At 44.8% G+C, this 57671-nt stretch carries 48 protein-coding genes; 29 read left to right on the forward strand and 19 right to left on the reverse strand.

Annotated elements, in window-relative coordinates; all coding sequences use genetic code 11:
- Nucleotides 1-404 precede the first annotated feature (404 nt).
- The 4 genes from helD (at nt 405) to KSP24_RS10630 (ending at nt 5840) form a co-directional block, all read left to right on the forward strand.
- Nucleotides 405-2765, forward strand: a complete 2361-nt coding sequence (gene helD, locus KSP24_RS10615; RefSeq protein WP_254207750.1) for an RNA polymerase recycling motor HelD — start codon at nt 405-407, stop codon at nt 2763-2765.
- A gap of 104 nt (nt 2766-2869) precedes the next feature.
- Nucleotides 2870-4711: an adenine deaminase gene (locus tag KSP24_RS10620; protein ID WP_216975111.1), complete on the forward strand. Its 1842-nt coding sequence runs from the start codon at nt 2870-2872 to the stop codon at nt 4709-4711.
- A gap of 123 nt (nt 4712-4834) precedes the next feature.
- Nucleotides 4835-5416 (forward strand): Crp/Fnr family transcriptional regulator, encoded by a 582-nt coding sequence (locus tag KSP24_RS10625; RefSeq protein WP_216975112.1) that lies wholly within the window; start codon nt 4835-4837, stop codon nt 5414-5416.
- Between the two features lie 82 nt (nt 5417-5498).
- Complete coding sequence (locus KSP24_RS10630; protein WP_216975113.1) at nt 5499-5840, forward strand: darcynin family protein; 342 nt, start codon at nt 5499-5501, stop codon at nt 5838-5840.
- A gap of 135 nt (nt 5841-5975) precedes the next feature.
- On the opposite strand, the gene KSP24_RS10635 is transcribed toward KSP24_RS10630, so the two are convergent.
- A complete protein-coding gene (locus KSP24_RS10635) occupies nt 5976-6824 on the reverse strand; it encodes a copper amine oxidase N-terminal domain-containing protein (protein WP_216975241.1) in 849 nt (282 codons plus the stop codon).
- A 243-nt stretch (nt 6825-7067) separates the two neighbouring features.
- Here KSP24_RS10635 and KSP24_RS10640 point away from each other — a divergent pair, with 243 nt between their 5' ends.
- Together KSP24_RS10640 and KSP24_RS25640 are read left to right on the forward strand one after the other, a co-directional pair.
- Nucleotides 7068-8345 carry an ABC transporter substrate-binding protein gene (locus KSP24_RS10640; RefSeq protein ID WP_216975114.1) on the forward strand — a complete coding sequence of 426 codons (1278 nt, stop codon included), beginning with the start codon at nt 7068-7070 and terminating at the stop codon, nt 8343-8345.
- A gap of 30 nt (nt 8346-8375) precedes the next feature.
- Nucleotides 8376-10079: a methyl-accepting chemotaxis protein gene (locus tag KSP24_RS25640; RefSeq protein ID WP_216975115.1), complete on the forward strand. Its 1704-nt coding sequence runs from the start codon at nt 8376-8378 to the stop codon at nt 10077-10079.
- A 91-nt stretch (nt 10080-10170) separates the two neighbouring features.
- Here the strand turns inward: KSP24_RS25640 and KSP24_RS10650 are convergent, their stop codons facing one another.
- Nucleotides 10171-11445 carry an oligosaccharide MFS transporter gene (locus KSP24_RS10650; protein ID WP_216975116.1) on the reverse strand — a complete coding sequence of 425 codons (1275 nt, stop codon included), beginning with the start codon at nt 11443-11445 and terminating at the stop codon, nt 10171-10173.
- Between the two features lie 557 nt (nt 11446-12002).
- On the opposite strand from KSP24_RS10650, the gene brnQ reads away from it, so the two are divergent.
- Complete coding sequence (brnQ, locus tag KSP24_RS10655; protein ID WP_025677948.1) at nt 12003-13358, forward strand: branched-chain amino acid transport system II carrier protein; 1356 nt, start codon at nt 12003-12005, stop codon at nt 13356-13358.
- 123 nt (nt 13359-13481) lie between these two features.
- Here brnQ and KSP24_RS10660 read toward each other — a convergent pair whose 3' ends face one another.
- Nucleotides 13482-14402 (reverse strand): AraC family transcriptional regulator, encoded by a 921-nt coding sequence (locus KSP24_RS10660; protein ID WP_025677946.1) that lies wholly within the window; start codon nt 14400-14402, stop codon nt 13482-13484.
- A gap of 181 nt (nt 14403-14583) precedes the next feature.
- Here KSP24_RS10660 and yicI point away from each other — a divergent pair, with 181 nt between their 5' ends.
- Nucleotides 14584-16908 (forward strand): alpha-xylosidase, encoded by a 2325-nt coding sequence (yicI, locus tag KSP24_RS10665; protein WP_216975117.1) that lies wholly within the window; start codon nt 14584-14586, stop codon nt 16906-16908.
- A 144-nt stretch (nt 16909-17052) separates the two neighbouring features.
- Here yicI and KSP24_RS10670 read toward each other — a convergent pair whose 3' ends face one another.
- Nucleotides 17053-18006, reverse strand: a complete 954-nt coding sequence (locus KSP24_RS10670; protein ID WP_216975118.1) for a serine hydrolase domain-containing protein — start codon at nt 18004-18006, stop codon at nt 17053-17055.
- A 276-nt stretch (nt 18007-18282) separates the two neighbouring features.
- On the opposite strand from KSP24_RS10670, the gene KSP24_RS10675 reads away from it, so the two are divergent.
- Complete coding sequence (locus tag KSP24_RS10675; protein ID WP_216975119.1) at nt 18283-20001, forward strand: methyl-accepting chemotaxis protein; 1719 nt, start codon at nt 18283-18285, stop codon at nt 19999-20001.
- Nucleotides 20002-20093: 92 nt separating this feature from the next.
- Nucleotides 20094-21410 (forward strand): MFS transporter, encoded by a 1317-nt coding sequence (locus KSP24_RS10680; protein ID WP_216975120.1) that lies wholly within the window; start codon nt 20094-20096, stop codon nt 21408-21410.
- A gap of 104 nt (nt 21411-21514) precedes the next feature.
- Here KSP24_RS10680 and KSP24_RS10685 read toward each other — a convergent pair whose 3' ends face one another.
- From KSP24_RS10685 to fsa, 3 genes are all read right to left on the reverse strand, one after another.
- A complete protein-coding gene (locus KSP24_RS10685; RefSeq protein WP_216975121.1) occupies nt 21515-22714 on the reverse strand; it encodes an MFS transporter in 1200 nt (399 codons plus the stop codon).
- Between the two features lies 1 nt (nt 22715).
- A complete protein-coding gene (locus tag KSP24_RS10690; RefSeq protein WP_013370591.1) occupies nt 22716-23171 on the reverse strand; it encodes a MarR family winged helix-turn-helix transcriptional regulator in 456 nt (151 codons plus the stop codon).
- A 165-nt stretch (nt 23172-23336) separates the two neighbouring features.
- A complete protein-coding gene (gene fsa / locus KSP24_RS10695; RefSeq protein ID WP_013370592.1) occupies nt 23337-23984 on the reverse strand; it encodes a fructose-6-phosphate aldolase in 648 nt (215 codons plus the stop codon).
- A gap of 185 nt (nt 23985-24169) precedes the next feature.
- Between fsa and KSP24_RS10700 the strand changes: the two genes are divergently transcribed.
- Together KSP24_RS10700 and KSP24_RS10705 are read left to right on the forward strand one after the other, a co-directional pair.
- Nucleotides 24170-24880 (forward strand): CBS domain-containing protein, encoded by a 711-nt coding sequence (locus KSP24_RS10700; RefSeq protein WP_137078310.1) that lies wholly within the window; start codon nt 24170-24172, stop codon nt 24878-24880.
- Between the two features lie 22 nt (nt 24881-24902).
- Nucleotides 24903-25523, forward strand: coding sequence for a TraX family protein (locus KSP24_RS10705; RefSeq protein WP_216975122.1), 621 nt, complete (start codon nt 24903-24905; stop codon nt 25521-25523).
- An 88-nt stretch (nt 25524-25611) separates the two neighbouring features.
- Here the strand turns inward: KSP24_RS10705 and KSP24_RS10710 are convergent, their stop codons facing one another.
- The 3 genes from KSP24_RS10710 to KSP24_RS10720 all read right to left on the reverse strand — a co-directional run bounded on the left by KSP24_RS10710 (nt 25612) and on the right by KSP24_RS10720 (nt 32338).
- Nucleotides 25612-26610 (reverse strand): polysaccharide deacetylase family protein, encoded by a 999-nt coding sequence (locus KSP24_RS10710; protein WP_216975123.1) that lies wholly within the window; start codon nt 26608-26610, stop codon nt 25612-25614.
- Between the two features lie 118 nt (nt 26611-26728).
- The gene (locus tag KSP24_RS10715; RefSeq protein WP_216975124.1) at nt 26729-30424 is read right to left on the reverse strand and encodes a non-ribosomal peptide synthetase family protein; all 3696 of its coding nucleotides are present in this window, start codon (nt 30422-30424) and stop codon (nt 26729-26731) included.
- Nucleotides 30425-30568: 144 nt separating this feature from the next.
- Nucleotides 30569-32338, reverse strand: coding sequence for a methyl-accepting chemotaxis protein (locus KSP24_RS10720; protein WP_044785562.1), 1770 nt, complete (start codon nt 32336-32338; stop codon nt 30569-30571).
- Between the two features lie 467 nt (nt 32339-32805).
- Here KSP24_RS10720 and KSP24_RS10725 point away from each other — a divergent pair, with 467 nt between their 5' ends.
- The 10 genes from KSP24_RS10725 to KSP24_RS10770 all read left to right on the forward strand — a co-directional run bounded on the left by KSP24_RS10725 (nt 32806) and on the right by KSP24_RS10770 (nt 41181).
- Nucleotides 32806-33276, forward strand: coding sequence for a GNAT family N-acetyltransferase (locus tag KSP24_RS10725; RefSeq protein WP_064963137.1), 471 nt, complete (start codon nt 32806-32808; stop codon nt 33274-33276).
- A 60-nt stretch (nt 33277-33336) separates the two neighbouring features.
- On the forward strand, nt 33337-34005 hold the full coding sequence (gene rpiA / locus KSP24_RS10730) for a ribose-5-phosphate isomerase RpiA (protein WP_216975125.1): 669 nt from the start codon (nt 33337-33339) through the stop codon (nt 34003-34005).
- Nucleotides 34005-34454: a VanZ family protein gene (locus KSP24_RS10735; protein WP_216975126.1), complete on the forward strand. Its 450-nt coding sequence runs from the start codon at nt 34005-34007 to the stop codon at nt 34452-34454. The genes rpiA and KSP24_RS10735 overlap by 1 nt, the downstream gene beginning before the upstream one ends.
- 199 nt (nt 34455-34653) lie before the next feature.
- Nucleotides 34654-35115, forward strand: a complete 462-nt coding sequence (locus tag KSP24_RS10740; protein ID WP_013309820.1) for a MarR family winged helix-turn-helix transcriptional regulator — start codon at nt 34654-34656, stop codon at nt 35113-35115.
- Nucleotides 35116-35298: 183 nt separating this feature from the next.
- Nucleotides 35299-36363: a cobalamin B12-binding domain-containing protein gene (locus KSP24_RS10745; RefSeq protein ID WP_064963135.1), complete on the forward strand. Its 1065-nt coding sequence runs from the start codon at nt 35299-35301 to the stop codon at nt 36361-36363.
- A 49-nt stretch (nt 36364-36412) separates the two neighbouring features.
- Nucleotides 36413-38146: an ATP-binding protein gene (locus tag KSP24_RS10750; RefSeq protein ID WP_216975127.1), complete on the forward strand. Its 1734-nt coding sequence runs from the start codon at nt 36413-36415 to the stop codon at nt 38144-38146.
- A 34-nt stretch (nt 38147-38180) separates the two neighbouring features.
- Entirely contained in the window at nt 38181-39434 is a 1254-nt protein-coding gene (locus tag KSP24_RS10755) for an MDR family MFS transporter (RefSeq protein ID WP_025677927.1), read from the forward strand.
- Between the two features lie 21 nt (nt 39435-39455).
- Nucleotides 39456-40010 (forward strand): nucleotidyltransferase family protein, encoded by a 555-nt coding sequence (locus tag KSP24_RS10760; RefSeq protein WP_064963133.1) that lies wholly within the window; start codon nt 39456-39458, stop codon nt 40008-40010.
- A gap of 41 nt (nt 40011-40051) precedes the next feature.
- Nucleotides 40052-40474: a GNAT family N-acetyltransferase gene (locus KSP24_RS10765; RefSeq protein ID WP_013370606.1), complete on the forward strand. Its 423-nt coding sequence runs from the start codon at nt 40052-40054 to the stop codon at nt 40472-40474.
- Between the two features lie 68 nt (nt 40475-40542).
- Nucleotides 40543-41181, forward strand: coding sequence for an SGNH/GDSL hydrolase family protein (locus KSP24_RS10770; RefSeq protein WP_064963132.1), 639 nt, complete (start codon nt 40543-40545; stop codon nt 41179-41181).
- Between the two features lie 106 nt (nt 41182-41287).
- On the opposite strand, the gene KSP24_RS10775 is transcribed toward KSP24_RS10770, so the two are convergent.
- The 4 genes from KSP24_RS10775 to KSP24_RS10790 form a co-directional block, all read right to left on the reverse strand.
- On the reverse strand, nt 41288-41965 hold the full coding sequence (locus tag KSP24_RS10775) for a tetratricopeptide repeat protein (RefSeq protein WP_013370608.1): 678 nt from the start codon (nt 41963-41965) through the stop codon (nt 41288-41290).
- Nucleotides 41966-42139: 174 nt separating this feature from the next.
- Complete coding sequence (locus KSP24_RS10780) at nt 42140-42514, reverse strand: iron chaperone (protein ID WP_064963131.1); 375 nt, start codon at nt 42512-42514, stop codon at nt 42140-42142.
- A 23-nt stretch (nt 42515-42537) separates the two neighbouring features.
- On the reverse strand, nt 42538-43008 hold the full coding sequence (locus KSP24_RS10785; protein WP_216975242.1) for a GNAT family N-acetyltransferase: 471 nt from the start codon (nt 43006-43008) through the stop codon (nt 42538-42540).
- Nucleotides 43009-43216: 208 nt separating this feature from the next.
- Nucleotides 43217-44251, reverse strand: a complete 1035-nt coding sequence (locus tag KSP24_RS10790) for a stalk domain-containing protein (RefSeq protein WP_216975128.1) — start codon at nt 44249-44251, stop codon at nt 43217-43219.
- Between the two features lie 246 nt (nt 44252-44497).
- On the opposite strand from KSP24_RS10790, the gene KSP24_RS10795 reads away from it, so the two are divergent.
- On the forward strand, nt 44498-45649 hold the full coding sequence (locus KSP24_RS10795) for an iron-containing alcohol dehydrogenase (RefSeq protein WP_216975129.1): 1152 nt from the start codon (nt 44498-44500) through the stop codon (nt 45647-45649).
- Between the two features lie 92 nt (nt 45650-45741).
- Here KSP24_RS10795 and KSP24_RS10800 read toward each other — a convergent pair whose 3' ends face one another.
- Nucleotides 45742-46035 (reverse strand): MazG-like family protein, encoded by a 294-nt coding sequence (locus KSP24_RS10800; protein WP_040101593.1) that lies wholly within the window; start codon nt 46033-46035, stop codon nt 45742-45744.
- Between the two features lie 137 nt (nt 46036-46172).
- Between KSP24_RS10800 and KSP24_RS10805 the strand changes: the two genes are divergently transcribed.
- The gene (locus tag KSP24_RS10805) at nt 46173-46595 is read left to right on the forward strand and encodes a MarR family winged helix-turn-helix transcriptional regulator (protein ID WP_014599652.1); all 423 of its coding nucleotides are present in this window, start codon (nt 46173-46175) and stop codon (nt 46593-46595) included.
- 73 nt (nt 46596-46668) lie between these two features.
- Nucleotides 46669-47250 (forward strand): NAD(P)H-dependent oxidoreductase, encoded by a 582-nt coding sequence (locus tag KSP24_RS10810; RefSeq protein WP_013370615.1) that lies wholly within the window; start codon nt 46669-46671, stop codon nt 47248-47250.
- A gap of 88 nt (nt 47251-47338) precedes the next feature.
- Here KSP24_RS10810 and KSP24_RS10815 read toward each other — a convergent pair whose 3' ends face one another.
- Nucleotides 47339-47860, reverse strand: a complete 522-nt coding sequence (locus KSP24_RS10815; RefSeq protein WP_216975130.1) for a peptidase M56 — start codon at nt 47858-47860, stop codon at nt 47339-47341.
- Between the two features lie 431 nt (nt 47861-48291).
- On the opposite strand from KSP24_RS10815, the gene KSP24_RS10820 reads away from it, so the two are divergent.
- Complete coding sequence (locus KSP24_RS10820) at nt 48292-49122, forward strand: DegV family protein (protein WP_013370617.1); 831 nt, start codon at nt 48292-48294, stop codon at nt 49120-49122.
- Nucleotides 49123-49196: 74 nt separating this feature from the next.
- Here KSP24_RS10820 and KSP24_RS10825 read toward each other — a convergent pair whose 3' ends face one another.
- The 3 genes from KSP24_RS10825 to KSP24_RS10835 all read right to left on the reverse strand — a co-directional run bounded on the left by KSP24_RS10825 (nt 49197) and on the right by KSP24_RS10835 (nt 53356).
- A complete protein-coding gene (locus KSP24_RS10825; protein WP_013370618.1) occupies nt 49197-49823 on the reverse strand; it encodes a BclA C-terminal domain-containing protein in 627 nt (208 codons plus the stop codon).
- Nucleotides 49824-50033: 210 nt separating this feature from the next.
- Nucleotides 50034-51260 (reverse strand): MFS transporter, encoded by a 1227-nt coding sequence (locus KSP24_RS10830; RefSeq protein WP_216975131.1) that lies wholly within the window; start codon nt 51258-51260, stop codon nt 50034-50036.
- Nucleotides 51261-51328: 68 nt separating this feature from the next.
- The gene (locus tag KSP24_RS10835; protein ID WP_216975132.1) at nt 51329-53356 is read right to left on the reverse strand and encodes a beta-galactosidase; all 2028 of its coding nucleotides are present in this window, start codon (nt 53354-53356) and stop codon (nt 51329-51331) included.
- A gap of 137 nt (nt 53357-53493) precedes the next feature.
- On the opposite strand from KSP24_RS10835, the gene KSP24_RS10840 reads away from it, so the two are divergent.
- The 3 genes from KSP24_RS10840 to KSP24_RS10850 all read left to right on the forward strand — a co-directional run bounded on the left by KSP24_RS10840 (nt 53494) and on the right by KSP24_RS10850 (nt 57620).
- Nucleotides 53494-54330 (forward strand): AraC family transcriptional regulator, encoded by an 837-nt coding sequence (locus tag KSP24_RS10840; protein ID WP_019686969.1) that lies wholly within the window; start codon nt 53494-53496, stop codon nt 54328-54330.
- A gap of 193 nt (nt 54331-54523) precedes the next feature.
- The gene (locus KSP24_RS10845; RefSeq protein WP_216975133.1) at nt 54524-56341 is read left to right on the forward strand and encodes an APC family permease; all 1818 of its coding nucleotides are present in this window, start codon (nt 54524-54526) and stop codon (nt 56339-56341) included.
- A 160-nt stretch (nt 56342-56501) separates the two neighbouring features.
- Nucleotides 56502-57620 carry an acyltransferase family protein gene (locus KSP24_RS10850; RefSeq protein ID WP_216975134.1) on the forward strand — a complete coding sequence of 373 codons (1119 nt, stop codon included), beginning with the start codon at nt 56502-56504 and terminating at the stop codon, nt 57618-57620.
- The last annotated feature ends 51 nt before the right edge of the window (nt 57621-57671 follow it).

Consider the following 57671-nt stretch of genomic DNA (forward strand, 5'->3'; position numbering starts at 1 on the left):
GTTGTCTCCATATCTTACGACATGGTTGCATTCTCTTGAAGGTGTTTTGATTTGTCTCACGTTAAGGGGTCAGTCCCCATCAATCAGATGGACGGTCGCTTTTTTATGTCATGAATTCAAGGATGTAGGAACAGGCTAATGGAAGATTGCCAGAAAATACAAAAAAAGCCCACTGGTTGCGAACAGGGACTGAACTTGCTACAATAGAGGATGCTATGTTTTACATCGTAAAACCGTATTGCATAAGTTGTTAACACACTTCTTGTTACATTATAGCATGCTTCAAAGGAATAGTCAATTTTCCCGGATCAGGGGGATGCGATGAGTATGCCCGGGTCCATAATAGAGCATAGTTTGTACGCAAGGGAGCCCTGCGCGGAGCAGGAGGAAACGGAACAGGAGCGATGTCAGTGACTACTGAGCAGCAATGGAATGAGGAACAACGAAGAGTAGAAGATGTGACCGCAGTCATTAGCGGGCGTATTCGGAAGCTGGAGACAGAGGTTGGTTCTGTGCGCGGCGATGTCGTCGATATGCGTAAAGACTTCTGGGATGAGGTAACGATCAATTTCAGTGAGGCGGATGATGTGGGTGAGACGTCCACCAGTTTGCGTCAGCAGTCTGAGATTTTGTCTGAGCGGGAACGAAGACACAAGCATTCCACTGAGGCGCTAGGTCGTTTGAAAAAGTTGCTGGACTCACCCTATTTTGCACGCATTGATTTTGCTGAGGAAGGGCAGACTGCGGAGCGTATTTATCTGGGCATTGCCTCCCTGCTGGATAATCAGGATGAGGAATTTCTGATCTACGACTGGCGTGCGCCTATTTCGAATCTTTATTACGATAACATGCCAGGTCCCGCTTCTTATAAGACCCCAGCAGGAGAGATGGAAGGAGAACTGACGCTCAAACGCCAATTCTCAATCCGTGACGGACAGATTCGCTTTATGTTCGATACAGGGGTGACCATTGGAGACGAACTCCTTCAAGCCGTATTAAGCCGGAGCTCGGATGCTCAAATGAAAAGTATTGTCGCTACCATTCAAAAGGAGCAGAATCGCATCATCCGTGATGACCGAAGCCGTATGCTTATTGTTCAGGGAGCGGCAGGAAGTGGCAAAACCTCTGCTGCGCTTCAGAGAGTAGCGTATTTGCTGTATAAGTATCGGGATCGCTTGCGAGCGGATCAGGTCGTGTTATTTTCGCCAAACCCCATGTTTAACAGTTATGTTTCGACGGTATTGCCTGAATTGGGTGAGGAAAATATGCTTCAGGCCACGTTTCAGGAATATTTGGAACGGCGTTTGGGCCGGGAGTTTCAGTTAGAAGATCCTTTTGAGCAGCTGGAATATGTGCTATCAGCGTCGTCACAGCCTGGGTATGAAGCTAGGATGGAAGGTATCCGTTTTAAGTCATCCAAGACGTTCTTACATGTGATTACAGGCTACAAGGCGCATCTGGAACAGGAGGGAATGCGTTTTAAACCTGTTCGTTTTCAGGGACGTGAGGTGATCTCAGTAGAGCAAATGGCAAGCAAGTTTTATGAATTCGACTCGGCTGTGCGGCTGGCGAACCGATTGGAACTGTTGCGCGATTGGATGCTCAAAGAGCTGGCCCGCTTTGGTAAGGAAGAATGCTCCGCTCCTTGGGTGGACCAGCAGATGGATCTGATGGAGCCGGAGGATTATCAGCGTGCATATAACCGCATGCGCCGTAAATCCAAGAATAAAGGCGATACCTTCGACGACTTTACACGTGAAAGAGAAATATTGGCACGTATGGTGGTCAGTGACCGCTTAAAGCCCTTGCGCAAGTGGATTAAGGCACTCCGCTTCGTGGATACAACCCGTCTATACAGCGAGTTGTTTATGAACGAGACGTTATTAAGCCAACTGTCGAATCATGCAGAGCTACCCGTCAACTGGAGTGAAATTAGTCGGCAAACTCTGAAACGAATTCAGGCTGGAGAATTAGCGTATGAGGATGTGACGCCCTTTTTATATTTGCGTGAGCTGATGCTGGGCTTCCGTTCCAATAGTAACATCCGTCATGTGTTTATTGATGAGGCACAGGACTATTCACCATTCCAGCTGGCTTTCTTTAAACGATTATTTCCGCAGGCTAAAATGACGGCACTCGGCGATTTTAATCAGGCCATCTATGCCCATGCTTCGGTGCTTCAGGATGCAGAACCATTGTATGACCTGTATGGAGCAGACCAGACCGAGATGATTTCCCTGACACGCAGCTATCGCTCAACACAGGAGATTGTAGAGTTTACCCGAGGGATGGTAGCAGGGGGAGAACATATTGTTCCGTTTAACCGTAAGGGTGAGAAGCCTCTGGTAACCGAGGTGAACTCGCGTGAAAAGCTTCACCAACTGATTGCTGGGAATGTTACAAAATTGCTGGCAGAGGGTTATGAATCCATCGCGGTGATCTGTAAAAATGCTGATGAAAGCGCGGCAGCCTACGAAGCACTGGAAGGAGAACTGCCAGTAAAGCCAAAATTAATTAAGAAAACAACCCCTGCTTTTGAAAAGGGGATTCATATCATTCCGGCCTACCTGGCGAAAGGCGTGGAGTTTGATGCGGTTCTCATTTATGACGGATCAGTCCAAGAATACCAGCGTGAGAGTGAGCGTAAATTGTTCTACACGGCTTGTACGCGAGCGATGCATTTGCTGCATATATATAGCATAGGGGAGATTACGCCATTCGTGAGTTCGCAGGAATCGGAGACGTATATCCGTAAAGTGGAATAAAGTGACCATGTTCTTTAGGGGCTGCTGGCATTGTTGAGCGTATTCCAGTAACATAAGCAAATAAGCCAAACAGGTAAGAAGCATAAACGGAGGTTACAAACGTAATGGACATGAAGAGAGTATTTCAACGCCCGCCGCTGGCGGACTGTGTACCCGAGTTGATAGCTACAGCTAGAGGGGAGCGCAAGGCATCGCTGGTGATCCGCGGAGGTACGCTGGTCAATGTGGTATCGGGCGAATTGTTACCGGGCATGTCTATTGCTGTGCAAGGTTCTCGTATCGCATATGTTGGTAGAGACGTTAGCCATACGATTGGAGAAGACACCGTAATCATTGAAGCGGAAGGCCGCTATATGGCACCGGGTTTGCTGGACGGACATTGTCATATCGAAAGCACACAGCTCACCGTGACTGAATTCGCGAAGGCTGTACTGCCGCTGGGCGTGACGGGCGGTTTTTTTGACCCACATGAAATTTCCAATGTGCTGGGTCTAAAAGGGCTTCGTCTGATGCTGGACGAAGCCCGCACGACACCGCTGGCTGCTTACATGCAGGTAGCTTCGTGCGTGCCTTCCACAGGCCCAGAGCTGGAAACGACAGGTGCCTCCTTCGGTCCGGCGGAAGTCGCAGAGGCTCTAAGCTGGGGCCCGGATATGATCGGGCTGGGCGAAGTTATGAATTTCCCTGGCGTCGTCTATGGCGACGACGTGATGATCGGGGAAATTCAGGCCACGCTGCGCGCTGGCAAAGTGGCGGATGGCCATTTTACATGGGCCTCCGATGATTGGCGGCTGCCGGTCTATGCAGCCGCAGGAATTACGGGCGATCACGAATGTGTCACGCCCGAGGATGTAGCCGAGCGTATTCGGCTCGGCATGTATGCCAAGATGCGGCAAGGCTCCGCATGGCATGATGTGGCCGAGACGATCCGTGCCAGCACGGAAATGGGTCTCGACACGCGCCGCATGATGCTGGTGACGGATGATCGCAGCGCCGAATCCTTGCTCCATGAAGGACAGATGGATTTCGTTGTCCGTCATGCCATTGCGCAGGGCGTTAAGCCAGTGACTGCCTTTCAAATGGCAACGCTGAATACGGCAGAGCGCTTCGGCGTAGCACGGGACATCGGCTCGATCATTCCTGGTGCAATTGCCGATATTATCTTGCTTGATGGCCGATTGGCCGAAGTGAATGTGACGGCTACCATTGCAGCGGGTCAACTGGTGGCCGAGTACGGTCAAATGGTCGCCGACTGGGACGGCTTCGTTTATCCTGCGGAAGTAATGGACACGGTCCATTTGGGTCGAGAGCTGAGTGCCGCAGATTTCCGTATTGCGGCTCCAGTGCAGGAAGGGAATGTACCTGTACGAGTAATTCGTGTCACGGAAAATCACGTGGATACGAAGGAAGTGCGGATGACCGTTCCGGTGCGTGATGGTGAAGTTGCATCAGATCCTGCACAGGACTTGTGCAAAATCGCCGTTTTCGAGCGACATCATGCCAGTGGCAGCCACGCGGTGGCACTTGTGACAGGCGTAGGCTTCACCGAGCCGGCCGCAATTGCCATGACCGTCGCGCATGATAGCCACAACCTGCTCGTCATCGGCAATGATGACGAGCTCATGACCCAGGCGGCGAAGCAGGCCGTTGCCCTGCGTGGCGGCGTGGTGGTCGTATCCGCCTCGGGTGAGACGCGCTTCCCGCTTCCGATTGCCGGGCTGATGTCCCCAGCTCCGTTTGCTGAGGTAGCTGCGCAGTCCGAAAGCATCAGCCAGGCACTTCAGCAATCCGGCTGCATGTTGAACAACGCGCTAATGACACTGTCGCTGCTCGCACTGGTCGTAATCCCTGAAATCCGCCTGTCGGATCAGGGTCTTGTCGTGATCGGAGCCGACGGTATACGCAAGGTGTCTCTTTTCGTGGAAGAGGATGCTACGGAAGCCTGATAGAATACATCACTGGGGTTGTCCTGCAGGTCTACCCAGACCTGTGGGATAGCCCCTGTTTTCTTATATAGTCCTAAAGGTATCTTTGATTCCTTAATCAACGTTTTGTGGGGTGGTGAGGAGATGCAATTATATTATCGTTCATTAGAAAATATGGCTCATCAAGCCTCAATTATAGATCAGGATTGGAACAGGTTTGTAGAGCAAACCCGTGTGAGGCATGTTCAGCAAGGGACATATCTTATTGAAACAGGCGAACCTGTGAAACACGCTTATTTTTGTTCGGAGGGATTATTCCGTTTGTTTTATACTTTGGCAGATGGCAGAGAATATAATGTTGGTTTTTCACCAGAAGATGATTATGTAACCTCTTATGGCGCTATGGTTCAAGGTAAACCATCCACTTTTACGATTGAGGCCATGGAAGATTCGGTTGTTATTGAAATTCCATATTACGTATTAAAGGAGCTTATGGATACAAGCCATATGTGGGAAAGATTCGTGCGTAAAAGCGTAGAAAGACTGTACATTCGCAAAGAGGAACGGGAACGCGAATTGTTATATCTTTCTGCCAGGGAACGTTATGATGCCTTTCTTCTCAAGTATCCCGGGTTGGACAAACGAGTTGCACAATACCATATAGCTTCGTACATAGGTGTATCCCCCGTCTCACTTAGTCGTTTGCTGCGCAGCGATCCGCATTAACCTATGTTAATGCGGCTTGGCAGACAAGCAGCGTACAATAACGATAAATTCATTCAAGCTTCACAAAAAAGGAGATAGGCATATGCGTTATATGATGATTGTATTATTGGAATTCTACCCTTCCTGGTTGGCTCTACCTCGGGAAGAACGCCGAAAACATGCGGGGGCTTTGCAGGCTCGCATTCAGAAATACAGTGAACATGTTCGGGTTCGTTTTTTCGATGCAGAAGCACTGCCCGGAAGGGACTATACGGATTTCGTTGTATGCGAAACAGAGGATATGAAGCAATATCACTATATGTGGGAAGAAATTCGTGATTCGGAGCCGTATACCAGAGGATATATGAAGATTAAAGATGTAGTAATGGGGATGGAAAATGCATTTCAGTCCTATGAGTCCGAAATGCTACAGATGGACAAATAACTCCCCGTACTCCTTTACTATGTAAAAGTAGGAGTTGAGCTTGTACAGGTTTTAAACAAAGCGAGTTCCCATGCTGTTTTATTCAGCTGGGAATTCGCCTTTTATCTTTTGAAAATGATAATCAGAAAAACCACTTTATGCAACTGTATTACTTATAACCTTCAGAAATCCATTATTTGTTGCATTATTAATTAACTGATCAATAGATTTTGCTGCGCTATCGCTAAACAAGTACCACTCATTTTTGGATACGTCATGAATCAAAAACTTGGGATACCCGACTAAAAGTTCGGAAGGAAAGGACTGGATTAAAGAATACACATCAAAACGAGCTAAGCTTTTCCCCTTTTGGTCTAAAAAATCGTATTGTGCATTTTTATAATAAGACCCAGGTGTGTCAATAGTGAGTCTCCAAGAATAGTTTTCAGGTGCTTCGACTTTTTCGCCTTTGTTTTTTGCAAAAATATTATAAATGGCTTTGTTATATGCATTGCCATGAATTTGCTGAACTACGCCGCCCATAATCATATGGTATTCCTGTTGAAGTGCCTTTACTTGTACACCGTCTATGAGCAATGGTTCAGTATTAATAGTCACTGCAAAGTTGCTGTAATTGACATTACAGCCAAATGTCTCTGCAATAAAACGAAGTGGAACATATATGTTGTTATTTTTCAAGTATGGTTTTACATCAAGCGGTATCTTTTGACCGTTTTTCTCCGCTGTGCTTCTGTTTACTGCTAATTTTACTTTCATATCGCTTTTAGCGAGAATAACCTCGGAATCGGACCATTCGACTCTAGCCCCCAAACTTTCGCTAATGACACGTAGAGGCACCATTGTACGTTTGTTCTTCATTTGTGGCTTTGCATCGGTTGCAATAGCTACACCGTCAATTTTGATTTGATTTTGTGCTGCATAAGCAGTGGACGATGAAATACATAAAAAGATAGCAAGAAAAGCGCCAAAGAATGCCTTGTTCATAAAAGATTGCTCCTTTTTTTGATTAATTTGTTGCACAGTAACTTTCCCCCATATTAAGACGCGACTGGATAAAAATTTGTTGCGTTTTCCTGTTCATCAACTTGACGTAACAACCAGTTTGTACTATTCAACTGAATTCCGATATTTACCACCCAAAAAATTCTAATCTTCCTGGGGAATTATGTCGATAACATTGAATATTGTTCATAAAATTTACAAAGTACATCCTTAGGGGGAAAGTTAATGAGAAAACAGCTAAAAGTTGCGATTTCTCTAGTATGTTTAATGATGTTTATAGGTTGTTCAGCATCACCAGTATCACAGCAGACGACCAAGATTACATTTTTGAATTCTAAATCTGAAATAAAAACCCAATTAGAAGAAGTCGCAAAGCAATACAATCAAGAGCACCCTGAAGTATCTTTAGAAATTATAACCGCTCCAGAGGGAACGTCTGCATATCAAAAGCTGATGTCGATGTACGGCTCAGGAAGCCCAGCAACAATGTCGATGCTTGACCCGGGTGACACGCAGACATTCCTGGATAAAGCCGTTGATTTAAGTAAAGAGAAGTGGGTAGCCGATACGATAGAAAATGGACTTGATGCAGTTAAGAAAAACGATGCTGTGCTGGGATTCCCATTTGCAGTGGAAGGCTACGGATTAATCTATAACAAGAAAGTATTGGACAAGGCAACAGGGGGTTCTTTTGATCCTTCTTCGGTCAACAGTAGAAGCAGCCTGAATTCATTAATGGCTAAAATTCAGAAGTCGGGAGTAGCACCAGTCATGCTTTCACCAATGGACTGGTCTCTTGGCTCTCATCTTTTGGCTCTGGCTTATTCTGTTCAACCTGGAGGTTTTCCAGAGTTTGTTAAAGGTATGCAGAACAACTCCATCGATATGTCCCAAAACAATGTAATGTCTGGATGGGTACAAACTTTAGATCTGCTCAAGGATAACAACATCAATAAACACGCGCCTTTGGACAGTACGTATGAGGATGGATCCAAAGCTTTGGGAGAGGGCAAGGTAGGGCTTTGGTTTATGGGCAACTGGGCTTGGAATGGAATAAAGAGCAATGATACGGCAAATGAGGAATACGGGTTCTTGCCTCTTCCGCTAAACGATAATACAGATGATCCCAACAATTCAAAGATCACAGTTGGTGTGACAAAGTATGTATTCATTGACTCCACAGCTACTACGCCACAGCAGCAAGAGGAAGCAAAGAAATTTTTAAACTGGCTGGTATACGAAAAGTCGGGACAGGAACTTTTGGTTAACAAGGCTAATGTTATACCAGCCTTTAAGAATATTGACTTAGTGCCTTCCGATCCCTTGAGTAAATCGATCAAGTCATATATGTCGAACGGAAAGACGCTGCCGTTTATGGCAACCCTTCCACCTGATCATGGGGCCATCACAGGAGCATCTATCCAAAGCTATATCAGTGGAAAGATAGATAAGGCTGAGCTGTTACGCCAAATACGCATATACTGGAAAGCTCAGCAGGGATGATACGAGACCAGTCACGGGAGGAAGATAAGGGTGTTTAAATTAACGTTAAAGAAAAAAATAATTAGTGCAGCGCTCATACTGGTAATCGTACTGTCCCTTTCAAGTGTTATAGGCGTCATTAAGATGTCGGAAATGGGGGAGGCTTCTGATAAGGTAAATAACAGGTCGTTACCTGCGGTTATTCTTCTTCAAGGTATGGATAAGCAGATTACAGAAATCGATAGACTCACCGTTCGAATGATACTCGAAGAGGATGCAGCTGCTCGCAGCACTTATCAAGAAGAACTAGCCAAAGCTACAGCTTCAATGGATAAGAGTGTAAATAAATATCAAAGTTTGGCCTCTACGGCAGAGGAAAAAGAACTGTTCACCAACTTTTATGGTCAGTGGGCAATGTATCTTCGCCATCTAAAGGTGGTTTCTGCGGCCATGGAAGAAAACGACAAAGTGATGGCCTACATGATCATTCATGGAAATTCTTCTATTTATAAGGCAGCATTAGACGATGTAAATAAACTGAAGCTGCTTAATGAGCAGTATGCCACTGAGGCAGCTAATCAATCGAGTCAATCTTACCATTCAGGTAGACTTTTGATGATTTCTTTGACTATCCTATGTACGATCCTTGGAATTATCGGTTCTTTTTTATTGGCTCAATCGTTCACTAAGCCCATATTAAAAATAGCAGAACAGATAAAGCTGGTAACGAGAGGGGACCTGCAAGTGGAACCCCTTAGGGTCCGATCCAAAGATGAGGTCGGGGAGCTGGCATCCGATTTTAATGAAATGTGCGATTCGCTGCGTAACCTTTTAAAGGAAGTTGTGGATAATTCCTTACTGGTTGCCTCTACGGCTGAACAGTTAACGGCCAGTGCAGAACAGACAAGCATTGCTACCGAGCAGATAGCTATAAGTGCCACTCAGGTTGCGGAGGGTTCTCAGACACAGCTTGCAGATATAGCTGAAACGCTGAATTACACGGTAGGCGTTTCTAAAAGTGTAGAGAGCATAACCAATCGCTTTGTGAATGTGGCGAACCTCACAACCCAAGCACAAGAAAAAGCAAACAACGGGAAAACCCAAATGTCTTCCACCGTCTCTCAAATAAGAGATGTGCATACCAAGGTAACTCAATCCGCTGAAGTGGTAAATATTCTAGGCGAAAAATCTGCGGAGATTAGACAGATCACAGCTATGATCAGTGATATATCTGCCCGCACCAACTTGCTTTCACTCAATGCGAGTATAGAAGCTGCACGAGCGGGAGAGCAGGGAAAAGGATTTGCGGTTGTCGCTTATGAAGTACGTAATTTGTCGGCACAAGCAAGTGAAGCAACGGGCAAGATTTCCTCTCTGGTCAACGAAATCGCATTAAGAACAGACGAAGTTGTGATTTCGATGAATGAAGGTGTTCAATCTCTAAATGAAGGTATGATGCTTGTCGAAGGTGTCGGTAACGTCTTTTCTGAAATTGTCGGTGCCGTGGAAGAGGTGAGCGGTGAGGTAGACACGGCGGCTGTAGAAGCAAGATCCGTAAATGAAGGAACCATTTCTATGGTGGAATCTATGAAGAAAATTGCCGAAATCTCCGAACGTGCAGCCGACTCTACTCAAACAGTCGCAAGCGTAGTCGAGGAAACTACTGCCTCCATGGAGGAAGTGTCAGCAGGTGCTAATATGCTTGCCAAGCGGGCGGAAGAGATGAATCAAACGGTGTCTGTATTCAAAATTTAAAGTAAGTTAGCGGTAGTCTTGGACGAGAAAAACAAGTCCTAGACTACCGCTGTTGTATTCAACTTTTGTGTCTGATTTAATTTGCGTATAATTACGAATAAACTGCTTCAGCTTGTTTAGCAGCTTTTTTCAGATTCTGTTTGCGGCGTTCCTCTAGATATCGTTCTCCATTTTTCTTGTCAGCTGTTAGCGTAAAGCAGGAAATGATGGTGAACAGACCTGCAATGGAACCCAAAATTACATAAGTGATTGGGAAATTCAGAACTTCATACATATGTCCGACAATAGGTGAGAAAACAGATACTACCAGGGAGCCCATAAACAAATACAGCAGGTACATGGTGGACGATAAGCGCTGGTCAAAGTTGACGGTAATGTACTTGAAGATGGCTACCAGAATCAGCGGTTTTTCCAGGGAGTGAATCATCTTCATCGCAGCCACCCATATAGAACCGAATGGCAGCGAAGAACCGATAATACGCAACGACATGATCGTTCCGGCAATAATCAATGCCCATTTGGCAGTCGTTTTGTTCACAAACCATGGGGTAACAAACAGGAACACAAATTCTAGGAATACCTGCACAGCACTTAAATCGCCAAGGAATTGATTTCCTTCTGCTTTGGAACTGAACTGAGATACGAAATAGGTGGCAAATTGCTGGTCATATACCTCATAAATTTGGGTCACGCCAACCATGAATAGCATGAGAAACCAGAACTTTGTGGTGCGTACGAGATGCAGTACGTCAATGAGCTTCAACGATTCAGTTTTCTGCTGCTCCTGTCCAGAAATTTCGACTTTGGTCAGGAAGATGCAGATCACGGCAACAACGGCAGATACGGAGGCAATCCAGAAGGTCAGATCTACATTGATGTTGATGACCCGCCCCGCAACAAAAGTAGCGGCCGCCCACCCGAGTGAGCCCCACATACGAACTCGTCCGTATTCAAAGCCGTATTTGCGGGACACTTTGTCCATATAGGAATCGACGACACCGTTACCTGCATTAAACACCAGACCGATAAATAGTGCACCGACAATGGCACCAATGACGAACTGCGTTTGAAGCAATGGACCGTACACATAGATAAAAAAGGGTCCGACGAGCAAAAGGATCGTAAAGAGTATGTACAGCAGATGTTTTCTCAAGCCCAGCTTGTCGGATAAGTACCCAAACAGGGGTTGCATGATCAAGGCGACGATAGAGTTCGCCGCGTATAAAAACCCTGTGTAGGTTTCTGAAATCTCCAGGCTTTGTCCTAGCCAAATGACAAAAAAAGACATGGCGGCAGACCATGTAAACAGATAAGCGAAGTTAAAAACGCTCAAAGACCAATAGTTGCGTTTTGCCAAATTCCTCATGTTTAAGCACCCCTTCAAATTGTAGCTGCTCAATGTGTTGACAACGTCATTAAGCATTGTCTGTACTATTAATTGTAAGGATGATTCAATTGAATCCATAGGGCATTTTCCCAAGATTTCCTGTGCTTATTGCAATCAATTGCTAGATGGGTTATACAGAGCTTTTATTATCTTGTAAGAATTAAGTCCTACGTGTAAAATTGTTCATAGTTCATTGGGCTCATTTAGTAGGAGGAGAAACATGGCAAGAAGCAGAATTGTTCTAAGGTCTGGCTGACATGGTCATACTGATAGCATAATAAATTGCTAGAGCAAGGGGATGAAGTGGTTCTTTCGCAAGTACAAAGTTACTTGAAACCGTGAACGTATATAGAGTATTGTGTAATGATGAGTTATCGAAACTCACATCTTAGATAATGTTCTTACACCGATCGGGAAGGGTTAGCGGATGGCTATCCCTACTTGGTGCTGCTATGCCCTATTCACATGTACTATACAAAATAAAAAGAAAATGAATGATAACAAATTGTTGTGATTTCATGGTTGGAGGATTTATTATGTCAAAAAGTGTTTCTTCGTCCTTTATTATTATTATAGGATCGATGCTATTTGCCTTATTTTTTGGTGCAGGGAATCTAATCTTCCCACCTATGCTTGGTCAAATGGCTGGAGAGAATGTATGGATAGCCAATGCGGGTTTCTTGGTTACCGGAGTTGGTTTACCGTTACTAGCCATCACTGCCTTTGTTTTTTCAGGCAAAAGCAATTTACAAACTTTAGCGAGTCGGGTACATCCTGTATTCGGGATTGTCTTTACAACGATCCTTTATCTAGCCATTGGCCCTTTATATGCAATTCCAAGAACCGGTAGTGTGTCGTTTGAAATTGGAGTAAAACCTTTCTTTTCAAACCATACAGATCATCCTGTCGCACTTTTTGTATTTACAATTCTTTTTTTTGGAGTTGCATGCTTGTTATCACTTAACCCTACAAAAATTATTGATGTGATCGGAAAGTTTTTAACCCCCATTAAATTGACATTCATTGGAATCCTGGTGGTTGTAGCTCTTATTCACCCCATAGGAGCCTTCCAAGCACCTGCTGAAGGCTATACTTCGCACGTCTTTTTCAAAGGTTTTCAAGAAGGTTATTTAACATTGGATGCTCTTGTAGCCTTTATTTTTGGAATTATCATTGTGAATGCAATTAAGGAAAGAGGAGTTACTGCCAAAAAAGAGCTTATGATTATTTGTGCTAAATCGATAACCATTGCGGTTGTCCTCTTAGCATTTATCTATACGTCTCTTGCCTACATGGGAGCTTCTAGCGTTGAAAAACTGGGTGTTTTAGAAAATGGTGCTGAGGTGTTAGCCAAGGTTTCATCCTATTATTTTGGATCTTACGGCTCCATTTTATTAGGCTTAATGATTACAGTAGCGTGTTTAACGACAAGCGTAGGGCTTATTACGTCCTGTTCTTCCTTTTTTCATACCTTGTTTCCGAAAGTTTCTTATAAAAGAATTGCTCTCATGTTATCCATATTTAGTACCATTGTAGCCAATATAGGTTTAACACAGCTCATTAAGGTTTCAACGCCAGTGTTAATTGCAATATATCCTATTGCGATTTCTCTAATATTTTTAACATTTTTACATTCCGTGTTTAAAGGAAAATCAGAAGTATATCAAGGCAGTTTAATATTAACCTTCATTGTTAGTCTATTTGACGGCTTGAATGCTGCTGGAATAAAAATTAAAGTAATTAATGACTTTTTCACTCAAATTCTTCCGTTATATGATGTAGGATTAGGCTGGTTAATTCCCTCTGTTTTAGGAGGAGTAGGAGGTTATATATTCTACTATATTAAACGAAGAAAAATTGTCCTTATACTTATGAAGCCAAAAAATAAATGATTTGCTTATTCGGTGAATTGGACATGTATAACAAAAAGAAAGAACGAACGGAGAACTGGATCTTCCGTTCGTTCTTTCTTTTTGCAACTTTACTGGCTTCTATTCAAATCAAAATCATGCTTTTTAGTCTGTTATAGCAGGGACAGCAAGCGCTTGATCTGCTTCGTGCTGCTTGCGGTATAGCGAAGGAGTCAGACCGTTCCATTTTTTAAAGGTTGCAATAAAATAGCTTAGATTTTCAAATCCCACATCCAGCGCAATATCAACTACTTTGCGGTCACTTTGCTCTAGCAACCTGCAAGCCTTTTGAATCCGCTGATAGTTGATATATTCAACCGGACTTTTCTGCACCATCTGCTTGAAGAAACGACAGAAATGTCCCTCGCTCATCCCAACCTCATCTGAGATCTCTCGCAAACGAATGGGCTCATGCGCATGACTGTTGATGTACGCCAGTGCTTTTTTGATCCGTTCGACCTTGTTGCGTTGACTCGCCATAACCACGTCTTCTCCGTTAGCCGGAGTCATATGCGGGAACAGGCAGGCGATTATGCTATAGAGTTGTGCTTTGGTGGTCAGCTCACGGGCAGGCGCATTCTGTTCATGGCTGGTGATAATACGTTTCAACGCGGTCAATAGCTCCTGCTCCCAAGACTGTACACCGCGAATGTGAGGGGGAGGGACTAGCTTTTTATGGATAAACGGTTCAATAAACTGGGTCTGAACTGTATCTTGCGTGCGGCTGTGCAGCATGTCCGGGTGAAACACCACCGCAGAAAATACACAGCGAGGACTTTTTTGTAAATAACCGGCGTGAAGCTCGCCACTGTTTACAAAAAGGGCTTCACCTTCGCTAACCTCCGTATAGACCATATCCGTCTGAAATACAGCACTCCCCTGTTCTACTACGATAAACTCCATTTCCTCATGCCAATGGGACTCCAATATACGATTTCCGTTCAATTGCTCTACACTAGGATATACGCTGACTGGATACATGGGATTGCCGTGAATGCGGTTTTCTCGTAACATTTCCTTTTGCATTTCATTGATTCCTCTCGGCAAACTGATTTATATAGGAAACATCAAAATATTGATACTAAACGTCAAAATAAAGGAAGTAAACCCTTACATAAATCAATATTATTATAGTAAGGATTTCGAAAAAATCCAATAAGCGATTTGGGAACAAGGAATATAAAAGTCGAGACGGAGGAAGAGACAGATGAAATTTACTGATGGCTATTGGTTGGTTCGCAAGGGCTATGAAATACAAAATCCTGCTGACATCCGTGATATCGTGACGGACGATGCTTCCATGACGGTATATGCAGCAACCCACCGGATCGAGCACAAAGGGGATACGCTGAACGGGGCGTTACTGAAAGCGACCTACAGCTCTCCCATGCCGAATGTTATTCGGGTGCGTCTGAACCACCATAAGGGACGGATGCATCATGGACCAGATTTTGAAATTCACACCTTGCCGACAGAGGTGGCTATTACGGTGGGTGAGGATGTAGCGGTGCTGAAAAGCGGCGATCTGAGTGTGCGAGTCGGTCGTGGAAAGAGCTGGGACGTAGGCTTTTATGTCAAGGATCGTAAAGTCACAGGCAGTGGGCATCGGGGACCAGGCTATATTACGGACCCACAGGGTCAGCCTTTTTTCCGGGAGCAGCTGGAGCTGGGCATGGGAGAGTACGTATACGGTCTTGGAGAGCGTTTCACTCCGTTTGTGAAAAATGGTCAGGTCGTTGATATTTGGAATGAAGATGGCGGGACCAGCAGTGAACAGGCGTACAAAAACATTCCATTTTATTTATCCAATAAAGGGTACGGTGTCTTCGTCAATCATCCGGAAAAGGTATCCTATGAGATTGCATCGGAAAATGTTTCGAAGGTACAGTTTAGCGTTTCTGGCGAATCGTTAGAGTATTTTATTATTGGTGGAGCTAATCCTAAGGAGGTACTGGACAATTATACCAAGCTGACAGGCAAGCCTGCATTGCCGCCGGCCTGGACCTTTGGTTTGTGGCTGACCACTTCGTTCACGACTGATTATGATGAAGCGACAGTAAACCATTTTGTGGACGGGATGGCTGAACGGGATCTGCCACTCTCGGTATTCCATTTTGACTGCTTCTGGATGAAGGAATACCAATGGTGCGATTTCCAGTGGGATCAAGATATGTTTCCAGATCCGGAAGGCATGCTGCAGAGATTGAAAGCTAAAGGTCTCAAAATTTGCGCATGGATCAATCCGTATATTGCAGAAAAGTCCATATTGTTTGATGAAGGCATGGAGAATGGCTACTTGGTTAAAACAGCCGATGGCAGTGTGTGGCAGTGGGACATGTGGCAGGCGGGAATGGGGCTGGTTGACTTCACGAATCCGGCTGCAGTTGCCTGGTATCAGGATAAGCTGAAGGTGCTGATCGATCAAGGCGTGGATTGCTTCAAAACCGACTTTGGTGAGCGTATTCCAACAGATGTAGTTTATTTTGATGGCTCTGATCCAATGAAAATGCATAATTACTATACGCATTTGTACAACAAAGCTGTGTTTGATGTGCTGGAGGAAAAGCTGGGCAAAAATGAAGCCGCATTATTTGCACGTTCTGCCACAGCCGGGGGACAACAGTTCCCAGTTCACTGGGGCGGAGACTGCTCGTCCACGTATGAGTCGATGGCAGAATCCTTGCGGGGCGGATTATCGCTTGGCTTGAGTGGTTTTGGCTTTTGGAGCCATGATATTAGCGGCTTTGAACTAACGGCTGCGCCGGACTTATACAAACGGTGGGTACAGTTTGGACTGTTATCCTCCCATAGTCGTCTACACGGAAATGTGTCATATCGTGTTCCTTGGCTGTTTGACGAAGAGTCAGTCGACGTAGTGCGCAGCTTTACCAAACTCAAATGCTCGCTGATGCCACACCTGTATGCAGCTGCTGTGGAATCCTCGGTGAAGGGACTGCCGATGATGCGGGCTATGGTTTTGGAATTCCCGCAGGACCCTACCTGTGCCACGCTGGATCTACAATACATGCTGGGGGATTCCATTTTGGTAGCCCCGATCTTTAATAAAGAAGGCAATGTACAGTATTATGTACCAGAGGGTCAATGGACGAATTTGCTAACGAATGAAATCGTATCTGGCGGTCGTTGGGTCAACGAGCATCATGATTTTACAACCTTGCCTGTGCTCGTGAAGCCAAACACATTGCTGGCCATTGGTCATGAGGATCGTCGTCCGGATTATGATTATGCAGATCAAGTGACGCTTCATTTGTTTGAGCTCGGTGAAGGGCAACAGGCCCGCACGGTCGTCGTGAATACATCAGGTGAAGAAGAGCTAACGGTTACTGCCAGCCGCAAGGATTCTGTCATTAGGGTGAAGGCCGAAGGGGCCGTTAAACCGTGGTCGTTAGTACTGCGCGGTATCCATGAGGCTGTTCAAGTGAAGGAAGGCAGCAGTCTGGCGGGAGAACAGGGGTTAATCATTACACCAGCCTCCAGCGGACAGCAAGAGCTCACTATTCACTTGGCCTAGGTTAGGAGTTCATCCGTGGATGGATAGATTATATTGTAGCGATTATCTTGCAAAAAAAAGGGCTTGCCTGATACAAACAGGCAAGCCCTTTTTGATGTGGCATCCGATAAAGAATATCTTCAACTTTAGCATTGATATCATACCCTATACATTTTGCTGAAGTAGTAGTGGTACAAGGTACTGCCGGAAAATATCCACAGGAGTCTGTTTCTTTTTAAATTTATCAGCCGTGAGGACAACTACCAAGTCATAAGAGGGGACCACAATAATGTATTGCCCACCAAAGCCGAGTGCGTAAAAAAAGTCTGTTTCCGTTCCTGTCTCTCTCTCATCTGAAAAGGAAGAAGCCCACCAGTGAAAGCTGTAATATGCTTTTTGTGGTTTGGAGGCTGGAAGAAATGGACGGGTCGAATATCGGACGGTCTCTGTCTGGATGATCTGCCGTCCTTCCCAGCTTCCTTCGTTCAGATAAAGTCGCCCGAATTTGAGCATGTCCAGCGGTCTGAGATGCAGCCCAAAGCCCCCGGTGTGAGTGCCTTGCGGATCGGTTTCCCACTGATAGTTATCGATACCAAGTGGCTGGAATAATTGCTCCTCGGCAAATTCAGCAACGGCTTGTCCAGAGGCAGAACGCAGCAAGGTGGCCAAAAGTTGAGAACAGCCAGAGCTGTACTCCATTCGCGTACCTGGTATATCCGATAATGGCTGTGAAAGCACAAATTGCACCCAATCGGACGTTTTGCTCATGGTAGGAAAAGAATTTTGTCCCCCAAATTCCGTCCAGTTAAAGCCAGCAGACATCGTCAGCAGGTGTTCAATCGTAATATCACGCTTTCGAGGGTCACTGTCTTTGGCTAACTGGGGGAAAAATTCGAGGATCGGTGTCTCTGGTTTGGGTACCAGTCGTTGATCCATAGCAATACTAACTAATGCAGAAATCACACTTTTGGTACAGGAATTTATTTTATAGAGTTCGTTGGCGAATTGAGGCTCACGGTAGTAATCCATGATCGTATGTCCCTGTTGCTCAATAAGACAGCTACGGGTTTCCAACTCGTTAAGCACGTGAAAAAGTGGTTTGAGCTCCAGACTTTTCATGCAGATCCTCCTTGAGGCTTATAGCATACCATTACATAGTATATCATTTTTAATCATCCGAATCCGACAAGTATAAACGAATAATGGTTCTTATCTTTTTCCCTAATTTGAATTTTTTTGTTTTTTGATATTAATAAATATATATATGTTCACTAAAAAGACACAAATATATTTGAAAATCTATACACTTTTTCGGTTTCATTTAAAAAAACAGATCAATAAAACGATATATAGTAAGTTGAACATTTTATTTTGAAACAACTGGGGGACCAATTCATGAACTTAACAATTAAGACCAAAATGATTCTCAGCGCGATACTGATCCCAAGTGTGATTGCTGCCATGCTGCTGACCAATTACATTTTAAGTGTACATAGTGAGAATGAGTACAAAGATATTATGAACCGTGAAGAGGCGATTGCGTATAACTCCAAGTCTCTGCAATTTTTGTTAAACGGGATATCCAATGATGAGCGGGCATATTTGTTGACTCGTGACGAACAGTATGGGAACGAGATCGGAAACAAGCAAAATGAAGTTGCAAAGTTGTTACAGGAGACAGAAGCTCTGCTCAATACAGGCAATGAGGATACAAAGAAGAAGATGACTGATCTCAAAACAGGGATTAATACCTATATGAATCAAGTTCATAGTCTACTGACTACAGCGGGGTATAAGAGTACAAGAGATGATGCCTTCCCGCCATTTTCTGAATTGCTCGATGATTTTGAAAACGAACGGGTTTTGCGCAAGCAACTTGATACCAAGGTGGTAGCATTTGTCAAAGCGCAGGAAGATATGGTAACGGTGAAAATACAGCAGGCGCATCAAACGATGACGAATACAACCTTAATTACGAGCATTGTAGGGCTTTTGGTTATTATTTACAGTATTGCTCAATCTATCGTTTTGATTCGTTCTATTCGTCCATTACACCATATGAATGAGCAGCTGTTGCAAATGTCTCAAGGTGGAGGAGATTTGCGAAGTAGACTGGATATTACGTCCAAAGACGAAATCGGTATGATTGCGAGCTCCTACAACAAGCTTATTGAAGGGTTCCGCAATATCATTGTGGATGCTCAGGATACGGCTCGTACATTAACCGTAACCGCAGAGCGTGTTAACGTCAGTACTGAGGAAATGAATCAGGCCAATCGTCATACCTCCGGTGTAATGGAAGAGCTTGCGACTGGTATGGAGCATCAGGTCGATGATATTACACAAACTACAGATACCATAAAAGAGCTTGCCAACGAGCTGGAACGGATTGCTGCCACAAGCGAGCAGGTATATGAATTGTCTGATACAGCTGCTAAAGATGCAGAAGCAGGGGAACAATCAATTGGTCAGGCTATGCGTCAGATGGAGAAGGTAAGCGAAAGTGTAGACAGCTCTGCACGTGCTGTACGTTCACTTAGTGAACAGGCGGAGCAGATTGGCATGATCGGATCTGTTATTACCGGATTTGCCAAACAGACTGGAATGCTGGCGCTTAATGCGTCCATTGAAGCGGCAAGAGCGGGAGAACAGGGCAAAGGATTTGCTGTTGTGGCCTCTGAGGTAAGAAGATTGTCCGAGCAAGTATCAGTTTCAGCAGCAGAAATCACACAGTTTGTGCAAAATATTCAGGAGCATGTTGGGCATGTCGCTTCAACCATGCAGTCTGGAACAGTTGAAGTGCAATCTGGCGTAAAGGTCATGCAATCCGCTGAAACTGCATTTCGTCAGATTGGAAGTTCCATTCAACAAGTCAGCGAGCAGATTCACAGTGTAAACCGGTCTGTAGAACAAATGTCCGGTGGATCTGAGCGAATGGTGAAGGCCGCGGAACGCATCCGTGAAGTAGCGGAGCAGACGGCAGGAGGAACCCAAAGCGTCAGTGCGGCGGCTGAAGAGCAACTGGCTTCCATGGAGGAAATTGCATCGTCCATTCATACTGTGGCGGATATGTCGCAATTGCTAAACGCAAGGGTCGGTGGTTTTAAAGTATAGCCGTATAAATTCCCACCAATGTAAACACAATAACATCTGTTGAACGAATCTGGACAGCTGTGTGTTATTACTTTTGCAAAGGTGGTAACGGGATGCAACAAAATAAAGGGAATCTGGTTGCATTAGGTTCCATCCCGCTGATGATGACGCTGGGTAATTCCATGCTGATTCCGGTTTTACCGGAAATCGGACGTAAGCTACATGTAAGCTCCTTTCGGATTAGCATGTTGATTACAGTGTATGCGGTGGTGGCCATTTTACTGATACCGATTGCGGGCTATCTATCCGACCGATTTGGCCGTAAAGCAGTGATTGTTCCCTGTCTGATTCTGACTGTGATCGGAGGGGGAATTTCTGCGGTGGGAGCATGGTTGCTTCATGACCTGGCAGCATACTGGACCATTATTGCAGGTCGACTACTTCAGGGCGCAGGAGCTGCAGGGGCTTTTCCTATAGTCATTCCGCTTGTGGGCGATCTGTACGAGAATGAGGATGAAGCCAGCAAGAACCTGGGGGTAGTCGAGACCTACAACACATTCGGTAAAGTATTAAGTCCGATTCTCGGTGCTGCGTTGGGCGCTATGCTATGGTTTTTGCCATTGGCAGTGATTCCGGGTCTCTGTCTGATTTCGCTTATTTTGGTCATTTGGCTGATCCATGTGCCCAAGCGTAAAAATCAACCGATTATGTTTCGAGAATTTGTGGGGAATGTGAAGCAGGTGCTTGCCGAAAAGGGACGCTGGCTCTACGCTATTTTTGCTATGGGCGGTATTTGCATGTTTGTCATTTTTGGCGTCTTGTTCTACTTATCCGACATACTGGAAAGTCGCTACAACCTCCATGGCGTCTGGAAGGGCTTTGTGCTGGCTATCCCGCTTATTTCCCTCTGTCTGTGCTCTTATTTAGGTGGCAAAGTTATTGGCAAGCACAAAAAACGTATGAAATGGATCGGTTTCGGAGGTTTGGCCATATTGACGATTAGCTTTGCCATTCTCGGATTTTTTCAACATATTTATGCGGTGATTGGCCTGTTTACGCTAGGCGGCGGCGGTATTGGGCTCGCACTCCCTTGTTTGGATGCACTGATTACCAAGGGAATTGAAAAAGAGGAGCGCGGAACCATCACTTCCTTGTACAGCAGTATGCGCTTTGTCGGAGTATCTTTAGGTCCGCCGGTTGTATCTTTGCTGATAGGCCGCAGTGGACATGGTCTGCTTTTTGGCGTCATGGCCGCAGTGGGTGGAATTGCGGCTCTGCTGATGTTATTTGCGGTCAAGCCAGAACAGGATGAACCAGCAGGGGACAAATCCAGTGATCGCAACAATAAGAGTGAGGGAATGACATACATTTCTCGAGAAAAGCCTCTTTCTTCTAAGCTTAGACACAAAACCCCTGCGAAATATAAATAAATTGCAAATGAAAAAGCACCCGTATTCCATGAAATAAAGCCATGGTAACGGGTGCTTTTGATATTTGAGCGAGTATAGATGGATACTCATTCTAAAGAATAGTCTTATCCCTCCAGAGGGACATTTCTTTTAGGCTTGCGGCTTGCGATGATCTGAATGACATAAATCAGCAAGAACAACACAACAAACAGCGACGAAAGACGATACATCCATGCATAATCACTGGCTTTGGCGATAACGCCAAGTATAAGCGCTCCGGCTGCGACCCCGAAATCGAGGGAATTGAGAAACATACCGTTTGCCATGCCTCTCTGTTTAGGTGACACAACCTGAATCATCCAGGTTTGCAACGTTGGCTGCATAACACCAAACCCGATACCGTAGCAAAGAGCAGACAGATACATAAAGGCGTCACTGTGTGCGTAGGAAAGCAGGATCAGACCGCCAATGAGAAACAGGGAACCGGGGATGAGCAGCGCCTTTGCCCCTTTTTTATCATATATACGACCCGAGAAGGGGCGCACGATCAGTACAGATACCGCATTAAACAGGAAAAAGTAGGCCGGGTGCGCAAGATTAGCTTCATCTCCATAAAGCGCCATAAAACCGAGCAACCCGCCATATGTGATAGACATCAACATGTTCAATAAGGCGGGGATCCACAATTTACGGTTAAATGCTGGTTTGCGTCCTTCTTCCAAAGGAACCATAGGTGGTTCGACGTGCCCCTTAGGCAGTGTGCGAATGAGCCAGTAAGCTAGAGGGAAAATGACAACAATGACAGCGGCTGTCGAATAGACAAGCAGGTTAAAACTGCCGTATTGCAGCATCGAAATACCGATAGTTGGCCCAATAGACATCGCTAAACTTGTGGACAGACTAAAAAATCCCATTCCTTCACCAAGACGTTTGGGAGGGATGACGTCAGTGACCATTGTTGGAAAGGCAGTGCTGCTCATACCAAAGCCAATCCCAAACAGCATACGCATGAGTAGGAGCACCGCAATTGTCGGTGAAACACTATATCCCAGCGTTCCTGCTAATGCAAACAGCAGTCCAACGAAGATCAGGGCGCTGCGATGTCCTTTTTCCAGCATACGGGCAGAAAAAAGCCTTGCGACAATTGCACTTAATGCGAACAAAGTCGTAACAAGACTGACCTGCACGGAGGTAGCGTGGAACGCATTTTTCACATAGGAAGGAATGGAAGATACAATCATCTGTAGTTCGAGAAACAAAAATAAATTGGAAACCGTAAGAACGATAAATTCCTTGGTCCAAAGAGGTTGCTTGCCTTGTTGCATATTAATCGTTCTCTCCTTGTTTTTCTGATTCAGTCATGTTGGTATGAATTTGTAAAAGAATGTGGCGGAATTGCTTTAGATCGGCAGAGGAAATTCCTTTTACAAAATCGTGGTTGGCATCCCGTTCGACGGGGAGGGTCTCCTCCACAAGCTGTCGACCAGCTTCAGTCAAATGAAGCAAATAGGCCCGGCGGTCCTGCGGGCTATTCACACGTCGTACCCAGCCCTTCTTGTCCAACAAATCAATAATACGGGTCGTAGTGGGCTGATCCTTTACGGCCTTAGCTGCAATTTCTTTCTGATTTAAACCCTCGGCCTGATAGATTTGGTATAGAACCGACCATTGCTCTGGGGAAATATCATAAGGTTTAAGACGATGCAAGAGCTGTTGACTCATTTTGCGATGAGTAATCCCAAGCAACATCCCAATAGAACAATCGGGAGGCAAATTGTTCATAGGGTACTCCTTTCTATTTTTCCGTACAGGGATACTTTGAAATTAATTAGTTGTTATAACAATTATATGAACAACAAGTTGTTTTGTCAAAAGGAGTGCAAAAAACAGCCCGTAAAAACGGGCTGTTGGGGTATTAGTACAATATAGTTTACCATGACTGGCGAATTAAGCTTTAGGTACAGTTTCCCAATCTTTAAGGAAGCGTTCGATACCGCTATCTGTCAGCGGATGTTTCCACAGGGAAGGAAGCAAGGAACCTGGAATGGTGGCGATATGTGCACCAGACAGGGCAGCGTCTTCTACATGCTTAATGTTGCGGATGGAAGCCGCGATGATTTCCGATTTCAGACCATGAATGTCCAAAATTTGTCTCAGATCGCGGATCAGCTTCATACCGTCAACAGCGATATCATCCAGACGTCCTACGAACGGGCTGATAAAAGTAGCGCCAGCTTTGGCTGCCATCAAACCTTGAGCTGCGGAGAAAATCAGTGTTACATTCGTTTTGATTCCGTTCTTGGTCAGCTCGTTACAAGCGTACAAGCCGTCTTCGGTCATAGGAAGCTTGATTACCACGTTAGGTGCCCACTTTGCGATGTCATAAGCTTCTGCGAGCATATCTTCAGCCTTGAGGCCAATGACCTCAGCACTTACGGGACCTTCAACGATACTGCAAATCTCCTGAATGACTTCCTTGAACACTCGACCTTCCTTAGCGATCAGGGAAGGGTTCGTTGTTACACCATCAACCAGACCCAAACGTTCAATACGTTTGATTTCTTCAATGTTACCAGTATCCAAGAAAAATTTCATTTGATTTTCCTCCTCAGGTTTATATAGTACATAATACATATCATATGGTGTACATTATGTTCATTTAAATGTAGCATATTGCACACGTTAAACTTATAATTAGTATGTATTACATCTTTAATTGTGACACATTTTAAATTTGAAAACAAGCGGTCTATGATTAAAATTTGATGAATTGTCGAAACATGCTGAAATTTACTGATCTGTGCTCATTTATAATGTATACTACCCCATTCCATAAGGAGGTAATCATTATTCAACTGTCAGATAGACAGCGGGAAATTGTGGATATTGTTCAGCGTCTAGCGCCTGTTACAGGGGATAAAATTGCTGAAGAGCTGGGACTATCGCGGCCGACTTTGCGTTCTGACCTTGCGTTGCTGGTTATGCTCGGGCTAGTAGATGCCAAACCAAAGGTGGGCTACTTGCCAGGACGGGATCCAAAATATGATAGCTATATCGGCAGTATGCTTAAAAAGCTGACGGTGGCAGATATACTTAGTGAGCCGATTTTGATTTCAAGTAGTGCTACAGCTTATGATGCGGTATTAATGCTGTTTCAGCAAAATACAGGCACGCTGATGGTCACAGGGGAGGATCAGGAGCTCATCGGTATTGTTACCCGCAAAGATTTGCTGAAGGTCATGCTGGGACATACCGATCTTCACACTGTCCCGGTGACCATGGCCATGACTCGCCGGGCCCAAATGACGACGCTTGCTCCAGGAGATTCTTTATTGGAAGCAATATCGAGACTGGTTCGACATCAGGTGAATTGTCTTCCAGTTTTGGACGAGCAATGCACTTCCTTGGCTCCAATTCAAGGATTAGTAGGGCGTGTGACAAAAACGGATATTATGAACGCCATTCTGAGTTTGACAGAAGAAAAGACGTAAAACATGAATAAGGGGGCCTTATATGTACTGGTTGGCCATGCTGACGATGCTGATTGACCATGTCGGACTGGTGTTTTTTCCGACAGACCCAGCTTGGAGAATTGCCGGGAGGCTTGCTTTTCCAATCTACGCGTACGCTCTCTATATGGGATATACCCGTACCCGAAATATGCGGAGCTACATGCTTCGCCTGCTCGGACTAGCCTTGATCTCCCAGGTGCCCTATATGCTGGCCTTTGATGTACACAGACCCAATGTGATCTGGACGCTACTGACGTCGTTGCTCGCGCTGGCTGCTGCATCTCGCATGAAGCATTGGGCGGCTATAACGGGTCTGTACGTCCTCATAGCTCTGTTCATGGAGCTCAGCCAGATGGATTACGGAGCTTATGGTCTGCTGCTTGTTCTCATTTATCGATACACCCGTTCATATATGATGATTGCTGCCCATTTTGTTTTGAATGTTGTGTATGATATGGTACACCATGCGAATATTCAGCACTTTAGTCTGCTGTCCAGCATTCTGATTGTATGTTTTGCCACTGAGGAGAGCGGATTTTATCGTCGGGTACCGCGTTGGTTGTGGCGCAGCTTTTATCCGGCACATCTAGCTGTGATTGCGCTAATTCGCATCTGGCCCTAAACTTGAAACCATACAATAAAAGAACCTTTACAATCCTGACATAAAATGATTGTAAAGGTTCTTTTTATTCTTAAATAAACTATGGTGTTCAGGATGCCTCATTCGGACCTTGGGCAAAAGGAAGTGGGCGAAGGGGAGCCCCTTCTTTCATATATTGCACCAATACTTCCGGAATATTGTGTATTCCACCTGCATTGACGCGATAGCCGTTCGTTTGCCCTGGTGAGTTAATTCCTCGTTTCACCGTGAACGTAACGTCAATTCCCAAGGAACGGCAAATTTCCAACGTCTCCTTGGTATAGCCCCCATAAGGAAAGGCCAGTACATTTTGATCATTGTGCAGATGTTTGAATAGCTTTTTGTTAGCCATGTCCAAATCGGTATAAACCCGCTGTTTGAACTCATCCTCAGTTTCCATTCGCCCCAGCTTTTTCGAATACACCGGACCCATCAGAAGCGGTTTTTGTTTGGTGCGCGTGGTGTTGGAGTATCCGTACGAATGCTCGTCATTGGTATGACTGTAAAAATCAATGCCCTCTGCATGCATCTGATGAATTTGATCCCATGTCAGCTTAGGTATACCAATATGTTTAGGATTGCTGATTGTGGATGTAATGAGAAAATTGGTAGCCGGAACATGATATTTCTTCAACACGGGAAAAGTGTCCGTATAAAAGGATTCATATCCGTCGTCAAATGTCATAAGGACCGCATTATCGGGAACTTTGCCTTTATGTAAAATAAAATCTGTATACTCTTTCATGGTGATCCAATGAAAGCCATTTGCTTTCATTTCGTCCAACTGTTTCGTTAAATTACTAAGCTTGAGAGCACCGGGATCAGGTGGAGTCTTGGTCACTTCATGATACATCAGGACAATGACTTTGTTTTGGTAATATACCCTATCTGGTGTAGGCGTCAGTGAAAATAAATGGCGTACCAGTCGATCTGCATTAGCAGTGCGTGTACGATGAGTTCCTTTTACTACAGGTGTGTGATAAATGCTACGTGCTTCATACACCAAAATCCCTAGAATAGCTACCAAGCTTATGATTAGCAATGTTCTTTTTAAAAAAGTGTGTTTCATTGAATGACATCCCCCGCATGCAAAAAATTCTGAAAGTATAGAGGTTTATACTAAATATGAAACTAGCAAAATCTAGTCTATCATACCGAAAACACGCGGGGGAAATATCACAACTTTGTTACCTCTGTGTTGCTTGTGCAGATATCGAAGATGAGGCCGGGAAGTAACCGATCTCGACAGCATGCTCGATCATATTGCGAATAAACTCCAGGTCGGTTACCGGACACTGGACGCCAGCTTGTTCCAGCAGAGCTGTGGTTACAGAGCAGCCGTAACGGTAGGTCGAATCCTTGGCGCCATCACCTTCGAGTTGCCCCATAGCAAGGTGAAGTGCATCTTCCTGAATGCCAGAAGACGGATTCAGCAGCCAAGCGCTGTAATCGTCAAAAGGCAGGGTTTCTACTGCGTAACCGAGCTGGTTTACCATAGCGATCAGTTCATCATATGGCAGTGGGTTCGGATTACAGATGTGGAAAATGCGGTTCGCACTTTTTTGCTTGACGGACAGTTCTACAATAGCACGGCTGGCGTAATCAATCGGTGTAAAGTCTGTATGCCAATCGGCTTGTGGAGCTTTGCCCAGCAGCAGCATCGCTTTCATCATACGATAATAAGCATTGCTGTCGATATTACGCTGGAAGCGTCCGTTGGCCGAATGGGCGGTCAAATTACCGGCACGGTAGATCGAGACAGGCGTACCTGCTTGAGCTGCTTGGAATAATAGCTTCTCTGCCGCAAGTTTACTGTTCGTGTACAGGTTGTCCACGTGCAGTTCATCTGGGAAGGCAGAGAGTTCTAATGTTGATTCCCATTTTCCTTCGTTTGCAAGATCCTCTGGTATTCCCATAGTGGAAACGTGATGGAAGGAGACTCCTGGTTTAGCTTGAGCGATTTTTAGCAGTTCCAATGTTCCGGTCACATTCGTGCGATCGAAGGTTGCCGAATCACCAAAATGGCGAACGTCAGCGGCGCTGTGAATGATACCGTCGATGTGGTGCTCTAGCATATGGCGGTCGACAGAAGAGAGACCAAGATCAGCTTGCTCTAGATCCCCATAGACAGCCTTCACCCGTCCTTCCATCAAGCTGGAGATATCTTGACCAAAATATCCTGTCAATACGGATTGAATACGCTCAAAGCCAGATGGACCGTCCTGAGAAGGGCGTACCATTGCGTATACTTTGGCTTCTGTCCGGTGGAGCAGGTCATACAGAATGTGTGAACCCAGATATCCCGTGGCTCCGGTCAACAAAATCACGCGCAAGTCGCGGATTTCAGCTAAATCTGAAGTGCCAGGCAACTCAATAGGATGTTCATTCAAATCTGTTTTTTCCTGAGAAATCGCGAGTGACTTGCGCTGAGGCGCTTGTTCTGTACCTAATTGCTCTACATATTCAGCAAGCTCACGAACAGTTTTGTAGCGGAAGAAGTCTCCAATACGCAGCGCGCCATAACGCGGCTTCAGAATAGCCAGCACATGAATGACACGAAGCGAATCGCCTCCGATCAGGAAGAAATCGTCGGTCGCGCCAATGTTATTTTTACCAAGCACTTGTGTCCAAGCTTCGGCAATCAGTGTTTCAGTTCCTTCGCGGAGAGGTTCCCCGCTGGACGTAACATCAGACACTTCAGGAAGTGGCCGCAGGGCCAACTTTTTACGATCGATCTTGCCAGTTGGTGAAATAGGCATGGCTTCCAGATGAACAACATGGGTCGGTACAAAATAGGAAGGCAGCTTGCCTCCAATATAAGACTGAATAACGTCCTGTGGAATGGTCTGTCCGTCCGAAGTGGTGAAATAGCCAACTAACATATTCTGATCTGTGTGATCCTTGACAGCAACGACAGCTACGTCCTGAACACCTGGATGTTTGGAGAAATGGTCTTCAATTTCTCCTATTTCAATCCGGTTCCCCCGAATTTTGAGCTGCGAATCCTTCCGGCTTACGTATTCAATCGTACCGTCTGGCAGTAGCTTGGCGATATCCCCCGAACGGTACATTTTCTCACCCGGGACAAATGGATTGTCCACGAACGATTGGGCTGTACGCTCCGGCTGGTGGAGATAGCCATGGGCCAACGCAGGCGTAGCAATGCATACTTCGCCCGGAATATTGACAGGACAGAGCTTATTATCGTCGTTAACGATGTACACTTTGTAATTGTAAATCGGCTTGCCGATCGGGATATTAACGACATGCTCAGGTACGGCACCACGAACCCGATGGGTCGTCGTCGCTACGGTGCATTCGGTAGGTCCGTATACGTTTACGATGTCGGTATCTGTACCGAATTTGCTTTGGAAGGCCCGAACTTGTGAGCCATACAGCGCTTCGCCTGCTACAGTAACAATTCGAACATTTGCGAGTTTACGATAACCTTCGTCTGACAGGTACGTAGATAGCTGATTAAAGAATACGGTTGGCAAAATAGTAATAATCGTTGTGCCCGTACGTTCGATGGCTTCAGCGAATTCTTCAACAGATACGCGCTCTTCGGAAGACAGCAAGTACAATTTTGCACCGTAAAACAAGGCTCCAATCGTATCCCACACAGAAGCATCGAAGCTATAGGTGGCGAATTGGGTCAATACATCCTGAGGCGTAATATCACAATCGCGTTGTACGACAGCTCCCAGGTTAACGACACCGCGGTGAGCGATCAGGGCACCTTTTGGTTTGCCTGTAGAACCGGAGGTATAGATGACATAAGCTAGATCATCTGGACTTACATCAACGTTTGGATTGCTGGCTGCATAACCTGCCAGTGGTCCGTCAATAGCTAATATTTCTTTTACGGTTTCAATTGACCCGCATAGTTCAGCCGCTTGTTGGGTGAGTGCGGAAGTTGTTAAAACAAATGGAGAACGCGTGTCCTCGACAATGTAGCTACTCCGGTCAGCGGGGTGAGCGGGATCAACAGGAACGTAGACCCCTCCGGCTTTCAGTATGCCGAGCAGGGAAATAACGGTCTCCAAGCTTCGTTCCATGAAGATGGTCACGAATTCACCTTTGGTGAGACCTTTGGATAACAAAACACGTGCAACTTGGTTAGCACGCTCGTTCAATTCACGGTACGTATACTCACCAGTATGGGAAGCAATAGCTGGACGATCAGGGTATTGGGAAGCCGCTTCTTCAAACATTCCGTGAATCGTCTGATGCTCAGGATATTTTACGACTGTATTATTTAAAGCTTCGTGAGCAGCTCGATCTGCGTCCGATAATATGTCAATGGAATTCACAAGTGCATGGCTGTTGTTGAGTGCACCACGCAGAAGGGTTACAAAGTATTCAGCGTAGCGGACCACCGTTGTTTCCAGCAAGAGTGATTGATCATATCGAATCTGTATTTGATAAGTGCCATTGCTCTCACTGACAGCCCAGTCCATAATACGGGATTCTACACCGCTGTCTGTAGGTAGTGTTGTTGAAAATGAAGTATCGGCTTGCGGTTCTGCCAGGAATGCATGAGGCTCACGGAGCATCTCCTGAAATAAGCTTGCCAGTTCATGAAAAGTCGTTTCCTTTTCAACTGTCAACGATGCTGTAAGCAGACCGGATTGAGGCATAAAAGTAGAGAAAGAAACTTCTTCCTCTGCGGATAGACGATATAACCATGCAGTATACGCTGATAAGAGCACCGCCTGTTTGTCTTCCGCAACTTTTTGTTGATTCAGTTGGTCCGAGATGGATGTTCCTAACTCTACTTGATAAGTAGAGGATGTATACTTGCGCTGTATACGTGCAAAATCCAAGGGAACTAGGAATGGGGATGGAGCTGTCTGTGTGCTGTTTTGTAGTAATGAAGCCATTACGCTAACCTCCTGAATGTTTGGTGTTTCAATATAAGTTGTAAATTTAGTAAATGCCTCCGATCCCTTCAAATGGATGAACAGGAGGGAGGCATTACCGAACGACTTACTTATGAAATATACATTGAAATCGATAAATGGATATTATGATTTGGTACGGTTTGTGTCTGCAATTTTGAAATAAGATGTAATTTCTTGAAGCTCTTCAGACATGGAAGTCAGCTTATGGGATGACTCGATGATAGAATCCAAAGAAGCTTTTTGTTCCTCTACCGTTTGCATAATGTGAACACTGTTATTGGCTGTTTTGGTTACGGTGGAGGAAAGATCGTCTGCTGTCGCGGTCATTTCCTGTGTCCCCGCAGATATTTGCTCCGTAGCACTGGATACTTCTTGGATTTGCCATGCTAGATTTTTAGTTGCTTGAAGAATATCATTGAACAATTCGCCTGCTTGTCCAGCAACGACGATACCGTTTTGAACTTCAACGTTCCCTTGCTCCATCGAATTCACAGCTTGTCCGATTTCACTTTGAATTTCTTCAATCAGAGACGTAATTTGTTTAGTTGCTTCCGCAGATTGTTCTGCCAGCTTGCGTACTTCATTGGCCACAACGGCAAAGCCTTTACCTTCTTCACCGACACGCGCAGCTTCTATAGAAGCGTTCAGGGCGAGCAGGTTCGTTTGGCTAGAAATACCTGAAATGGTGCTAATGATATTGCCAATTTCCTGTGAACGGCTGTCCAGCAACTTGATGATACGGGAAGTATTCGTTACTGAATCGGTAATCAAATGCATTTGGGATGATACCTTATCTACAATTTCGTTACCTTCATTGGAACGCTTCTCTACCGAATTGGCTTCTTCCGCCACATTGGAAGAACTGGTAGCAATATTTTGGATGACTGATGCCATTTCAGCCATAGCTCGTGCACTATCGCCTGTCGCTTTTTCCTGTGAACGGATATTATCCGTAATTTCATTGATATTTTGGTTGATGATGTTGGAATTGATTCCGTTTTGCTCGCAGATTGCGAGTAATTCTTTCGCAGATTCATTGACTTCATCAGTAGTCTGCTTCACTTTGGTCATTATGCTGTTAATATGGCTTACCATATCGTTAAAGTTCTGATTCACGAGTCCCAAATCATCCTGGCCAGTATGAATTTGAACATCCAGGTTTCCTCTGCTTACTTCACTGATACCGTACATCAGTTGCTTAATCGGAGACAGTGTGCGTTTTACTACCCAATATTGAAGCGCCAGGCAGATCAGTAGGAATATCACCAAAATGGTAGCGCCGCTAATGAGCAGCTTAGTCAATCCAGCCGGTACAGCCCCAGCATCAGCATCGACCGCAAAATAAGCAAAGATTTTGCCACTAGGATCTTTAATCGGCGTCATCAAAGTCGTCCAAGTACCAAAAGAGTCATCGTAGAAACTGGTGAATGTAGGTTTGCCGGAATCCAGCATACTCGTTACACCTACAGCCACAACATTGGGTTGCTCGTACATAGCGCCGACACCCATCTTTTCTTTTTCAAATGATTCTCTCAGATCTGTTGGCATTGCGACAATGGAGGTCTGATTCCCATTTTCCAGCTCTGTTCCGAAAATATAGGCGTGAGAGATATTCGGGTTCGTGGCCATGATGTTATCTAGATAGGTACGGAGTTTCGTTTGAATGGGTCCATCATAATTTTTTTCTTGAACCGCTTGGGATACTTCATCGGAATTAATGCCCTGCGCCCACTTCAATGTGATTTTTTCCACTTGCCCATGCAATTGGTCAATCAAAATCGTACGTTGGATCAAATAGCTAGACACAATAAGGACTAGCCCGATCAATACGATATTGAAGAAGGATAATAATAAGTTTTTGGTGAAGAATGATAAGCTACTCCACTTTTTCAAAATGTTCCACTCCCTGGTAGTATTTTTGTATATGGTGTTGAACCGCTTATCGAATGAGATAATCAAGTCCCCCTTACAAACACAATAAATAGAGATAATTGACCCTTGATTTTTTTATAATAGGTCTTAAGTCTTTTTCGGACAAGTAAGATATCCCTATATATATGTCGTACGAAAAGCTCTTGAAATGAATACCTAACACAATAAAAAATTAATTTTTAATAGGTAAACGTTGTGTGTATTTCAGTATTTTCCAATTTATACTCACGCTTGAAATTCAAGTTCATTTCAGTCCATAAGCAACTATTCAACAGAAACCATCATACTTTATAATAGAGTCAAATGCACTTATCAATTTGGGACATTTTTCATATTTGAAGCCGCAAATGCTTGATTTATCGCGGTTTACGTGAATTGTTTGCGAAATGAGTCCATGTATCTATGCATAGAGAAGAGGGAAGAGAAGAGTGTCCAAGCTTACGATTTTAAAGGTTGAGAGCAATCACGCGGATCTGCATCATTTGATTCATAGGCTGGATGAAGACTTGCTGAAAAGGTATCCTGCTGATCAAATTTACTTGGTCGATTTTTCCAATCCAAAAGTTAAAAGTATGTTTTTCGCTGTTGTGTATGTGGATGAAAAACCGGTTGCTTGCGGAGGGCTTAGGCCTATAGATGCGGAAGAGATGGAACTTAAAAGATTTTATGTCGATTCCTCTTATCGCAGACAAGGAATTGCGGTCAGCCTATTATCTTTTCTGGAAGAGGAAGCCAGAAAGCGGGGAGTTGTAAGGATTAAACTAGAGACCGGAGCGGCTCAACCTGAGGCAATTGCCTTCTATACCAAGCAAGGGTACGAACCTATTGAACGATTTGGGGAGTATGAATACGATGAAAATAGTCTTTGTTATGGTAAAAAGCTGTCTCTGTCTTTATAAAGCGTTCTCATATAAAATAGATGTTGATCAACACTAGCCTATATAGCGGGAGAGATGATAATGAATTTGAAGCAAAAAGCGGCCGAAAAAGCAGTTGAGGCGATTCAGGATGGCATGAAAGTAGGACTTGGTACAGGCTCGACAGCCTATTGGGCTATTCAAAAAATCGGAGAGCGTGTGGCACAAGGTTTACATATACAGGCTGTAGCTACATCCCAAGCCTCGGAGGATCAGGCTAGGGAGCTGGGAATTCCCATCATTCCGTTTGATCAGATTGGAAGGCTTGACGTTACCATTGATGGTGCAGATGAGGTGAATGAGCAACTGGTATTGGTGAAAGGTGGAGGCGGTGCTCTGCTGAGAGAGAAAATTGTGGAAAGCAATACCGACCGATTAATCATTATTGTGGATGAGTCCAAGGATGTGAAGGTACTGGGCGCATTCCCTTTGCCGGTCGAGGTGGTGCCTTTTGCCAGTGAATGGACGTTGGAGGCTCTGCGGCAGACAGGCTGTAAAGCGGAATGGCGTATGAAAGACGGCGAGCGCTTCCTTACGGATAACGGTAATTATATTGCCGATTGTCGTTATGGTACGATCGAGAACCCGCAGGAGCTGGAAATTCGCTTAAATCAAATTCCGGGTGTAGTCGATAATGGACTGTTCATTAACATGGCGGACCAAGTCATTATCGCACGAGCTAATGGACAAATTGACATACGGAATAAATAATGTCTGGTAACCGTCTGTTTTATAATGTGGCATTCGTGTTATTGATATTATATACAGGGCTTCTATTATATTGGATGTTTCTCGGTTTTGGTCGTACATTACGGCCAGGACCTCCGTATTCATATAATATGGTTCCATTGGATACGATCGGGCGATACTGGCGGGCAATGTATTCGTCCCCTTTTCGGGTATGGGGTGTTAATTTGCTTGGGAATATTGGTGTGTTCATTCCCTTCGGTGTTCTTTTGCCGATCATTTGGGTGTCTATGCGCAAGGTAGGCAGGCTGCTGTTAGTGGTGGTAGTCGCATTGGTCATTCTCGAAGTAAACCAAATGCTGCTGGGCGCAGGTACGATGGATGTGGATGACATCATACTGAATGTGCTGGGAGTATTATGCGGACGTGTTGCCTATGTATTTTTACGTAAGAAATTAAGAACTGAATCATAATCGCCCTGCTCTCGATATCAGTGTTTAATGACTGGTCGAGGGCAGGCTTTTTTTACATAATGAACGGCAATTTTCGCATAATAGATGGTAATTCCTACAATAACAGAGCGTAAGAGCAGGAAGGGAAGCGCTTAAACTTGACAAAAGTACGCAATTAAGATATCTTTGAATAAAGATATGAGTAACGGAGGCTGTTAATATGTCTGTAAAACCAGATGATCAGGACTTAGCGCTTAATTTGTTCGTTGTTCTGGCACGTGCCTATAATTCGGTCACATCTCGCACGAATCGGGACATTCATAGTCATGGATTAAATACAACTGAATTTGGTGTGCTTGACCTGCTGTATTATCGCGGACCGCAGCCTTTGCAGAAAATTGGAGAAAAGGTACTGATCTCCAGTGGGAATATTACGTATGTGGTGGATAAACTTCAGAAAAAAAACCTGCTTACTCGCCGTGCGTCACAAGATGATCGGCGTGTAATTTATGCAGAATTGACTGACGATGGACGTCATTTTTTTGAGCAAATATTTCCACAGCATCATCGTGTTATTATGGAGACTGTGGATGGCTTATCCGTGGAAGAGAAGGAGCAGGCTATTCATCTGCTAAAAAAGCTTGGACTAACAGCTGAGGGACAGAAGAGTAACGGATCATAAGTGTTGCATATTCTGGTTAATTCAGCTTTGAGATAAAATACCGACTTTTCGGTATTTTATTTTTTTGTCTAATTTTGGAGCAGTAGGTACGCAAATCAGGTATAATTGTCTAATAGTCTCGATCTGAGGTCATCCCTAGAACCTGTTTCATATACAAATACCTTGTCGGGGAAGGAGCTGTACATGAGTATACAGCAATATACCGCAGGTGAGTCGCTATTAATGCAAGCAGGAGGCTTGGCTGAACTAGTTACCCATAAACAATACGAATTACAGCCGGATCTTTTGGAGCGCTTTGGGGACAACGGTAAAATAAAGACAAAACAGGACTCCATATATAGTTTGAACTATTTAGCAGAAAGTGTAATCGTGAACAGTCCTATTTTATTTACGTATTATGTTTCCTGGTTAAAGAGACTTCTAGAAGGTTTCGGCATAACCCAAGAAGATTTGATCATCAATTTTCAATTAATTCGGGAGACGTTGGTAGAGCACTTTCATCACACGGATAAAACGACGGTGCTGATGCATCTGGAATTGGGGATACAGCAAATTGGGAAGAAGGAGGAGTACGCCTCTTTTATTACAGATGATAATCCCTATGCTGCAGATGTGGCTCAATATTTGGAATATTTACTTTTAGGTAATCGCAGACAGGCTTTGGATTGGATCGTTCATTTGCTTGATGAAGGTACGTCTATTCAACATACTTATAAATATATTTTTCAAATTTCGCAATATGAAATAGGTCGTCTGTGGCATGAAGGCAAAATTACGGTTGGCCAAGAACATTTTTGTACTGCTGCGACTCAGTTTATTATTTCCAGCCTGTATCCCAGATGGATAGGTACTGGAAATAAGGGACGCAGCCTTGTAGCAGCATGCGTAGGCAGCGAGCAGCATGAAATAGGTCTGCGTATGCTGGCTGATATATTCGAGATGGATGGTTGGGATACGTACTATTTAGGTGCTAATGTACCTGATCGGAGCCTGCTTCAGGCCATTGTGAGTTACAACGCAGATGTGGTAGCTATCTCAGCTACCATGGCTTACCATGTCCATCTGGTGAAAAAGTTGATTACTGTTATCCGTCAAAATACAACTACTAGTCATGTAAAAATTATGGTCGGTGGCTTGCCCTTTAATCTTGATTCACACTTATGGCAGGAAGTTGGGGCGGATGGATATGCACCAGGTGCGGAGGAAGCGCTGGAGGTAGCAGAGGGCATACTTTCGCTCAAGAGATAATGTTAGTGTTGGCAACCCGTAAGTCATTTTGTAAAGGGGGCCTTTTAATATGAAGGAACCGACAGCAGAAATGGCTGTCCTGCGGAGAACGGTCGAACAATTAACGGATGAGGTTCTGAAAAGCAAAGCTGAGGAAGAAAAGCTGCTGAATGAATTTTCAGCAATGAACAACGAGCTGGTCAATCTGCAACGTCAGCTTGCCAAAAGCAATGCGGAATTAAAGCGGACAAAGGAAGAAGCGATACGGGCTAATGACCTGAAGAGCACTTTTCTCGCCGTGGTTAGTCATGAATTTAGAACGCCAATGAACGGAATTCTGGGGATGATCGAAATGTTAGCTGCATCCAAACTGTCTCCAGATCAGCGGCAGGCCATCGGTGTGATACGTGAGTCGGCCTCTCTGCTGCTAAACATGATTAATAATCTGCTCGATATATCCAAAGTAGAAGCAGGACAGATGGAATTGGAGATCGGAAATGTCAGAGTTCAAGCGATTATGAGCCATGTTGCCCAGTTGTTGGAGCCACAAATTTATCAGATAGGCAATCAGTTGAGTATAGAGACTGATCCTGGCGTGGCAGAGCATCTCGAAGGAGATTCGGCAAGGATCATGCAGATCTTGCTTAATCTGTTGAACAATGCGAATAAATTTACAAGCGAAGGGAACCTTGTTGTTCGGACAAAATTGGTTGAGGAAACAAAAGATTCCCAACGTGTTCGTTTTGAAGTACAGGATTCGGGCATCGGGATTTCACCGGAGGATCAGGACAAGCTGTTTCAGCCTTATGTGCAAGCCGGTGAGGGCGGCGCCTCTCAATATGGAGGAACGGGACTGGGACTATGGATATGCAGCTCGTTTGTGAAACTTATGCAGGGAGAGATTGGGATCGTCAGCGAAGAAGGCCAAGGCTCCACGTTTTGGTTTGAAATTCCCTTCAGGAAGGCATCAGGACAGGCAGATAAAATAGAGAAACATGAAAATGGTGAATTGACGGCACGTAGCGAATTGCTTCGTGAGCATAGTCTTTCTCAAGCTATTTTGGTGGCTGAGGATAATCGGGTGAATCGTCAAGTGGTGCAATTACAGCTTAACCACCTGGGATTCCAGCATATTGACTTTGCCGAGGATGGGAAAGCCGCAGTAAGAGCGGCCTCCGAACGATCCTACGCCTGCATTCTAATGGATCACCATATGCCTCTGCTAAATGGTCACGATGCGGCGAAAGCGATCCGCCAGTGGGAAGTAGAAAACCAACAGCCGCCCGTAACGATCATTTCTTTGACCGGAAATGTGTCCGAGGAAGACCAGGCTCGTGGGCGGGAGGTTGGAGTGAACGATTACTTGACGAAACCGGTGACGATTGAAAATCTCTCAGAAAAGCTCGTCAAATGGCTACCCGTTCCGGAATCCGAGCCTATTTTGGATGAGGATGTTATTCGGGAAATTATGTTGCTGGATGAGGATGGTAGCACGGGATTACTCGAGTCATTGGTTGAAATGTATACTAGTGATACACCTGCCAAAATCAACAAGTTAAAAGAATTGGTTGCTGCGGGCGAAGCCACAAAAGTAGTAGAGGCTGCTCATGAGTTGAAATCAGGCAGCGTGAGTCTAGGGGTCGGGCGTTTGTCCAAGTTGCTGTCTGATATTGAACAGCTTGCACGGGAGAACCGACTTGAGAATACGCAAGTGAAGTTGTCTGCGCTCCAGTCTGTCTATCAGGCAACGTGCTTAGAGCTGGAACGTTATATTCACCAGTCTAGACTGATTCCCCCTTGTTAGACTTGTACCTAGAAGGAGGATCTAAGATATATATATGAAAGAACAGCTGCGTTCCATTCACCCGCTGGCTTGGACAATTATAGCAGGTACGATTTTTGGTCGGATGGCGACCTCTATGAGCATCCCATTTTTGTCTATTTATCTGACCACCCGTCTAGGGGTCTCCCCCTTTCATACGGGGGTGATCGTATCGGTCAGCTCGCTGGTCGGCATTTTTGCCAGCTTTTACGGTGGATATATTTCAGATCGGATCGGACGGCGTAAGGTGATGCTGGTATCCATCGCGAGTTGGGCGCTTGTATTCGTCGCTTTTGCGTTGGCAGAAGCGGCTTGGGCTTTTTTTGTCATTAATGCTCTGAACGGACTATGCAGATCCTTGTTCGAGCCAACTTCGAGGGCGCTATTATCAGATGTAACCCCCAAGGAGAAAAGATTGCTCGTCTATAACATGAGATATGCGGCGATTAATGTTGGTGTGGTGGCAGGACCGCTGCTTGGTTTGATGTTGGGATCGGCATCTACAGGTACGCCGTTTATGGTAGCCGCTGGTGTGTATGCTCTGTACGGGGTGCTGCTGTTGATCCAATTTACTCGGTATGCAGCAGATCTGCATGTAGGCACAACCGCAGGCGAGGCTCCGCTGCGGATGGGTGAGGCGTTCCGAACAGCCAGCAGAGATCCCGTATTTATGCCGATTTTGTTGGGAACCGTATTCTGCGTAATGGGCTATGCTCATTCCAATTCGACAATGCCTCAATTTTTATCGTTGTCCTTCGAGGAAGGTACCCGGTGGTTTACATACATGCTAACGGTCAACGCGGTTTGCGTATTGGCTTTTCAGTATCCACTGGTACGACTGGCAAGCCGCTTTTCTCCAGTGAATTCCTTAATAGCAGGGAATATATGTATTGCAGTCAGCTTGCTGCTGTGCGGTATGCTAAACTCAGGCTGGATGTTTATACTGGATATGGTGTTGTTTACAGTAGGCGAAGTATTATTGTTCACGATGCTGGACGTACTGATTGATCAAATTGCTGATGTCCAATATAAAGGGACCTACTTCGGTACGATCGGCTTTAATAATTTGGGTAGTGTACTGGCTCCTTTATTTGGTGGCTGGTTGCTGGATATCTATGGTCAAACAGCACCGCTTGCCGTGTTTGTTCCGGTTGCACTGTCGGTTGTGATCGGTATTCCGTTCCTGCTGGTAGCACGCCGCCGTTTGGCGCAACGTACAGCCCGGTTCGCGGCTCAAGGTGGGGAGTCTGTGCAGCAACTATCATCATAAAAAAAGGGAGCTGAGTACAGGATGAAGTCGGAAGAAGATGTGCTACGAATTATACAATATATGAATGATCCACAGGTCTTGGAAGACTTGCGTTATGTGCGAGGGCTGAAGCTTCCGCAAGGCTGTATAGCCGCGGGCTATGTACGAAACCGGGTTTGGGACAAGCTTCATGGCTATACAACGGCTACACCTCTAAACGATATCGATGTTATTTATTTTGACCCTAAAAATACGCTAGAGGAACGAGATGAGTTTCTGGAGCAGTCCTTGAATCGTAAACAGGCAGGACGCAACTGGTCTGTCAAAAATCAAGCTCGGATGCATATTCGCAACGGGGAGGCTCCGTATTCCTCGATAGAGGATGCGATGAGCCGCTGGCCAGAGACGGCAACAGCTGTAGCCATTCGATTGAATGCCAAGGATCAAATGGAAGTTATTTGTCCGCATGGGTTGGAAGATCTGCTGGATATGCGGGTACGCCAAAGCCCCCTGTTCCGTCACACTACGGCTTTTCGTCAGCGTGTATTTGAAAAACAGTGGCTAGATAATTGGCCGTTGCTTATTGTGGAAAACTAAAGTATAACCTCATTTCAGATTATAAGGAGAGACGACTAACGATGTTCAAAAATATAAAACCAGATTCAGATCGTGAGGAGGTGCTGGAGCTTCTTACCTATGCTGTGCTTGATCATCCTGAACGCGGAGAGGCGGCTTTGCGTGCTTATCAAGCCTCGGATGAATGGAAGTTGTTCGGTGTGGAAGATGAAGGACTTATTGTAGGTGTTGTCGGTTTTGAGGAGCGGGAGGATGGAACGATCGTGCTCCATCATCTGGCTGTATTACCTGAAAATCGTCATAGAGGCTACGGCAGAGGGATGTTGCTTACGCTTATTAAGGAGCGTAGCCCGAAGCGACTTACGGTGGACACAGATGCGGAGGGGGCAGATTTCTTCCGCAACGTGGGTTTTGCCGTATATGGATCGGAAGATTTGCCAGATGGTGGGCAATTCCATTGTATATATGAAATAGACGAAGAATAAGCGAATCTCCGTGTCCCACTTCCTTTTTTCTACATAATATATGTTATGTCGGAGGGAGGTGGGTTTCATTGGCGTATCACTACACAGCGATTGGAGATTCTTTAACGACAGGTGCAGGGACGTTGCTGAGTGGCGGCTTTGTACCTGTCTATCGGCGAATGGCGGAAAGACATCTCCGTACGCCAGTCAGTTATGAGAATCTGGGAATCAACGGATTGACATCGCAGGAGCTGCTGTCCATGGTCCGCAACAATCCGCTTTTTCGGTCGGCAATCAGCCGGGCTGAACTCATAACGGTGACGATCGGCGGGAATGATCTGCGTCCATATATCAGTACACTTGCTGGAAGCCCAGGCGCGTCGGGTTCTTCCATTCCGCAAGCGCTGAATCATACCAAAGAACATGTACGCCAAATTGTACATGCCCTGTATCAAATAAAGTCCGGTCAGCGTGAGCCATTTATCATCCGAATGGTGGGGTTATATAATCCTTTTCCAGGAGTAAGGGAGGCGGGAGTATATGTGCGCCAATACAACTCGTTTCTCTATACATTGGGCGGGCCGAATTATCGGGTAGCGAACATTTATCCCATATTCGAAGGCAATGAACGGGCACTGCTTTCGCTGGACCGGATACATCCGAACAGCCGTGGTTATCGCGTGATTGCGGAAGAGCTGAATCGACTTGGTTATACGCCGTTACGATGACCGTGAGAGGATGCTTTGGATCGGAAAAAGTATAATAAAGAAAGAGGTTCATCATGGCAGATTAACTGTTCATCTTGAACCTCCTTTTTGCGTTTTAGCGTGTGATTTAGCTGATTATTTTACGGAATAGACTGCGTGCAGCCCACTTGCGCTCACTTCGTTTGCGGTATTTGGGCAGAGAACGATAGACAGCAATAGACTGGTTAAATGCAGTGATGGCTTCATCCTTGCGTCCCAGCATACGGTACATCAGGCCTGTCAGATAATAGCCCTCGCTGGAAGAAGACTGAATCTCCTGAAAATGCTGTAGATAGTGTAGTGACTTATTTACGTCCCGTTCCTTGAAAGCTGCGGCTAAATGCAAATAGGGTTCACCGTATTGCACCCGCGGGTTAATGTCCAGTGCCTTGAGTAAATGCTGTTCTCCATCCTCCAGGTGGGTTGTGTGTACCTCAGCCGTACCCCGCGCGTTCCAATAATCTGCTGAATCTTCATATCGGGATTGAATTTCCAATAGTAGCTCCAAAGCCTGCGAGTATTTCTTGCTTTCGATCCAAATCCGAGCCAAATCAAACTTGGCAGCCACATCGTTGGTGTTTAACACAATCTGTTGACGCAATCGTGCTGCATTGCGTCTTCTTTTCCACGGTTTGCTGATGCTGGGCAATACACCGACAAAACTGCGATCCAATATATAGATCACAATTAGGAGTACGAGCATTGCCAAAAACGGATTACCGAGCAAACTCCATAGTAGAGAGAAAATCAAAAATTTCCCAATCATTCTGCTCCAATCCTCCTGTATATGTAACTATCCATACTTTCCACATTATAGCATAGGTTACTTTAAGGGGCATTAGCATCATGAGATTTCGAAGGATGATAGCTTTCAGAATTGGTGGGGGACTTGTACATGCTTTTGATATATCGATGGGGAAAAAGAGGAGCATGAGAAGTCTCAGCATTCCCGCCAAAAGGTTGAACAGTCGGCTTTATCCAAAATATTAAACTCGATTATTTTCTCAAGTAATGAGAAATCAACTGGACTATCCCACTGGATACGTACCAACTGCTTGGTGTGATTATAGCCAGCCTGCACAATTAACTCAGAAAAATGATTAATCCCTGCCTTTTCAGGGGCAACGGCTAAATGATGTTTGGCTACGCTAAAGCCAATAATAAATGTGTCGTGATCCGTAAACATAGGCTGATTCCACGCAATTTTTGGCAATAAATTTGGAAAATTCTTGGTTACCCAAGCCAAAACCTCTTCCGTTCGGGCCCGATGTTGTGGGTTATCAATATGCGCTAAATATTCTGCAAAAACTTCCATGTTGTTCCCTCCTAAAATAAAAATTATGTCCTGTAATATTCCTCAGCAAGAATAGAGTACAAATATGAATCATGAAACTCGCCTTTGTAGTACCAATGTTCTCGCATTATACCTTCACGTTGCATTCCGATCTGTTGCATAACCTTCTCAGAAGCTTTATTTTCCGGACGACATGTTGCATAAATACGATGGACATCAAGTGTGCTAAATCCAAATCCTAGCAGGGCTCGTGCCGCTTCTGTTGCATAACCCTTACCTTGATAATCTGGGTTTAAAATATAACCCATTTCTGCATTAGTATCTTTGACATGAATACCAACACCGCCGATCAGAATTCCAGTGTCTTTAAGACATACGGCTAGTTCGTAGTCTTGTCGTGGCTTTTCCAGCTGTGAGACTAGAACTTGTTCTATATACGCCTTTGTATCTTCTTCTGTATTGGGTCCCCATGCTGTGTGCCTAGTAACTTGAGGCAATGACGTGTAGGTATGTATACTTCCTTAAGCAGATCTGATGGGAAAGATTCAAGATTTTGAAAGAAAACGTTAAAGAAGAGTATCCAATTACGTGTTGAACAATGGGAACGAATGAATCCTTTTGCCGCCTGAACGCAAACCGCAAGGGAGGCGTCCGGCAAAAGGCAATCAGAAGATAATGAATGTGGTAATGGAGCAGCCTACGGTTATGGGGTATCTGCTTGTCCTAAAACACCCTGCGAGCTGTTACGAAACGTTTCTTCCATTTACCGTCAAGCGTGTCAAAATGAACGCCGCGTTCTTTGGAGAAAGTATGCAGCAATTTGTTGTTCCCTGCATAGATCGCCACATGGCCGATCTCCAGCCCCCGCGCACTGAAGAACAGCAGGTCACCTTTGCGCAGCTCGTTCAGCCCGATCTCTTGGCCTTCTTTGGCCTGATCGTAAGAGACACGGGGGAGGTCGACAGAGAGCGTATGCCGGAACACTTCCCCGACAAAAGAGGAACAATCAAAGGTCGATGTCTGTCCGGTTGCTGCGCCGAATTCATAAGGGGTACCAAGGAATTTCTGCCCGTAGGCGATCAGTTCATCTCCCTGCCGTTCTGCTAGGGAAGTGCTGGTATAGTCACTGTATTTTGGTTTTGCCGATATGTACCCGGTCAGGTTGTTTTTAGTGCGTACTTCCAGCCAGAGGGCATTGACCTCGCGGATGACATGAACCTTTTCACCGGTTGGAATAAGCCGCAGGGAAGGGGAAGTTTCTGATGAATCCGGTTTGCTACGCAGGTTGACTCCGGAAAGAACCGTTGTGAAAAAATCATCAGTGGAGGCAATCCGAATCGTACGGGTTAGGCCGTCCCACTTCACTGTGCTCCCAAGTGCTTCACTCACAAAACGCAGTGGAATCATTGTGTTGCCCTCAACAATCTGTCCGGGAACGTTCAGGGATAGCGTTTTACCGTTGAAGGTGGCAGTCGCTTTTCCGATGCGATAGGTCAGCGTCGTGGTGTTTTTGGTTGCTGTTACGGTTTTGCTGGATCCGTTCCAGGAAAGCACAGCTCCTTGCGCTTCAAACAACTGCCGCATGGGAACGAGCGTTGTCCCGTCTAGCAGTAGCGGTTGGGCAGTAAGCTCAAGCGGGCGGTCATCCACATAAACGGTTGTTACTGGAGTTAGCGGTGCCGGCTTGGCGTAAGATGGGGTTGCTTGAAGCAGTGGTACTGCCAGCAGAGCCAGCCATACTTTCTTGTTCATTGTCATGCTGTCATCACCTCGTTGTTAATGTGTTCCTCTAAGTTGTACGATACTGCCTCCGATTAGTTGTGTACCAATTATTGGACTGATTCAAAAAACAAAAAAAACAAAAATAAAACAAAGAAATATCTGTGTTTTTATATTGACATCAAAATCAAATAAAGATAGAATTATAATTGTGAAATGTTTCACTTTAGAGTAGTTCTGTATTTAGCGAGGGATCAAAAGTGAATCCTTAGGAGGCAGATTTTTATGAGCGCACATGTATTTTTTGTACCATCTATCAATCTGATGGGAAAAGGCTGTTTGCATGAAGTTGAACCCTATATAAAAGAACTACATTTAAACAAAGCACTGGTCGTGACGGATAAGTTTCTGATGAAGAGTGGAATTGCCGGCAAGGTCACATCCTTGCTGGATGATATAGGCATGGACTATGCGGTATATGATGAGGTCAAGCCCAACCCGACCTGTAAAAATGTACATGATGGCGTCCAATTTCTACAAGAAAACGGCTGTGACTTCTTAATTTCCATTGGCGGAGGATCCCCACAGGATACGGCCAAGGGAATCGGCATTATTGCTACCAACGGGGGACATATAACTGAGTATGAGGGCGTTCATCAATCCAAGCATAAATCGCTGCCGATTGTCGCTATTAATACAACGGCAGGAACATCCGCAGAAATTACAATCAATTATGTCATTACGGACGAAGAGCGCAAAGTCAAAATGGTTATGGTTGACAAGAATAGCGTAGCTACGATTTCAGTCAACGATCCTGAACTGATGGTAGACAAACCCGCCGCATTAACGGCAGCTACCGGACTAGATGCTTTGACCCATGCCATTGAAGCTTTGGTTACTCCAGGCTCCTACCCTGTTACAAATGCGACCGCGTTGGCAGCAGTAGAACTTATTTTTAACAATTTGGCCCGCACGGTGAGCGACGGTCATGATATAGAAGCACGTGAACAAATGGTTTTCGCTATTTTCTTGGGAGGACTTGCATTTAATAATGCCGGCTTGGGTTACGTCCATGCTATGGCCCATCAGCTAGGCGGCGTATACGATTTGCCTCATGGGGTTTGCAATGCCATGCTGCTGCCGATTGTGGAGGAGGAGAATGCCAAGCATGTACCAAAGAAGTTTCGTGCCATTGCTAAGGTGATCGGTTTTGAAGATAAGGGAAAAACGGATAAAGAATGCGCAGACTATGTAATTCAAAGAATCAAGGACCTGTCGAAGGAAGTAGGGATTCCTGCCAAACTTTCTGAACTAGGTGTAAACGAGGTGGATTTAGATTTGCTTGCCGAAAACTCCATGAAGGATGCTTGCGCTCCGGGCAATCCGTTCATACCTAGCAAAGAACAAGTTATCGAAATGTTTAAGAAAATTCTATAAATAATACTGTTGTTATTTTTTGTTATTTTTGTTATATACTTTGAGGGCTGTCCCAGGAACTGATCAAGAATACCGGGAACGGCCCTTTTGGCCTAAGTCATTACAGATTCCCATTTGTCCACTTTTTTACTTAAGAACTCCTGAAGCTCCCCCTCGTTGTTGCTTAGCTTATAAAATAAAGAAAGAGCGACAAGAATCACGTCTGCACATTCCTCTTTGACATCGGAAATATTCAATTGCTTATATTCGCTACCGTTTGCATTCATATAAGACAACATGGCTTGAGAAGTTTCTCCTACTTCTTCGGATAATTTTAGAACCATCTGCTCTAATGTTTTCTTTTCTTGGGTGCTCAAGTATTGGATTTTCTTTAAAAGCTGCTCCATTTAACAACCTCCTAACTATTTTTAAAATCTTATTATAACAGACTTAGATCTAGTTCTTTGAAGCATTTAATACGTTAAAATTAGATCAGACTGACTAAGTACTTGATATATATAGATGTCTATGTAATAATACTTGTATGTTAAAAAATAATGCAGCTGCACTTGTAGGAACCATTAGGGACTCGATCAATAAATTAATTGTATCTGAGCTCGAATCCTATGGAGTTGAAGGAATCGTACCTACCCATGGTGGAATACTGATGTTCCTGTATCAAACGGATGGACTTTCGATTAAGGAATTGACGCAAAAAATTGCTCGTCAACAGCCCACAGTCACTGTTTTAATCGACAAGCTAGTAAAATTGGGGTATGTGGAAAGGAAAAAAGAAAGGGAGGATAGCCGAGTTACTCTGATCTATCTTACCGAAAAGGGGAAAGAGCTGGAGCCTATATTTGAGGCGATCTCTAATAAATTAAAAGAAACTATTTATGGTGGTCTCAAAGATGAGGAAAAAAAACAACTGGAATATCTGTTGGAGCATATAAAAAACAGGTTTTAAATTTTTTTTGAGTAAATGTATAGATATCTATGCAAATGCCAAAATAACAATAAAATATCTGGAGGTCATGAAAATGAAACATCTTATCATCTATGCTCACTCTAACGCTGAAAGCTTTAACCACGCGATACTGGAAACGGTTGTAACGACCTTGAAGGAAAAAGGTGACGAAGTCGTTGTACGCGATCTGTACGCTCTTGATTTTCAACCGGTATTAAAACCTGAGGATACGGCAGCGATGAGAGCTGGACAAACGCCGGCTGATATCAAAGTAGAGCAGGAATATATCTCGCAGTCTGATACGATTACGTTTATTTCACCCATTTGGTGGACAGGTCTTCCTGCGATCCTGAAAGGTTATGTTGATCGTGTATTTGCCTACGGCTTTGCATATACGGCTGGTGCAGAAGGGATTAATAAGTTGCTTACAGGTAAAAAAGGGTTTATCGTGAATACACATGGTACGCCCAACGCGATCTACGATGAAATTGGTATGACCGCAGGATTGAAGCTCACATCAGATACGGGTATTTTTGATTTTGTTGGAATTGAATCAGTCGGTCACTTGCTGCTTGGTAGTATCGGCTACCTTGATGAAGATGGTTACAAAGGATTGTTGAAACAAGTACAAGACACGGTTAAAACGGTGCTGTAAAGTTAGTTCATATTCGTTCAGAAGCGTAGGACATTCTTTAAACGATAAGGTCAACCAGCAATTACGGGTTGGCCTTTTCTTACAAATGCTAATACTTTTCCAATATAGTCCAGACAACGATCTGATCCTGCTTGTTATTATGGGGATATACAAAACTAGCCTTCGTACGATTTATTTTGTCATAATATACTATGGCGTTTAGGCTTTGGGCAGAGTCGTAGCTTTGATCCACGAAATGGTTGCCCAATTTATTTTTCACATCCTCAAGTTTCTGAAGTTTGTGGCCACTGATGCTGGAAAATTCGCTCTCGGACAAGGTTTGCAGTTTCATAATCTCTCCACTAGAACTATAGACAATCAAGAAATTTTCAAAATACCTGTGATCGGCATCTTTTGTGTGTTTATCGTTAAAATCGGGGTTCTTTTTATAAGCAGTCAAATCAATCTCCGTAATATTCTTGCTTAGTGGAATATTGTTTATTGACAATTCCGATAGATCCGTTGATTTTACCGACATCTCCGTCCTTAGATCTTTTGTGAAATATGCCATTAAAGCGATCAGGATAACAATACATATAATGAAGCTTTTTTTGGGGATTAGCTTAAGCATAGTTTGAAGACTCCTTCACTATCACAGAGATTAGCATGGTTTATTTTATCGCAAATACTGGAATATACTATTTATTGTAACGAGTCAATGAATGAGATTAAAGAATTTTTTGTTCTCGGCCTGAGAGATGTCTATAGGTGAAGGGGGAAGGATAATAATTCACAAATATTTCATTGTTATTATTGTTGGCAATTCTTTATAGTACATAGTATCCATATTTAGTTTAACGTCGAGATAATGGAATTAATTTCCCCTTACTCCGAGATCATCTGCATGTATCCAGAACAAGAATTACGGCAGCGCTTACGGTAATAAGGAAAAAGGCGATGTGGCAATAGAAATAGAAATGCCTGATGTGGTTAATTGAGCTTTCTTTGAATATGATGAATGCGGATTCTAGTGAAAAATAACATAATGTGAGGGTGTACTGGGTGAGATATAAAATCATAGCAGATAGTTGCTGCGACTTAACGACAGAGCTTAAAGAAAAGATGCAAGTAACTACGATTCCATTAAACATGACATTGGGTGAAAAATGCTTCATAGATGATGATACATTGGACTTGCCTCAGTTTATGGAAGAAATGAAAGCCTGTACAACCAAGATTGGTTCCGCTTCACCGTCACCTATGCTATATAAGGAAGCCTTTCAAGGCGCGCATACTTCTTTTGCCATTACATTATCCAGCAACCTGTCCAGCTCGTATTCCAGTGCATTGGTCGCAAAGGATATGGCGGAAGAAGAAGGGGCAGATGTTCATGTATTCGATTCGAAAAGCGCATCGGCTGGACAACTCTTGTTAGCTCTAAAATTACGCAAGCTGATTGACGAAGGATATCATAAAAGCGAGATTATCTCTTCTTTGGAGAGCTTTATCAGCAAGATGAAAACCTATTTTGTGTTAGAGAATTTGGATAATTTGGTCAAGAACGGACGAATGAATAAAATTACTGGAAAGATACTTTCATTTTTGCATATCAGGCCTATTTTAGGTTCAGACGGTGACGGAAACATCGCATTATTTACTCAAGCCCGTGGTCAGAATCAAATCATTGAAAAGTTGGCAGATACCATTGAAAAAAGTGGTCGGAGTACCGAAGGAGAAAGCATCGTTATTACTCATTGCAATAATCCCGGACTGGCACAAAAGTTAATGAATACCTTGAAGAACCGCTATCAATTTAAAGATATTCATATTGTGCCCACCAGGGGAATTAGTTCAATGTATGCCAATGACAAAGGGATCATTATCGCCTTTTAAAAAGTATTCAGGGTTTATCCTCGTGTGATGGATAAACCCTTTTTAGTATATTGGGGCTTTGCATGAGTCTAAGCCTATCCCAATTTTCTAATGAGGACAGAGGCATTTACGCTGGCTTGAGTTCCTCCGGCCTGTGTTTGCAGGGTAACAGCAGCAGTAGAGCTATGGTTACGCAGAGTAAGGACATCACCGCATGCCAAAGCAAGGACGGCTTGCCCGGTGTTCTGCTGTGTCCCGGCTCCTGAGCCGTACACGGTTCCCTCAGCCAGTACGCCATTAATAAAGATGGCGAATTGGTTAGGTTCTATACCCGACACCGAAAAGTGGACTTCATACTTCCCTGCATCGGCTACAGCAATTTGTGTAGTCCCTGGAAGGTGAGCAATCCCAGGTGTAAGTATGCCGTTCGTATCGAAAATGACCTCCCCTTCAATCGAAACGAGTTGGGGCCTCACATTATAAATGTAACCGAACTGCGCTAAATCACCTGTGGTTCTGGAATCCCCTTCAGCATCATGATTAATATTCACATGTACAACTTGCTTTTTGACAATGATGTCTTTACCAAACGATTTCCGTTTTGAGCGGCCTCTTTTTTTGGGGGGCATTTCCTCAAACTTTTTTTCTAGCTTATCAAACCAGGCACGGACAAAAACGTCTTTTTTACGGCCTTTTTTTCGGTTCAATTCAGGACGACCCAATACAAACACCTCCATATGGTTTGTTGTATAGTACTCCATTCATCTAGAGGAGGCATGGATATCTGTCCTGTGTTTCATAGGAAACAATCTATTTTGACTAAAAACAGGCTTCTGTACAAGGTACATTCGTCTAGTATGTAAAAAGCACCTCCAATTGTATCCTTGGTTGTCATCTAAGGATACACTTGGGGTGCCAGTAGTAGGTTAATATCATGATGAAGCGGTTTGAAGCCGCTTTTTGCGTACATATAGGGCGTACAGGATACCGCCAAGCAGGCACAGGATACAAGCAAATCCCGCCAGTAACCAAGCTGAAGCAACTGCCCCTCCACGATCCATACTGTTTCCAAGCCATAAGGGCAGCAGGGCACCTCCGACTCCGCCTGCACCGATAAGCAGGCTGGTGGTCGATTCTTCTGTACCTGGCATCATTTTGCTGGCAAAAACAAGAGCGATGGAAAAGATGCCGGACATGCCGAGTCCCAGCAGTACGATAAGGACAAAGGCACCAGCAGTGCCTTGGATCAACGGGAACACACACAGCAGCAGGGTCGCTGCCAGTGAGCTCAGAGCGACAAAGACACCGTAGCCGTATCGATCGGCAATGTAGCCTGTAAATAACCGTCCGAAGGCCATTGCCAACCAAAAGCAGGTGACACTGAGTGCTGCTTCGGCTTGTGTGAGACCGAGTCGCTCGATAAACATGGAGGGCAGGAAATTGGCCAGACTCATCTCAGTTCCTACGTAGATAAAGAAAAAAACGATAAATAATGCAAGTAGCTTCCAATTGCCTATAGGGCTGCTAATAGAAGCCTTTACGGTAGGTGACTCCAGTGAATTAGTGGAACGCTTATGGTAGTCACCTCGGTGTTCCTGTTCGTCCAATAGAGCGTCCAGTGTGCCGAAGGACCCGCGCAGCCAAGCTATAGTGGCTACGGCTGCAAACAAGGAGATGATGGGAAATGCCAGTCGCCACCAACCTAGAGCAATGAATTGGCTAGCGATAGCGGGCATAGCCAAGGCGCCGATCCCGAAAAAGACTTCCAGACGGCTCATAGCCGCGCCCGTTCCTTGAGTAATACCTCCAATAACAATAGTACCTATAAGTGTTTCTACCATTCCAAAGCCAAATCCGGCTACTGCCCCGACGGCATATAGCCAGCCCCAGGGCGGCAGAAGTGAATACAGCACTTCAGCCGCACACAGCAGAAGTAGAGCAAATACCAGACTTCGGCGTTTGCCGAACGTCCGGGCAAGCCACGGTGACAGTAGGACTCCAGCCAGAAAGCCGGAAAATTGAGCGAAAATCAGGCTTCCGCCATCCGTATAGGTTCTACCGTAATGCTCTAGCAACACGGGCAGTAGGGAGCCTACAACCACATGTGCTAGACCAATTAAAAAATAAGACAAGCTGCCGATCCATAGTAGTCGTTTCATGATTAACTCCTTTGGTACTAAATTACCTTTATGCAGTAAAGTGAGTGGTATAAGTCAGATTGAATTGATTAGGATAGCTCCAGCACTTGAAAGCCATAGCCTTCAATAGAAATATCTCCTTCCAGGAATTTTCCGCTGATCAGCTCTTTTCCTTTTTGGTCATCCAGATGATATTGTTGTGTCTGGGCATTATGGTTGAGAACAAATAGATACGACTTTCCATCTTTGGACCGCATAGTGGCTTCTATGCCCGCAGGAGCACGCAGCAGGGATGAAATCCCTTTTTGCTCACAAATGTAGCCCAGCAGACCATCAAGGAAAGGTTCCTCAGGGTCAGTAGCGACATACCACGCTTCACCTTGACCAAAGCGATTGCGTGTCAGTACTGGCATGCCCTGATAGAAATCATCGCCGTATTCCGCCAGCACCTCGGCTCCTTCGCTATGCAGCAAGTCGCAGAGCAACCCACATTTATATTCACCTTCTAATACGCCCACTTTTTCTTTCAATATTATGCGGTTGTGTGATTCAGGCAGAAGCGCATCAATTTCCTCCACCCAGATCCCGAGTAAATTACGCAGTTTACCAGGATATCCTCCGGTTGTGACCAGATCGTTTTCATTTACAATGCCACTGAAAAAGGTCGTTAAGAAGGTGCCGCCACGCTCTGTGAATTGTTCCAGCTTCTCGGCAGTACCCGGCTTGACCATGTAGAGTACAGGCGCGATAATGAGATCATATTTTTGGAAATCTGTATCCACAGAAATCAGGTCTACCTGTACGTTACGCCGGAAGAGGGTAGCATAATACTTATGCACCTGATCCAAGTATTTCAAGGCGACAGAAGGGCCGCTTGACTTTTCCAAAGCCCACCAATTGTCCCAATCAAACAAAATAGCTACTTTGGCATGAACAGTCGCGTCAAGCAGCGTGTTGCCTAAAGCGCCGAGCTCATTGCCAAGCTGTGACACCTCGCGAAATACACGTGTGTTGTCATGCCCGGCATGCTCAATTACGGCCCCGTGGAATTTCTCGCAAGCACCGATCGAGCGGCGAAGCTGGAAAAACATGACCGTATCCGCGCCATGTGCTACAGCCTGATAACTCCATAAACGCATAACGCCAGGCCGTTTAAGTGAATTATACGCCTGCCAATTCTGTTGGCTCGGTGTTTGCTCCATCAGCATAAAGGGCTGCCCATCCTTCAAGCCGCGCATCAGGTCGTGCGCCATCGCCGTATAGCTTATCGGGGTATTAGCCCCAGGATAGCTGTCCCAAGATACTATATCCATGTGCTTAGCCCACTTAAAATAATCCAGTTGCTTAAAAAAGCCCATCAGATTGGTTGTTACCACGGCATCGGGAATATGTTTTTTAATCGCGTTATATTCCAGCAGGTAGCAATCCAGCATACTGTCTGAATTGAAGCGCGCATAATCAAGGGATATGCCCTGAAATGTGGAGTGATTTTCTCCCCAATGCTCACTCAGATTATTTGGAGGTACAATTTCATCCCAATCATAGAAGGTGTGACCCCAGAAGGAAGTATTCCACACCCGGTTTAGCTCTTCTAGTGATCCGTATTTTTGTTTGAGCCATACCCGGAACGCTGCGGCACAATTGTCACAATAGCAATCCCCGCCATACTCATTGGATACGTGCCACACGAGGATTGCGGGATGGTCTTTGTATCGCTCTGCAAGTCGGTCAGCCATCTGCTCTGCGTATTTTCGATAGGTTGGACTGTTCGGACAAGAGTTATGTCGTCCTCCGAATTTTCGCTTACGCCCGTCAGCATCGACTCGAAGAATGTCGGGATAACGGGTAGCCATCCAAGCAGGATGCGCTGCCGTACTAGTAGCTAGACAAACGAAGATATCGCTTTCATAAAGATTATTAATCAACTGATCCAGCCACTCAAAATGATATGTGATTTCGTCAGACTGAATTTTAGCCCATGAGAAAACGTTGAGTGTGGCGATATCAATTCCTGCCTGCCTGAACATCCGTAAATCCTCCTGATGCGTGGCCTCATCCCATTGCTCAGGATTGTAATCCCCACCGTAAAATACTTTAGGAAGTTTGCTGCTTATCATGCCAATCACCTCTGTATATAAGAATAATCCTATCTTATAATACAAATAAATGCTTTTAAATATAATAAAATGAACATGTATATAACAATATGGATCTACATGAGAAATAGATACCGCATACACCGGAGGTGCTTATTATGATTTTGACTCCCCATCATTTGCGATTTTTCCTGACTACTCGTGAGCACTCTTTACCCCTTTTTATTGAAAGTATCGGATTTAATAGCAGACAGGAGGATGTTTCCCGTCCAGAGGGCTATCCTTGCTTTCACTGGATTCAGACGGTGTCAGGTGAGGGGATGTTTACATATAAAGGGGGAACCTTCCGTTTGGGTGAGCAGTCCGGGGTTCTGCTACTGCCTGGTGAAGCCCATGCATACAGACGGGCGACCAAGGTATGGCGAACGTTATACATCACATTTGACGGACCCATCGCCGCGGCTGTATTGACTGCACTCGGATTGAAGCATACGCGAGGGTACCATTGGGACCCGGATAGCGAGCTGCACAGCTTTGGGGAAAACATGCTACACTCCATGGTTAGTGAACGTGATTTGTCTGGATTAGATGCTTCGGCCAATATGTACCGTTTTCTGACTCTGCTGCGTAAACATGGACAACATAGCTCGATGCCTTCCTTATCTCATAATGTGGAACGTTTAACCCCTGTACTGACCTTTATGGAGCAAAATTATGCCAGCCCAGATGTGGGTTTAAGGGATATGGCCGTTATGATGAATGTCAGCGCTCGTCATTTAAATACATTGTTTAAGCAAGCGTTCGGTGTGACTTCGTATGCTTATCTGATTGTAATTCGGTTGCGGAAGGCTAAGGAAATGATGACAGAGTATCCGCAATTAACGGTAAAGGAGATTTCTGAGCGCGTAGGCTTCCGAGATGTCAGTCATTTTGTGGCAACTTTCCGCCGGGCGGAAGGAATTACGCCGGAAAGGTTCAAAATACTGTATACATAAGGGTATTTTATCGAAATACTCTTTCTTACTCGGGATTGCTCTTTTTAGGGAGCATTCCTTATTGTTTTTTTCTGGATGAGGGAGTATAAAATAATAGTTCATTTGTTTCATCAATCTGATGTGCAGGTGACATAATAAATATACGATTCATAGTTCTTTTGCAAAACCCTCATCCAAAGAAGGAGTCAACGAAATGCTAAGTAAAGTCAAAAGGTTATTAATCGGTCGTCCGCGAAAATCGACGGCCCTTGAAGATGAGAAACTGAATAAGCTCAAGGCACTGGCCATTCTGTCCTCAGATGCATTGTCCTCTGTAGCTTACGGAACGGAGCAGATTCTGCTGGTTTTAATTACAGCGGGCTTTGCTGCCCTATGGTATTCCATCCCTATATCCATTGCGGTATTGGGTTTGCTTATCATTCTGATCCTGTCGTATAGACAGACCATTTTTTCCTATCCTGGTGGTGGGGGAGCCTACATTGTTGCACAGGACAATTTAGGAAAGAGTCCGAGTCTGATTGCAGGCGGATCTCTGCTGGTCGATTATATTCTAACGGTAGCAGTTAGCTCATCGGCAGGTACAGATGCCATTACATCGGCGTTCCCATCGTTACATGATCATCGAATTGCCATTGCTTTAGTGATGATTATCTTTTTGACTATAATGAACTTGCGCGGGGTGACGGAATCTGCCTCGGTGCTGGCTATACCGATTTACTTATTTGTTGTTGCCATTTTTGTTCTGATTATTAGTGGTATCATTCACTATCTGGCAGGAGGAGCCCATGCGGCGGCGCCGCAATTTGGAGCTACGGTATCTAATGTCAGTCTGTTTCTCTTACTGAAAGCATTCAGCTCGGGCTGTTCGGCGCTAACCGGTGTAGAAGCTGTCTCAAATGCCATTCCGAACTTCCGCAAGCCTGCTGCCAAAAATGCGGCAACTACATTGATGATGATGGGTTTGATTCTCGGCTGTATGTTTATCGGAATTAGTTTGCTGGCTTATTGGTACGGTGTTCGTCCTAATCCGCAAGAAACAGTTATTTCGCAAATTGCGAATGCTACTTTTGGGCGCGGTGTGATGTATTACATCATTCAAGGCGTGACGGCGCTTATCTTGTTTTTGGCGGCCAACACAGCTTATTCGGCCTTTCCGTTGCTGGCTTTTATGCTCGCGAAAGACAAATACATGCCGCATATGTTCATGGTTCGTGGAGATCGACTCGGCTATTCTAACGGCATCCTGTTTCTGAGTATCTTCTCGGCATTGCTGGTCATCGTTTTTGGTGGCAACACAGAAAACCTCATCCCGCTTTATGCCGTAGGGGTATTTATTCCGTTTACCCTGTCACAGCTTGGTATGATGATTCGGTGGATTCGGCTCAAACCAGCTGGCTGGGTCGTCAAATTAGGTATTAATACGGTTGGGATGCTAACTACACTGTCAATTACGCTTATCTTTATCTTTACTAAGTTTAGCCAGGTGTGGGTAGTCTTTATCTTCCTGCCTTTGGTACTGTATTTCTTTACGAAGATTAATAAGCATTACAAAAATACAGCTGAACAACTGCGCATTGATATCACAAAGGACAAACCTATGGTCAAAGGCAACACGATTATTATTCCGGTGGCAGGCATTACACGAGTCGTCATGAATACCATCAGTTATGCCAAAACCCTGTCAGACAATGTGGTTGCCGTATATGTAGGTGTGGATGATGAAGCGATTCAAAAAATGGAACAGAAGTGGGAAGAGTGGGATGTGGGTATACGTTTAGTAGTGCTGAGATCCCGTTATCGCAGCATCATCAATCCGCTCCGCAAGTTCATCGATACAGTAGAGTGGAAAAAGGCAGATGAGGATCATATTACAGTTCTCATTCCACAATTTATCACTAAACACTGGTGGGAAAATATACTGCATAATCAGACCAGTTTGCTGATGAGAGCCTATTTGATTAACTACAAAGATGTCATCGTAACGACCGTACCTTTTCATTTAAACAAATAGGGAACAGCTGCTTATAGCATGATAAAATCAACACTTTTTGACCGCATCTTGGTGCGGTCAGAGGGTGTTTTTTTACATAATGGGGATATTTACTTGGGTGATACATTTTGTGTATTATAGATACAAAATGTATCATTTGAATTTGTTATGGAGGGATACGATGCCCGAAGACAAGGGGAAGATAGAACAAGATAAGTTGCAATTTGTAGATACGCTAAGGGCGCTGGCGATTATGGGAGTGTTACTTGTGCATGTCAGTCAGCATGTGGACGGATTAAACAGCTGGTTGCAAAAAGGCTTGAGCATAGGAGCCAAAGGAGTCGCTTTATTTTATATGGCCAGCGCTTTTACGCTTTTTCTATCCCTGAGCAGGCGTTCGAGTGACGAGAGAGAAGGAATGGCGGCCTACCTGTTGCGTCGTTTTTTTCGGATTGCACCCTTGTATTACGTGATGTTAGGAATCTATTTAGCTGTGGATGGGACGGGTCCACGATTTTGGCTTGGGGATCAGGAGGGAGTTACTGCCACTAATATAGCAGCCCATGTTCTGTTTTTGAACGGTCTCAATCCGTATTGGATCAACAGCATTATCGGTGTGGAATGGTCCATTGCGGTGGAATGCATGTTTTATCTGCTTATCCCCCTCTTATTTAAGTTGATTCGATCGGTTCGCCATGCGACTTGGTTTGTCATGATGGTGCTTGTGGCAAGCTTTGGGCTAAATACGGTGTTTGCTCAATATCCACTAATTAGTGATCACTCTTTATGGGGGCACTATTTGTATTTATGGTTTCCGAATCAGTTGCCTGTCTTTGGACTGGGTATATTGTTTTTTTTCATTTGGAAAGACGAGCGTCATTGGAAAAGTGTAGACGCGCTCAGTGGCGGCTTGCTGCTTGGTACTGTGCTGTTTGCGTTTTTTGGAGGTATGGCGGATTATCTCTTAGGTGTCGGGTTGCTGCTGGGAGCGTATGCTTTGTATCATTGGCAGCCGATGTGGCTGCTTAATCAGGTGTGGTCATGGATCGGCCGCCTCAGCTATAGCATGTATTTGACGCATATGCTGGTCCTGGGGCTAATCATACAGATTAAATTACCGTTTGCTCCTTTGGTCAGCCTCACACTTATGTTCATCATGACGTTGCTAATCACCGCTGGACTTTCCTGGTTTACCTACATATGGATAGAACAGCCCGGCATCCGATTGGGGAAAAAGCTTATATCACGTATAAAATCTGTACGCAAGCAGGAAGATTCGGTCAAAGAAAGTGTTGCCTAGTTGCAACTTGAAGCAGCATCAGATAACATTTGGTTGAAGTGCTTGAATAAA

The sequence above is a fragment of the Paenibacillus sp. AK121 genome (genome assembly GCF_019042715.1).
In the GTDB taxonomy this organism is placed as follows: Bacteria; Bacillota; Bacilli; order Paenibacillales; family Paenibacillaceae; genus Paenibacillus; species Paenibacillus polymyxa_C.

Coding starts and splice junctions, on each gene's coding strand:
- helD (WP_254207750.1), top strand. CDS start 405: ATGTCAGTGACTACTGAGCAGCAATGGAATGAGGAACAACGAAGAGTA.
- KSP24_RS10620 (WP_216975111.1), top strand. CDS start 2,870: ATGGACATGAAGAGAGTATTTCAACGCCCGCCGCTGGCGGACTGTGTA.
- KSP24_RS10625 (WP_216975112.1), top strand. CDS start 4,835: ATGCAATTATATTATCGTTCATTAGAAAATATGGCTCATCAAGCCTCA.
- KSP24_RS10630 (WP_216975113.1), top strand. CDS start 5,499: ATGCGTTATATGATGATTGTATTATTGGAATTCTACCCTTCCTGGTTG.
- KSP24_RS10635 (WP_216975241.1), bottom strand. CDS start 6,824: ATGAACAAGGCATTCTTTGGCGCTTTTCTTGCTATCTTTTTATGTATT.
- KSP24_RS10640 (WP_216975114.1), top strand. CDS start 7,068: ATGAGAAAACAGCTAAAAGTTGCGATTTCTCTAGTATGTTTAATGATG.
- KSP24_RS10650 (WP_216975116.1), bottom strand. CDS start 11,445: ATGAGGAATTTGGCAAAACGCAACTATTGGTCTTTGAGCGTTTTTAAC.
- brnQ (WP_025677948.1), top strand. CDS start 12,003: ATGTCAAAAAGTGTTTCTTCGTCCTTTATTATTATTATAGGATCGATG.
- KSP24_RS10660 (WP_025677946.1), bottom strand. CDS start 14,402: ATGCAAAAGGAAATGTTACGAGAAAACCGCATTCACGGCAATCCCATG.
- yicI (WP_216975117.1), top strand. CDS start 14,584: ATGAAATTTACTGATGGCTATTGGTTGGTTCGCAAGGGCTATGAAATA.
- KSP24_RS10670 (WP_216975118.1), bottom strand. CDS start 18,006: ATGAAAAGTCTGGAGCTCAAACCACTTTTTCACGTGCTTAACGAGTTG.
- KSP24_RS10675 (WP_216975119.1), top strand. CDS start 18,283: ATGAACTTAACAATTAAGACCAAAATGATTCTCAGCGCGATACTGATC.
- KSP24_RS10680 (WP_216975120.1), top strand. CDS start 20,094: ATGCAACAAAATAAAGGGAATCTGGTTGCATTAGGTTCCATCCCGCTG.
- KSP24_RS10685 (WP_216975121.1), bottom strand. CDS start 22,714: ATGCAACAAGGCAAGCAACCTCTTTGGACCAAGGAATTTATCGTTCTT.
- KSP24_RS10690 (WP_013370591.1), bottom strand. CDS start 23,171: ATGAACAATTTGCCTCCCGATTGTTCTATTGGGATGTTGCTTGGGATT.
- fsa (WP_013370592.1), bottom strand. CDS start 23,984: ATGAAATTTTTCTTGGATACTGGTAACATTGAAGAAATCAAACGTATT.
- KSP24_RS10700 (WP_137078310.1), top strand. CDS start 24,170: ATGCTGAAATTTACTGATCTGTGCTCATTTATAATGTATACTACCCCA.
- KSP24_RS10705 (WP_216975122.1), top strand. CDS start 24,903: ATGTACTGGTTGGCCATGCTGACGATGCTGATTGACCATGTCGGACTG.
- KSP24_RS10710 (WP_216975123.1), bottom strand. CDS start 26,610: ATGAAACACACTTTTTTAAAAAGAACATTGCTAATCATAAGCTTGGTA.
- KSP24_RS10715 (WP_216975124.1), bottom strand. CDS start 30,424: ATGGCTTCATTACTACAAAACAGCACACAGACAGCTCCATCCCCATTC.
- rpiA (WP_216975125.1), top strand. CDS start 33,337: ATGAATTTGAAGCAAAAAGCGGCCGAAAAAGCAGTTGAGGCGATTCAG.
- KSP24_RS10735 (WP_216975126.1), top strand. CDS start 34,005: ATGTCTGGTAACCGTCTGTTTTATAATGTGGCATTCGTGTTATTGATA.
- KSP24_RS10740 (WP_013309820.1), top strand. CDS start 34,654: ATGTCTGTAAAACCAGATGATCAGGACTTAGCGCTTAATTTGTTCGTT.
- KSP24_RS10745 (WP_064963135.1), top strand. CDS start 35,299: ATGAGTATACAGCAATATACCGCAGGTGAGTCGCTATTAATGCAAGCA.
- KSP24_RS10750 (WP_216975127.1), top strand. CDS start 36,413: ATGAAGGAACCGACAGCAGAAATGGCTGTCCTGCGGAGAACGGTCGAA.
- KSP24_RS10755 (WP_025677927.1), top strand. CDS start 38,181: ATGAAAGAACAGCTGCGTTCCATTCACCCGCTGGCTTGGACAATTATA.
- KSP24_RS10760 (WP_064963133.1), top strand. CDS start 39,456: ATGAAGTCGGAAGAAGATGTGCTACGAATTATACAATATATGAATGAT.
- KSP24_RS10765 (WP_013370606.1), top strand. CDS start 40,052: ATGTTCAAAAATATAAAACCAGATTCAGATCGTGAGGAGGTGCTGGAG.
- KSP24_RS10775 (WP_013370608.1), bottom strand. CDS start 41,965: ATGATTGGGAAATTTTTGATTTTCTCTCTACTATGGAGTTTGCTCGGT.
- KSP24_RS10780 (WP_064963131.1), bottom strand. CDS start 42,514: ATGGAAGTTTTTGCAGAATATTTAGCGCATATTGATAACCCACAACAT.
- KSP24_RS10790 (WP_216975128.1), bottom strand. CDS start 44,251: ATGACAATGAACAAGAAAGTATGGCTGGCTCTGCTGGCAGTACCACTG.
- KSP24_RS10795 (WP_216975129.1), top strand. CDS start 44,498: ATGAGCGCACATGTATTTTTTGTACCATCTATCAATCTGATGGGAAAA.
- KSP24_RS10800 (WP_040101593.1), bottom strand. CDS start 46,035: ATGGAGCAGCTTTTAAAGAAAATCCAATACTTGAGCACCCAAGAAAAG.
- KSP24_RS10805 (WP_014599652.1), top strand. CDS start 46,173: ATGTTAAAAAATAATGCAGCTGCACTTGTAGGAACCATTAGGGACTCG.
- KSP24_RS10810 (WP_013370615.1), top strand. CDS start 46,669: ATGAAACATCTTATCATCTATGCTCACTCTAACGCTGAAAGCTTTAAC.
- KSP24_RS10815 (WP_216975130.1), bottom strand. CDS start 47,860: ATGCTTAAGCTAATCCCCAAAAAAAGCTTCATTATATGTATTGTTATC.
- KSP24_RS10830 (WP_216975131.1), bottom strand. CDS start 51,260: ATGAAACGACTACTATGGATCGGCAGCTTGTCTTATTTTTTAATTGGT.
- KSP24_RS10835 (WP_216975132.1), bottom strand. CDS start 53,356: ATGATAAGCAGCAAACTTCCTAAAGTATTTTACGGTGGGGATTACAAT.
- KSP24_RS10840 (WP_019686969.1), top strand. CDS start 53,494: ATGATTTTGACTCCCCATCATTTGCGATTTTTCCTGACTACTCGTGAG.
- KSP24_RS10845 (WP_216975133.1), top strand. CDS start 54,524: ATGCTAAGTAAAGTCAAAAGGTTATTAATCGGTCGTCCGCGAAAATCG.
- KSP24_RS10850 (WP_216975134.1), top strand. CDS start 56,502: ATGCCCGAAGACAAGGGGAAGATAGAACAAGATAAGTTGCAATTTGTA.